At 72.8% G+C, this 49,754-nt stretch carries 56 protein-coding genes and 1 pseudogene; 32 read left to right on the top strand and 25 right to left on the bottom strand.

All coding sequences use genetic code 11. The annotated features are described in order from the left end of the window. The coding region (locus tag ETD85_RS21070; RefSeq protein ID WP_138691464.1) for an acylphosphatase at nucleotides 1-729 on the bottom strand (729 nt) is incomplete at its 3' end. A 69-nt stretch (nucleotides 730-798) separates the two neighbouring features. Then, on the bottom strand, nucleotides 799-1,506 hold the full coding sequence (locus ETD85_RS21065) for an SDR family NAD(P)-dependent oxidoreductase (protein WP_138691463.1): 708 nt from the start codon (nucleotides 1,504-1,506) through the stop codon (nucleotides 799-801). 101 nt (nucleotides 1,507-1,607) lie between these two features. Here ETD85_RS21065 and ETD85_RS21060 point away from each other — a divergent pair, with 101 nt between their 5' ends. The 3 genes from ETD85_RS21060 (at nucleotide 1,608) to ETD85_RS21050 (ending at nucleotide 3,933) form a co-directional block, all read left to right on the top strand. Then, nucleotides 1,608-2,471, top strand: coding sequence for a helix-turn-helix transcriptional regulator (locus ETD85_RS21060; RefSeq protein ID WP_138691462.1), 864 nt, complete (start codon nucleotides 1,608-1,610; stop codon nucleotides 2,469-2,471). 171 nt (nucleotides 2,472-2,642) lie between these two features. Continuing rightward, on the top strand, nucleotides 2,643-3,020 hold the full coding sequence (locus tag ETD85_RS21055) for a hypothetical protein (protein ID WP_138691461.1): 378 nt from the start codon (nucleotides 2,643-2,645) through the stop codon (nucleotides 3,018-3,020). A gap of 571 nt (nucleotides 3,021-3,591) precedes the next feature. Next, nucleotides 3,592-3,933, top strand: coding sequence for a TraR/DksA family transcriptional regulator (locus ETD85_RS21050; RefSeq protein WP_138691460.1), 342 nt, complete (start codon nucleotides 3,592-3,594; stop codon nucleotides 3,931-3,933). Nucleotides 3,934-4,068: 135 nt separating this feature from the next. On the opposite strand, the gene ETD85_RS21045 is transcribed toward ETD85_RS21050, so the two are convergent. Next, the gene (locus tag ETD85_RS21045) at nucleotides 4,069-5,193 is read right to left on the bottom strand and encodes a DUF418 domain-containing protein (protein WP_138691459.1); all 1,125 of its coding nucleotides are present in this window, start codon (nucleotides 5,191-5,193) and stop codon (nucleotides 4,069-4,071) included. A gap of 252 nt (nucleotides 5,194-5,445) precedes the next feature. Here ETD85_RS21045 and ETD85_RS21040 point away from each other — a divergent pair, with 252 nt between their 5' ends. From ETD85_RS21040 to ETD85_RS21025, 4 genes are all read left to right on the top strand, one after another. Next, nucleotides 5,446-6,159: a GbsR/MarR family transcriptional regulator gene (locus ETD85_RS21040; protein WP_138691458.1), complete on the top strand. Its 714-nt coding sequence runs from the start codon at nucleotides 5,446-5,448 to the stop codon at nucleotides 6,157-6,159. A 198-nt stretch (nucleotides 6,160-6,357) separates the two neighbouring features. Further along, nucleotides 6,358-7,524, top strand: a complete 1,167-nt coding sequence (locus ETD85_RS21035; RefSeq protein WP_138691457.1) for an acyl-CoA dehydrogenase family protein — start codon at nucleotides 6,358-6,360, stop codon at nucleotides 7,522-7,524. A 163-nt stretch (nucleotides 7,525-7,687) separates the two neighbouring features. Beyond that, nucleotides 7,688-8,104: a nuclear transport factor 2 family protein gene (locus ETD85_RS21030; RefSeq protein WP_138691456.1), complete on the top strand. Its 417-nt coding sequence runs from the start codon at nucleotides 7,688-7,690 to the stop codon at nucleotides 8,102-8,104. Between the two features lie 12 nt (nucleotides 8,105-8,116). After that, nucleotides 8,117-8,521: a hypothetical protein gene (locus tag ETD85_RS21025; protein WP_138691455.1), complete on the top strand. Its 405-nt coding sequence runs from the start codon at nucleotides 8,117-8,119 to the stop codon at nucleotides 8,519-8,521. Nucleotides 8,522-8,539: 18 nt separating this feature from the next. Here the strand turns inward: ETD85_RS21025 and ETD85_RS21020 are convergent, their stop codons facing one another. Then, nucleotides 8,540-9,790, bottom strand: coding sequence for an FAD-dependent oxidoreductase (locus ETD85_RS21020; protein WP_138691454.1), 1,251 nt, complete (start codon nucleotides 9,788-9,790; stop codon nucleotides 8,540-8,542). Between the two features lie 96 nt (nucleotides 9,791-9,886). Between ETD85_RS21020 and ETD85_RS21015 the strand changes: the two genes are divergently transcribed. Further along, complete coding sequence (locus tag ETD85_RS21015) at nucleotides 9,887-10,528, top strand: TetR/AcrR family transcriptional regulator (RefSeq protein ID WP_138691453.1); 642 nt, start codon at nucleotides 9,887-9,889, stop codon at nucleotides 10,526-10,528. A gap of 38 nt (nucleotides 10,529-10,566) precedes the next feature. Here the strand turns inward: ETD85_RS21015 and ETD85_RS21010 are convergent, their stop codons facing one another. The 4 genes from ETD85_RS21010 to ETD85_RS64715 all read right to left on the bottom strand — a co-directional run bounded on the left by ETD85_RS21010 (nucleotide 10,567) and on the right by ETD85_RS64715 (nucleotide 13,709). Beyond that, nucleotides 10,567-11,172, bottom strand: a complete 606-nt coding sequence (locus ETD85_RS21010; protein ID WP_138691452.1) for a response regulator transcription factor — start codon at nucleotides 11,170-11,172, stop codon at nucleotides 10,567-10,569. Next, the gene (locus tag ETD85_RS21005; protein ID WP_138691451.1) at nucleotides 11,169-12,341 is read right to left on the bottom strand and encodes a sensor histidine kinase; all 1,173 of its coding nucleotides are present in this window, start codon (nucleotides 12,339-12,341) and stop codon (nucleotides 11,169-11,171) included. The genes ETD85_RS21010 and ETD85_RS21005 overlap by 4 nt, the downstream gene beginning before the upstream one ends. Further along, nucleotides 12,338-13,351: a sensor histidine kinase gene (locus ETD85_RS21000; protein WP_138691450.1), complete on the bottom strand. Its 1,014-nt coding sequence runs from the start codon at nucleotides 13,349-13,351 to the stop codon at nucleotides 12,338-12,340. The genes ETD85_RS21005 and ETD85_RS21000 overlap by 4 nt, the downstream gene beginning before the upstream one ends. A gap of 139 nt (nucleotides 13,352-13,490) precedes the next feature. Then, the gene (locus ETD85_RS64715; RefSeq protein WP_206058430.1) at nucleotides 13,491-13,709 is read right to left on the bottom strand and encodes a hypothetical protein; all 219 of its coding nucleotides are present in this window, start codon (nucleotides 13,707-13,709) and stop codon (nucleotides 13,491-13,493) included. Between the two features lie 163 nt (nucleotides 13,710-13,872). Between ETD85_RS64715 and ETD85_RS20990 the strand changes: the two genes are divergently transcribed. Beyond that, nucleotides 13,873-14,316, top strand: a complete 444-nt coding sequence (locus tag ETD85_RS20990; RefSeq protein ID WP_138691449.1) for a DNA-binding protein — start codon at nucleotides 13,873-13,875, stop codon at nucleotides 14,314-14,316. On the opposite strand, the gene ETD85_RS20985 is transcribed toward ETD85_RS20990, so the two are convergent. Next, nucleotides 14,313-14,855, bottom strand: coding sequence for a MarR family winged helix-turn-helix transcriptional regulator (locus tag ETD85_RS20985; RefSeq protein WP_240779272.1), 543 nt, complete (start codon nucleotides 14,853-14,855; stop codon nucleotides 14,313-14,315). The genes ETD85_RS20990 and ETD85_RS20985 overlap by 4 nt on opposite strands. A 77-nt stretch (nucleotides 14,856-14,932) precedes the next feature. On the opposite strand from ETD85_RS20985, the gene ETD85_RS20980 reads away from it, so the two are divergent. The 4 genes from ETD85_RS20980 to ETD85_RS20965 all read left to right on the top strand — a co-directional run bounded on the left by ETD85_RS20980 (nucleotide 14,933) and on the right by ETD85_RS20965 (nucleotide 18,638). Beyond that, a complete protein-coding gene (locus tag ETD85_RS20980; protein ID WP_138691448.1) occupies nucleotides 14,933-16,102 on the top strand; it encodes a flavin-dependent oxidoreductase in 1,170 nt (389 codons plus the stop codon). Next, nucleotides 16,099-16,548: a DUF3237 domain-containing protein gene (locus tag ETD85_RS20975; RefSeq protein WP_206058429.1), complete on the top strand. Its 450-nt coding sequence runs from the start codon at nucleotides 16,099-16,101 to the stop codon at nucleotides 16,546-16,548. The genes ETD85_RS20980 and ETD85_RS20975 overlap by 4 nt, the downstream gene beginning before the upstream one ends. Before the next feature lie 20 nt (nucleotides 16,549-16,568). Continuing rightward, nucleotides 16,569-18,167 (top strand): CocE/NonD family hydrolase, encoded by a 1,599-nt coding sequence (locus tag ETD85_RS20970; RefSeq protein ID WP_138691446.1) that lies wholly within the window; start codon nucleotides 16,569-16,571, stop codon nucleotides 18,165-18,167. A gap of 180 nt (nucleotides 18,168-18,347) precedes the next feature. Continuing rightward, on the top strand, nucleotides 18,348-18,638 hold the full coding sequence (locus ETD85_RS20965) for a hypothetical protein (RefSeq protein ID WP_138691445.1): 291 nt from the start codon (nucleotides 18,348-18,350) through the stop codon (nucleotides 18,636-18,638). Between the two features lie 51 nt (nucleotides 18,639-18,689). Here ETD85_RS20965 and ETD85_RS20960 read toward each other — a convergent pair whose 3' ends face one another. Together ETD85_RS20960 and ETD85_RS20955 are read right to left on the bottom strand one after the other, a co-directional pair. Beyond that, the gene (locus ETD85_RS20960; protein ID WP_240779271.1) at nucleotides 18,690-19,373 is read right to left on the bottom strand and encodes a FadR/GntR family transcriptional regulator; all 684 of its coding nucleotides are present in this window, start codon (nucleotides 19,371-19,373) and stop codon (nucleotides 18,690-18,692) included. 26 nt (nucleotides 19,374-19,399) lie between these two features. After that, complete coding sequence (locus ETD85_RS20955; protein WP_138691444.1) at nucleotides 19,400-19,840, bottom strand: ATP-binding protein; 441 nt, start codon at nucleotides 19,838-19,840, stop codon at nucleotides 19,400-19,402. A 245-nt stretch (nucleotides 19,841-20,085) separates the two neighbouring features. Here ETD85_RS20955 and ETD85_RS20950 point away from each other — a divergent pair, with 245 nt between their 5' ends. Beyond that, on the top strand, nucleotides 20,086-20,628 hold the full coding sequence (locus ETD85_RS20950; protein WP_138691443.1) for a quercetin 2,3-dioxygenase: 543 nt from the start codon (nucleotides 20,086-20,088) through the stop codon (nucleotides 20,626-20,628). Between the two features lie 22 nt (nucleotides 20,629-20,650). On the opposite strand, the gene ETD85_RS20945 is transcribed toward ETD85_RS20950, so the two are convergent. Both ETD85_RS20945 and ETD85_RS20940 read right to left on the bottom strand, forming a co-directional pair. Further along, complete coding sequence (locus ETD85_RS20945; RefSeq protein WP_138691442.1) at nucleotides 20,651-21,133, bottom strand: hypothetical protein; 483 nt, start codon at nucleotides 21,131-21,133, stop codon at nucleotides 20,651-20,653. After that, nucleotides 21,130-21,654, bottom strand: a complete 525-nt coding sequence (locus ETD85_RS20940) for an RNA polymerase sigma factor (RefSeq protein WP_138691441.1) — start codon at nucleotides 21,652-21,654, stop codon at nucleotides 21,130-21,132. Before ETD85_RS20940 ends, ETD85_RS20945 begins: the two co-directional genes overlap by 4 nt. Nucleotides 21,655-21,832: 178 nt before the next feature. Here ETD85_RS20940 and ETD85_RS20935 point away from each other — a divergent pair, with 178 nt between their 5' ends. The 4 genes from ETD85_RS20935 to ETD85_RS20920 are packed head-to-tail and all read left to right on the top strand — an operon-like array spanning nucleotide 21,833 to nucleotide 25,834. Beyond that, a complete protein-coding gene (locus tag ETD85_RS20935; protein WP_138691440.1) occupies nucleotides 21,833-22,903 on the top strand; it encodes an iron-siderophore ABC transporter substrate-binding protein in 1,071 nt (356 codons plus the stop codon). Between the two features lie 17 nt (nucleotides 22,904-22,920). Then, nucleotides 22,921-23,961: a FecCD family ABC transporter permease gene (locus ETD85_RS20930; protein WP_138691439.1), complete on the top strand. Its 1,041-nt coding sequence runs from the start codon at nucleotides 22,921-22,923 to the stop codon at nucleotides 23,959-23,961. Further along, on the top strand, nucleotides 23,958-25,010 hold the full coding sequence (locus tag ETD85_RS20925; RefSeq protein WP_138691438.1) for a FecCD family ABC transporter permease: 1,053 nt from the start codon (nucleotides 23,958-23,960) through the stop codon (nucleotides 25,008-25,010). The genes ETD85_RS20930 and ETD85_RS20925 overlap by 4 nt, the downstream gene beginning before the upstream one ends. Then, nucleotides 24,989-25,834, top strand: coding sequence for an ABC transporter ATP-binding protein (locus tag ETD85_RS20920; RefSeq protein WP_138691437.1), 846 nt, complete (start codon nucleotides 24,989-24,991; stop codon nucleotides 25,832-25,834). Before ETD85_RS20925 ends, ETD85_RS20920 begins: the two co-directional genes overlap by 22 nt. A gap of 6 nt (nucleotides 25,835-25,840) precedes the next feature. On the opposite strand, the gene ETD85_RS20915 is transcribed toward ETD85_RS20920, so the two are convergent. Continuing rightward, entirely contained in the window at nucleotides 25,841-26,674 is an 834-nt protein-coding gene (locus tag ETD85_RS20915) for an alpha/beta fold hydrolase (protein WP_138691436.1), read from the bottom strand. 249 nt (nucleotides 26,675-26,923) lie between these two features. Between ETD85_RS20915 and ETD85_RS20910 the strand changes: the two genes are divergently transcribed. Genes ETD85_RS20910 through ETD85_RS20900 form a run of 3 tightly spaced genes read left to right on the top strand, consistent with a single transcriptional unit; the run spans nucleotide 26,924 to nucleotide 28,571 of the window. Further along, the gene (locus ETD85_RS20910) at nucleotides 26,924-27,235 is read left to right on the top strand and encodes a hypothetical protein (RefSeq protein WP_138691435.1); all 312 of its coding nucleotides are present in this window, start codon (nucleotides 26,924-26,926) and stop codon (nucleotides 27,233-27,235) included. Further along, a complete protein-coding gene (locus ETD85_RS20905) occupies nucleotides 27,226-28,128 on the top strand; it encodes a hypothetical protein (RefSeq protein WP_138691434.1) in 903 nt (300 codons plus the stop codon). Before ETD85_RS20910 ends, ETD85_RS20905 begins: the two co-directional genes overlap by 10 nt. 2 nt (nucleotides 28,129-28,130) lie before the next feature. After that, a complete protein-coding gene (locus tag ETD85_RS20900) occupies nucleotides 28,131-28,571 on the top strand; it encodes a YbaB/EbfC family nucleoid-associated protein (protein ID WP_138691433.1) in 441 nt (146 codons plus the stop codon). Nucleotides 28,572-28,620: 49 nt separating this feature from the next. On the opposite strand, the gene ETD85_RS20895 is transcribed toward ETD85_RS20900, so the two are convergent. Beyond that, nucleotides 28,621-29,583: a slipin family protein gene (locus tag ETD85_RS20895; RefSeq protein ID WP_138691432.1), complete on the bottom strand. Its 963-nt coding sequence runs from the start codon at nucleotides 29,581-29,583 to the stop codon at nucleotides 28,621-28,623. 280 nt (nucleotides 29,584-29,863) lie between these two features. Between ETD85_RS20895 and ETD85_RS20890 the strand changes: the two genes are divergently transcribed. Continuing rightward, nucleotides 29,864-30,691, top strand: coding sequence for an endo alpha-1,4 polygalactosaminidase (locus ETD85_RS20890; protein WP_206058428.1), 828 nt, complete (start codon nucleotides 29,864-29,866; stop codon nucleotides 30,689-30,691). 53 nt (nucleotides 30,692-30,744) lie between these two features. On the opposite strand, the gene aztA is transcribed toward ETD85_RS20890, so the two are convergent. Further along, entirely contained in the window at nucleotides 30,745-31,464 is a 720-nt protein-coding gene (aztA, locus tag ETD85_RS20885; RefSeq protein WP_138691430.1) for a zinc ABC transporter ATP-binding protein AztA, read from the bottom strand. 49 nt (nucleotides 31,465-31,513) lie between these two features. Between aztA and aztB the strand changes: the two genes are divergently transcribed. Genes aztB through aztD form a run of 4 tightly spaced genes read left to right on the top strand, consistent with a single transcriptional unit; the run spans nucleotide 31,514 to nucleotide 35,814 of the window. Further along, complete coding sequence (gene aztB, locus ETD85_RS20880; RefSeq protein WP_138691429.1) at nucleotides 31,514-32,362, top strand: zinc ABC transporter permease AztB; 849 nt, start codon at nucleotides 31,514-31,516, stop codon at nucleotides 32,360-32,362. Beyond that, the gene (locus ETD85_RS20875; protein WP_138691428.1) at nucleotides 32,359-33,603 is read left to right on the top strand and encodes a hypothetical protein; all 1,245 of its coding nucleotides are present in this window, start codon (nucleotides 32,359-32,361) and stop codon (nucleotides 33,601-33,603) included. Before aztB ends, ETD85_RS20875 begins: the two co-directional genes overlap by 4 nt. After that, a complete protein-coding gene (aztC, locus tag ETD85_RS20870) occupies nucleotides 33,600-34,616 on the top strand; it encodes a zinc ABC transporter substrate-binding protein AztC (protein ID WP_138691427.1) in 1,017 nt (338 codons plus the stop codon). Before ETD85_RS20875 ends, aztC begins: the two co-directional genes overlap by 4 nt. A gap of 25 nt (nucleotides 34,617-34,641) precedes the next feature. Then, nucleotides 34,642-35,814 carry a zinc metallochaperone AztD gene (gene aztD, locus ETD85_RS20865; RefSeq protein WP_138691426.1) on the top strand — a complete coding sequence of 391 codons (1,173 nt, stop codon included), beginning with the start codon at nucleotides 34,642-34,644 and terminating at the stop codon, nucleotides 35,812-35,814. 59 nt (nucleotides 35,815-35,873) lie between these two features. Here the strand turns inward: aztD and ETD85_RS20860 are convergent, their stop codons facing one another. Both ETD85_RS20860 and ETD85_RS20855 read right to left on the bottom strand, forming a co-directional pair. Continuing rightward, entirely contained in the window at nucleotides 35,874-36,446 is a 573-nt protein-coding gene (locus tag ETD85_RS20860; protein WP_138691425.1) for a dienelactone hydrolase family protein, read from the bottom strand. A gap of 89 nt (nucleotides 36,447-36,535) precedes the next feature. Next, nucleotides 36,536-37,381: a helix-turn-helix transcriptional regulator gene (locus ETD85_RS20855; protein WP_138691424.1), complete on the bottom strand. Its 846-nt coding sequence runs from the start codon at nucleotides 37,379-37,381 to the stop codon at nucleotides 36,536-36,538. A gap of 188 nt (nucleotides 37,382-37,569) precedes the next feature. Here ETD85_RS20855 and ETD85_RS20850 point away from each other — a divergent pair, with 188 nt between their 5' ends. Further along, on the top strand, nucleotides 37,570-38,343 hold the full coding sequence (locus ETD85_RS20850) for an SDR family oxidoreductase (protein ID WP_138691423.1): 774 nt from the start codon (nucleotides 37,570-37,572) through the stop codon (nucleotides 38,341-38,343). A gap of 225 nt (nucleotides 38,344-38,568) precedes the next feature. Here ETD85_RS20850 and ETD85_RS67515 read toward each other — a convergent pair. The 3 genes and pseudogenes from ETD85_RS67515 to ETD85_RS20830 all read right to left on the bottom strand — a co-directional run. Then, nucleotides 38,569-39,183: pseudogene (locus ETD85_RS67515) on the bottom strand (alpha/beta fold hydrolase); the annotation flags it as partial. A 171-nt stretch (nucleotides 39,184-39,354) separates the two neighbouring features. Beyond that, nucleotides 39,355-40,752 carry a hypothetical protein gene (locus ETD85_RS64705; protein ID WP_206058427.1) on the bottom strand — a complete coding sequence of 466 codons (1,398 nt, stop codon included), beginning with the start codon at nucleotides 40,750-40,752 and terminating at the stop codon, nucleotides 39,355-39,357. Then, nucleotides 40,745-41,335 carry an RNA polymerase sigma factor gene (locus ETD85_RS20830; RefSeq protein ID WP_138691421.1) on the bottom strand — a complete coding sequence of 197 codons (591 nt, stop codon included), beginning with the start codon at nucleotides 41,333-41,335 and terminating at the stop codon, nucleotides 40,745-40,747. Before ETD85_RS20830 ends, ETD85_RS64705 begins: the two co-directional genes overlap by 8 nt. A 235-nt stretch (nucleotides 41,336-41,570) precedes the next feature. Here ETD85_RS20830 and ETD85_RS20825 point away from each other — a divergent pair, with 235 nt between their 5' ends. The 3 genes from ETD85_RS20825 to ETD85_RS20815 are packed head-to-tail and all read left to right on the top strand — an operon-like array spanning nucleotide 41,571 to nucleotide 43,660. Further along, on the top strand, nucleotides 41,571-41,969 hold the full coding sequence (locus ETD85_RS20825; RefSeq protein ID WP_138691420.1) for a VOC family protein: 399 nt from the start codon (nucleotides 41,571-41,573) through the stop codon (nucleotides 41,967-41,969). A gap of 39 nt (nucleotides 41,970-42,008) precedes the next feature. Next, a complete protein-coding gene (locus tag ETD85_RS20820) occupies nucleotides 42,009-42,338 on the top strand; it encodes a YciI family protein (RefSeq protein WP_240779273.1) in 330 nt (109 codons plus the stop codon). Further along, nucleotides 42,335-43,660: an RNA polymerase sigma factor gene (locus ETD85_RS20815; protein WP_138691419.1), complete on the top strand. Its 1,326-nt coding sequence runs from the start codon at nucleotides 42,335-42,337 to the stop codon at nucleotides 43,658-43,660. Before ETD85_RS20820 ends, ETD85_RS20815 begins: the two co-directional genes overlap by 4 nt. Before the next feature lie 85 nt (nucleotides 43,661-43,745). Here the strand turns inward: ETD85_RS20815 and ETD85_RS20810 are convergent, their stop codons facing one another. From ETD85_RS20810 to ETD85_RS20795, 4 genes are read right to left on the bottom strand one after another with little or no spacing between them, the layout of a single operon-like run. Then, nucleotides 43,746-45,971 (bottom strand): heavy metal translocating P-type ATPase, encoded by a 2,226-nt coding sequence (locus ETD85_RS20810; RefSeq protein WP_138691418.1) that lies wholly within the window; start codon nucleotides 45,969-45,971, stop codon nucleotides 43,746-43,748. A gap of 21 nt (nucleotides 45,972-45,992) precedes the next feature. Beyond that, nucleotides 45,993-46,943, bottom strand: coding sequence for a hypothetical protein (locus ETD85_RS20805; RefSeq protein WP_138691417.1), 951 nt, complete (start codon nucleotides 46,941-46,943; stop codon nucleotides 45,993-45,995). Beyond that, nucleotides 46,940-47,152, bottom strand: a complete 213-nt coding sequence (locus tag ETD85_RS20800) for a heavy-metal-associated domain-containing protein (protein WP_138691416.1) — start codon at nucleotides 47,150-47,152, stop codon at nucleotides 46,940-46,942. Before ETD85_RS20800 ends, ETD85_RS20805 begins: the two co-directional genes overlap by 4 nt. A gap of 22 nt (nucleotides 47,153-47,174) precedes the next feature. Then, nucleotides 47,175-47,456 carry a metal-sensitive transcriptional regulator gene (locus tag ETD85_RS20795; RefSeq protein WP_138691465.1) on the bottom strand — a complete coding sequence of 94 codons (282 nt, stop codon included), beginning with the start codon at nucleotides 47,454-47,456 and terminating at the stop codon, nucleotides 47,175-47,177. A gap of 209 nt (nucleotides 47,457-47,665) precedes the next feature. On the opposite strand from ETD85_RS20795, the gene ETD85_RS20790 reads away from it, so the two are divergent. Together ETD85_RS20790 and ETD85_RS20785 are read left to right on the top strand one after the other, a co-directional pair. Continuing rightward, complete coding sequence (locus ETD85_RS20790) at nucleotides 47,666-48,574, top strand: glycoside hydrolase family 16 protein (RefSeq protein ID WP_138691415.1); 909 nt, start codon at nucleotides 47,666-47,668, stop codon at nucleotides 48,572-48,574. 191 nt (nucleotides 48,575-48,765) lie between these two features. Continuing rightward, complete coding sequence (locus tag ETD85_RS20785; protein WP_138691414.1) at nucleotides 48,766-49,620, top strand: calcium-binding protein; 855 nt, start codon at nucleotides 48,766-48,768, stop codon at nucleotides 49,618-49,620. The last annotated feature ends 134 nt before the right edge of the window (nucleotides 49,621-49,754 follow it).

Here is a 49,754-nt window from a genome sequence, read left to right as displayed (position 1 = left end):
AGATGGGTATAAGAGACAGGCCCCGGCCGCCCCGGCCACCGGGTCATCACCCGCAGCCGTCCCGACCTCCGCCCCGGCCACCGGATCAGCACCCGCCGCAAGCCTGAGCTGCACCCCAGCCAGTGGATCAGCACCCGCCGTCGGCCCGGCGTTCGGGACGACCAGCCGGAGCCGGGGGCCGCATGCGGGGCAGCAAATGGGCTGGGCGTGGAAGCGCCGATCGGCCGGATCGTCGTATTCGGCGCGGCAGCCGGCGCACATCGCGAACCCCGCCATCGTGGTCAGCGGCCGGTCGTACGGCATCGCGCGCACGATCGTGAGCCTCGGACCGCAGTTGACGCAGTTGACGAAGGGGTAGCGGTACCGCCGGTCAGCCGGGTCGGCCAGCTCGGCCAGGCAGTCGGCGCAGGTCGCGACGTCGGGCGACACCATCGTGCGGGACACGCCCGACGGGTCGCTCGGCACGATCGCGAACCCCGTACCGGCCTGGGCCGTGCGGGTGCCGGAGGTGACGGTCACCCGTTCGATGGCGGCCAGCGGGGGCGCGTCGCGTTCCAGCCGCGACAGGAACTCCGCGATCTGGCCCCGGCCGCCCTCCAGCTCGATGAAGACGCCGTGCGCGTCGTTGCCGACCCGCCCCGCCAGCCCCAGCCTCGTGGCCAGCCCGTGCACGAACGGCCGGAACCCCACGCCCTGAACGACGCCCTCGACCCGGGCACGTACCCCCATCGGGCCAGTCTGCAACGAATTACGGCCGGACTGAATCACCCGGGCCGACGCGCCGCCACCGGCGCGCCGTTACCAGGGAAGGGTGCCCGCCGCGTCGAAGTAGCCGCCGGTCGGCCCGTCCGGGCTCACCCTCGCCATCCGGACGATGATCTCCGCCCCCTCCTCGACCGTCTGCGTGCCCGTGTTCCCGTTCAGGTCCGTCGCGGTGTAGCCGGGCTCCACGGCGTTGATCCGCATGCCGGGGAACGCCTTGGCGTACTGCACGGTGAGCATGTTGACCGCGACCTTCGACGCCGGATAGGCGACCCCCGGATAGGCGTACGTCGGCGTGCCCTCCGCGGTGACCCGCGCCATCGAGCCCAGGCCGCTGCTCAAGTTCACTATGACCGGGGCGGCCGAGCGCCGCAGCAGCGGCAGGAACGCATGGGTGACGCGGACGATGCCGAAGACGTTCGTCTCGAAGATCGTCCGCATCATGCCGGCGGTCAGGTCGGCGGCACCGATCACCGCTCCTTCCTGCGTCCTTCCTTCGATGCCGGCATTGTTGACCAGCACGTCCAGCCCCCCGTCGGCCTCGATGGTCTTCGCCGCCGCCGCGACGGAGGCGTCGTCGGTAACGTCGATGAGGACCATCCGGGCGCCCAGCTTCTCGGCGGCGCGGCGCCCGCGTCCGGCGTCCCGGCTGCCGACGTAGACGGTGTGGCCCGCTGCGACGAGCCGGCGGGCGGTCTCGAAGCCGAGACCCTTGTTCGCTCCGGTGATCAGTGTTGTCGTCATGTCTCCAGGATTCGCCGGGGCGGTGCGGCCAGCCAGTCGTACGAGCTTCCTGGGACTGCCCGTACCAGGCAGAATGCCGGCCGCCAGGGCAGACTGGGAGCATGGCGACGACGGAGTTCGGGCAGGCGTTGCGCCGCTGGCGTGACCGGGTCCCGCCGGAGGCCGCGGGCCTGCCGTCCGGCGGCCAGCGGCGTGCCGCGGGGCTGCGCCGCGAGGAGCTGGGCCTGCTGGCCGGGATCTCCGTCGACTACGTCACCCGCCTGGAGCAGGGCCGTGCGGCCAACCCCTCGGCCCAGGTCGTTGAAGCTCTGGCCAGGGCGCTGCGGTTGTCGGGGGCCGAGCGCGCGCACCTGTTCAGGCTGGCCGGGCTGGCGCCGCCGGGGCCGGAGACGGTGCCCGCCTACCTCACGTCCAGCGTCCAGCGGCTCCTGGACCGGCTATCGGGCACGCCCGTCGCGGTCTACGACGCTTCCTGGACGCTGCTCGTGGCCAATCGGCCGTACGCGGCGCTGATGGGCGATCCGTCCGGGTGGCGCGGCAACCAGCGCAACGGTGTGTGGCGGCATTTTCTCGGCTCGGGGGGCCGGGTCAGGCACACGACGCAGTCCCAGCCGGTTTTCGAGGCCGCGCTGGTCGCCGACCTGCGCACGGCCTCCGGGCGGTATCCGGCCGACCAGGGGCTCCGGCGCCTGATCGCGGAGCTGCGCGCGGGCAGCGACCGGTTCGCCGAGCTTTGGGACTCCGGCGCGGTCGGGCGTCACGAGGCGGCTCGCAAGACCATCGACCATCCGCAGGCCGGGGCTCTGACGCTGGACTGCGACGTGCTCACCGTGGCGGGCAGCGACCTGCGGATCATGATCTACACGGCCGAGCCCGGCACCGAGGACGCCGAGCGCCTCTCCCTGATCACCGTGCTCGGCACCCAGACGCTCGTCGAGCAGCCCCGGGGTAACCGGTCCGCATGAGGGCCCAGCGAGCATGCGGGCCTGGCCGGCGCGCTTCGACCCAGCCCCAGTACGAGGCGCAGCCGGTCAGGGGGCCCAGCCGGTCGGCGGAGGCAGCCTGTCAGGGGGCCCAGCCGGTCGGCGGGCGCAGCCGATCTGCCTTTTCGCGCGGTCTGGGCTATGGTCGGCCGTATGACGGGACCGTGGGGCACACCACGCGGGTCCATCGCGCGTACCGGCGTGATGGGCCTGGTCCTGCTGTCCTTGTTGCTGGCCGCCTGCAGCTACGCCCGCTACGGCGGCTCCGCCGCCGCCCACCCGTCCGCGTTCGGTTCCGGCCAGGCGTGGAGTCTGGGCGCGTGGGACGCGCAGCTGTCGGGCCTGCCGCCGCAGACCGGCGGCGCACGCGAGCATCACGTCCTGTCGCTCTGGCCGCCGCTGCGTGGTGAGCGGCAGGACGAGGCCCGGCTCGCGCTGCTGCCGGCGCCGGGCCTGGGCGCGGAGCAGGTCCGCGATCCCCAGCAGTTCGCGCACCACGCCTCGGGGTCGCGCAGCCCGCCGCTGAGCTGACCGACTCCTTTCGCCGATCCGCCGTCCCCGTACGCTCCCGCGCCACGGGGATCCGGCCATGCGCGCCCGAACCGGACCGCCCGGCCTGACGCCGCATCGGACCGCCCGGCCTGACGCCGAATCGGACCGCCCGGCTTGCCGGCCCACCGGCACCGCCCACGCAGGGCTGCCGCACGACCGGCCACGGCACCGCCGTATCGCGGCCATGGCCGACGGCAGGTGGCGGCATGCGCGCCACCTGGACCGCCTTGACGGCTCAAGCCGCCCTGACGGTACAAGCCGCCCTGGTGATCAAGCCGCTCTGACGGCCGGGACTCTCCTGACGGGTTCAGGCCACCAGGCGGGTTCAGGCCGCCTGCCGGTTCAGGCTGCCAGCCGACCCGGGGTGCTCTCGCGGATCAGGCTGCCCCTGACGCGCGGGCAGCCCGCACCGTCCAGGGCAACCCACACCGCTCGGGGCCGGGCACACCGCCTGGGCTGCCAGTACGACTTCGGCCGCCCGCTTGACCGCGTACGGCCGCTGCGCCGTACCCGTACCCCACTTCTCTCACTTGCGAAAAGGACCTTCCCGATGACCGACACCCGCGGAACCCCGCACCTCAGCACCGTCCAGTTGCAGACGCTGCGCCAGGACCTCCAGGAGCAGCTCGAACGGCGCAGCCGCCAGCTGCTCAACCTCCAGGCCGCGGCGCAGGACGGCAGCGGCGCCGACGGCACCTGGCAGGAGCTGCTCGCCTCCCTCACCACCGCCGACCGCGCCATCGCCGACCTCGCCGGGGCGCTGGACCGGCTGGCGACCGGCGAGTACGGCCGCTGCGCCCACTGCCTGGCAGGCATCCCGTTCGACCGGCTCAAGATCCGGCCGCTCGCCCGCTACTGCATCAACTGCCAGCGCCGCAACGAAGCCGCCTGACGTAGCGCAACGGGGAGCGGCCGGGGATCGGATCCGGCCGCCCCCCAGCCCGCACCTCCCGCACCGGAGGCGGGACAAGCGCGGTGGCCCCGCCGAACCCGGCACCCCGGAGCCGCGGCTCCTCGGTGCCGGAGCTCAGCGGCGTCCGTACGACAGCCTGCGCAGCAGCACCTCGGCCGGTCCGCGGTAGCCCGCCACCCGCATCCAGTCAGCCAGCAGGAGCGACAGCAGCCACACCCCCACGGCGATCCCCGAGGTGGCGGCGAAACCCACGTCCCCGCTCAGATCCAGCGTGAACGGGTAGAACAGCACCATCCACAGCACCGCCTGGAACAGGTAGAACGTCAAGGACCGCTGCCCCAGCGCGGCGAGCGCCGTGGTGAGGCGCCCGCTGCGCGCCCTGATCGCGACCAGCCCGACGGCCGCCGCCAGGGCGATGCCGCCCACATACCCGGTCAGGTCGTGTGCGACGGCGACCGCCCAGCCCGCAGAGGTAGAAGGGATCGTCCAGGCGCCGGCCGCCAGCAGCGCCGCGGGGAGCCTGCCGGCGACGGCGACGGCGAGCCCGATCACGGTGACGCGCCGCAGCAGTGACACGTGCCGCTCCGGCTCGTCGAGGATCCTGCGCCTGGCGGCCCAGATGCCAAGCAGCATGCCCGGTACGACCATGATGGTGGACAGGACGGTCTCGACCGGCCAGGACGGGATGCTCGCGACAAGGTGGGCGCCGAAGGTCGGCTCCATGAACTCAGCCATGGTGACGGGGTTCGCCTGGGCGGCCACGCTCTGCCAGGCCAGCAGCAGGGTCGCGGGCACGAGTGTCAGCACGCTCGTCCACAGCAGCACCGAGTCACGCGCCCGTACGAGCGGGGCCAGCACCAGCAGCGTCAGCCCGTAGACGGCGATGACGTCGATTGGCACGAGCAGCACGGTGTTGGCGAAGCCGATCGCGATCAGCCACCATGCCCTGCGCCGCAGCAGCTTCCTGGTCGAGGGCCAGTCGCCGCCCCTGGCCTCCTGCCGGTGGGCGAGCTGGCCGAGGCCGTAGCCGAACAGGAACACGAACATGTCGCGGGCCTGGTTGTCGGCGAGCAGGGACTTGACGAACTTCGCGGCGGTGTCGAGCGCGGCGGGCCCCGCGCTCCAGTCGCCGGCGAACGCGGGCGCGTGCGCCAGGGCGATCAGCAGCAGCATGAGGCCGCGCGCCAGGTCCGGCGCGAGCGATCGCGCCGTCACGCTGGTGGGCGCTGTGAGGGTCATGTCGGTTCCTTCCGAACGTCGGGACATGCATGCGCCCGAACGAGATAGTACGCGTTCAACACTCAGTAAAAGCTACTTTGCCTTCATCAATTCGTCAACGCGTGGACCAGACGAAAATCCAGCCAAAAGCGCAGGTCACTTGCAATAGGCTTGACATCAAATGCAATAACGATCAATGGGACTTGCAATGGAATGGCGGCGAACGCAATACTGTTCATCGACACGGCAGGAATCAGCAGGAGGCGGGGCCCGATGCCGGGAGGCAGGCTCACATACCAGGACCGATGCGACATCGCCGACGGCCTGGCCGAAGGGCTGACGTACACCGAGATCGCCCAGCGCCTGCACCGGCCGATCTCGACCGTCAGCCGGGAGATCACCCGCAACGGCGGCACGGAGGGTTACCAGGCCGAGCGAGCCCATCGGGCGACCGAAGGCCGCGCCCGGCGCCGCCGCAAACCGGCCTCGGCCCCGGCGCAGCAGCGGGCCGACGCGCACGGGCGCGACCCCGAGGCGGTGCACGACCTGGAAGAGCAGTTCACCGCCGCGATGGTCACGACCGGGCTGTCGCGCATGACCGCCCGGGTGCTGACCTCCCTCTACACCACCGACAGCGGCAGCTTCACCGCGGCCGAGCTCACCGAACGCCTCCAGGTCAGCCCGGCGTCCATCTCCAAGGCCATCGGCGAGCTGGAGCAGCAGGAGCTGATCCGGCGCGAGCGCGACCCCCGCAGCCGGCGCGACCGGTACGCGATCGACGCGGACGTCTGGTTCCGGGCCTGGCTGACCAGCGCCCGGCAGAACGTCATGCTGGCCGAGACCGCCCGCAGCGGAGCCGCGACCCTCGGCGCCACCACCCCCGCCGGCGCCCGGCTGGCGGAGGTGAGCGAGTTCTTCGAGCACGTCGGTAACCTCATGATCGAGGCCGCCGAGAACTGGCGTTCCACCCGCCCCGGCCCAAGCTGACGACACGGCCCGGTCCGGCTGACGCCAGGCTCGGGCCCCGGCTGACGCCAGGCCCGGAGCGACGGCGGCGGCGCCTTACGACCTTGGTGCCGGGCAGCGGGCGGCGGCCCGGACGGCGATGGCGTGCCCTGGACAAAGCAGCACATCCGTGATCTGACGGAGTAAAGCGCCGTCGATCGTGAACAGGAGCACCGGGAAATGAGCGACACGCCGCGACTGCACACCGCCGGCACCACCCTGCTGGAGCGAGCCCGCGAGCTGCGCCCGCTGGTCGAGCGCGAGGCGGAGGCGGCCGAGGCGCAGGGCAAGCTCACCGACCCCGTCGTGGACGCCCTGCACGAGTCCGGACTTTTCGGCGTATGGGTACCTGTCCAGCTCGGCGGCGCCGAGCTGTCCCCCAAGGAGCTGATCGCCGTCTTCGAGGAGCTCTCGTACGCCGACGCCTCCACCGGCTGGGTGCTCATGGCCACCACGCTGGAGAACGGCACGGCCGGCGCCTACCTGGGCGACGACGCCGTCGAGCGGATCTTCAAGGGCCCGCGGATGCCGGTCTTCGCGGGCCAGGGCACCCGGCCGGGCAGCGCCGTACGCGAGGACGGCGGTTTCCGGCTCAGCGGGCAGTGGAGCTTCGCCTCGGGCATGCCGCACGCCCAGTACGCCCACAGCCTGGGCGCCGTCGAGGGCACCGACGAGGTCCGGATCTGCATCACCCCGATCGAGGACGTCACCATGCTCGGCAATTGGGACGTCCTGGGCCTGCGCGCGACCGGCAGCATCGACTACGCCATCGACGGCGCGTTCGTACCGGAGTCGCAGTCGCACGTCTTCACCCAGGACGAGCCGCTGCGCGGCGGCGCGATCTACCGGCTCGGCCTGGTCGACCAGGCGCTGATCTGCCACTCCGGCTGGGCGCTCGGCGTCGGCCGGCGGCTGCTGGACGAGCTGCGCCGCTACGCCGGCGCGCGGGCCGGGCGGCCGGGCCAGATCGCCGGCAGCGACGCCTTCCACGCCGACTTCGCCCGGGCCGAGGCGAAGTTCCGGTCGGCGGGGGCGCTGGTGCACGAGACCTGGAACGACGCGGAGCGCACCCTGGACGCGGGCGGGCGGCTCGACGTGCGGCAGGAGACCATGGTGCGGCTCGCGCTCAACCACATCACCTCGACCCTCGCCGAGGTGGCCAGGTTCGTCTACGCCTCGGGCGGCACCTCGGCGCTGCGTGACGGGCTGATCCAGCGGCTGTTCAGGGACGTGCACGCGGGTACGGCGCACATCACCTCGGGCCCGCAGGTGCTCCAGGAGTGCGGCCGCGAGCTGGCCGGCCTGGCGCCGGGTGAATCCTGGCTGGTGTTCGCCCTGGAGTCATGAGCGGCCCCGGCGGGTGACCTGACCCGGATACGGCCGCCGCCCGCACCGGGCCCGAAGTCCGGCCACGTGCCGGCGGCCAGTGGTCCTGAGCTGGGCGAAGACCCTCAGGTAAGATCGGCCGTGCGAGCCGGCGACATTCCTTCTGGTCATGAGGGGCTAACGGGTGAACAGCTCAAACGATCCTGCGGCCGAGATCCGGTCCCGGATCCAGCGGCACTGGGAGGCCTCCGAGCGCGGGGACGTCGACGCCGAGCACGCGATCTACGCCCCGAACGCGATCCTGGACTACCCGCAGTCCGGCGAGCGCTTCAGCGGCCGGTCGAAGATCCAGGCGCAGCGCGGCGGGCACCCGGCCGAGCGTCACTTCACCATCCGCCGGATCCAGGGCGCCGGCGACCTGTGGGTGAGCGAGTGCGTCATCACCTATGACGGCGCGCCCACGTACTCGGTCAGCATCATGGAGATCACCGACGGTCTGGTGACGCACGAGACCCAGTATTTCGCCGACCCCTTCCCCGCGGCTCCCGGGCGTGCCGCGCTGGCCGAGCCGATTCCGGCGGGCGACCGGCAGGCCGACTGAGCTTTCAGGCCGATGGCCGGCAGGTCAAAGCCTGCGGCCCGCGTTCGTGGTGCGGAATCTGGCCCGGTAGGCGGCGCCGCGCTCGGTGGCGACGACGGGCACGTGGTCACCGGCCCCTGGGCGGACTGGTCTCCGGGCTATCGTCCGTCACCCGAGGAGATCGACCCGGTCAAGGACGTCTTCGCCGATCCGGCCGTGGTCACGGCGGCGCTCGCCTACTACCGGCACCCGCTCAACCCGGCGTTGCGGGCACCGGACCTGGCCGACGCCCAGCAGGCGGTCATGGGCGGCAGGATCACGTTCTGCGACGTGGCGCCGCGCATCGACGTCGTGGACGCCTGCGGGCACTTCGCCCACAGGGAGCGGCCGGACGAGGTCGACGCCAGGATGCTGGACTTCCTCGGCGACCCCGCGTGAACGGCCGCGTGTCCACGCTCACCCGTGGCTCAGCGGCTCCAGCGAGCCGGTCAGGCGCTCGGGCCGGATCCCCAGCCCCACGACCCTGCCGAGCAGGTACGGGAACCCCCGCCAGTGCCGCAGGACCCGCAACGGCTGCGGCAGGCGGAGCGGGGCGGGCGCGGCGCCGTCATCGGCGATGGAGGCGGCCACGAACCGCTCCTGGGCCTTGCGCTGCGCCGCCTGGGTGATCACGGTCGGCCACTGCCGGCGGCGCTGCACCCGGGCCAGCTCCTTCTCGCTCACCCGGCCGCGCCGCAGGGCGGGCACCAGGATCCGGGCCGCGGCGACGGCGTCCTGGATGGCCAGGTTGACGCCCACGCCGGCGATCGGGGACATGGCGTGCGCGGCGTCGCCGATGAGCAGCGCGCCCGGCACCCACCAGCGGGCGAGCCGGTCGATGCGGATCTGCAGGACGGCGATGTCGCGCGCGCCGATGGCGGCCATCCGCTCGCTGGTGTACGGGGCCAGCCGGGCGATCGTCCGGCGGGTCCACGCCCCGTCGTCAGCCCGCGCGGCCTGCGCCATGTTCTTGGCGATGAGCAGGGCCGCCTGCCAGTAGTCACCTCGGTTGATCATGATGAGGCCGCCCGTGGCGGAGAAGCGCAGGAACGTGCCGTCGGGGTCGCCGGGCAGGCGCGGGATTCGTACGTACAGGCAGTCGTGCGGCGCGGCGGAGGAGCGGGGCCGCAGATCGAGCAGGTCCCGCACGGTGGAGTGCCGCCCGTCGGCCGCCACGACCAGCGGCGCCCGCACCTCGCCGACCCGCCCGGTGTCCTTGTCGGTGTAGCGCACCCCGCACACCCGCCCGCCCTGCCGGAGCAGGCCGTCGACCTCGGCGTTCTGGGCGAGGTGGAAGTGCGGCGACTCGGCGGCGGCCTCGGCCAGCAGGTTGAGGAAGTCCCACTGCGGGACGAGCGCGATGTGCTGGTGGCGGCCCGGCAGGCGGCTGAAGTCCTCGCCGATGACGCCGTCGTCGAACTCCATGGTGAGCCGCCGCTCGCGCTGCTGGGGCAGCGCCGCGAACCGGTCGCCGAGGCCAAGCTCGTCCAGCAGGTTGAGGGTGGAGGCGTGCACCGTGTCGCCGCGGAAGTCGCGCAGGAAGTCGGGGTACTTCTCCAGAACCGCCACGTCCACGCCCGACCTGGCCAGCAGCAGGCCGAGCACCATCCCCGCCGGGCCACCTCCGGCGACGACGCACGCCACCGAGGTCTCAGCGATCGATCCCATCTGATCCTCCAACGAGAAAGTGGGGAGAAACTCCCCGTTTGCCTGGCACAGTAACATAACCGGGGAACATGTCCACGCTTGGATCTGGAGTGGCCGATGAAAGAGCTGCGCGCCGACGCCCGCCGCAACCGCGGGCAGATCCTGCACGCGGCGCACCTGGCCTTTCTCGATCAGGGGCCGGACGTGCCACTCGACCAGATCGCCACGCGCGCGGGCGTCGGCAACGCCACCCTGTACCGCCACTTCCCGGCCCGTGCCGACCTGATCGCCGCCGTCGTCGTGGACAACATGGCGCAGGTGGCCGCGCTCGCCACCGAGGTCCTGGCCACCGGGCCGTCGGCCGGTCAGGCGCTGGCCGCGTTCGCCCGGGGGGTCGTCGAGCGGCGGATCGTCGCGATGCTCCCGATCCTGGGCGCCCACGTGCGGCCCGGCCCCGAGTTCCTGGAGACCAGGGCCCGCGTGCTGGAGGCGCTGGACGCCCTGGTCGGCGCCGCCCGCGCCGAGGGAGCGCTGCGGGCCGACGTGAGCGCCGCCGACCTCGTCATGTTCCTCACCGTGCTGACCCGGCCCCTGCCGTCGGTGTCAGGCGACCTCGACGACGCGGTACGCGCCCGCCTGCTGGCCACGCTCCTGGACGGCCTGCGCCCCGGCGGCGCCACCCCGCTGCCGGGCGTCGCCCTCGACGCCGATCTCATCACCGCCGACCTGGCCACGCCGGGCGGAGGAGCGGGCACGTAGCCGGCGGCGGACTCGCCAGGGCCCGCGGCGAGCGGGGGTCAGAGCCAGCCGGCGTCGCGGGAGATGCGGATGGCGTCGATGCGGTTGCGTCCACCGACCTTGCTGATCGCGTTCGACAGGTAGTTGCGCACGGTGGCCTGCGACAGCGAGAGCTGGGTGGCGATCTGGGCGATCCGCACGCCGGTCGCGGCGGCGCGCAGCACCTCGGTCTCCCTGGCGGTGAGCGGGCTGCTGCCGGTCTCCAGCGCCGCGGCGACGAGCTCCGGGTCGATCACGCGCTCGCCGCGGGCGATGCGGCGGATCCCGTCGGTGAGGGTCTGGGCGGGGGCGTCCTTGACGATGAACCCCTTCGCGTGCACCTTCAGCGCGCGCAGCAGGTTGCCCGGCTGGCTGAGCCCGGTGAGCACGAGGGTCCGGCAGGAGGGCAGGCGCGCGGACAGCTGCTCGGCGGCGGACAGGCCGTCCAGCCCCGGCATGTCGATGTCGAGCACCGCGACGTCGGGCCGGACGCGCAGCGCCGTGGCCAGCACCTCGTCGCCGCGCTCGATCTCGGCGACGACCTCCATGTCGTCCTCCAGCGACAGCAGGGCCACGAGGGCGGAGCGGATCATGTGCATGTCCTCGGCGATCAGTACGCGGATCACGCGGCCTCCTCGGGGATCTCGACCGACAGCAGGAACCGGCCGCCGAGCACGGTGGCCGCCGACGTGCCGCCGGCGGCGCGGGCCCGCTCGGCCACCCCGGACAACCCCGAGCCGCCGGCCCGCTCGGCCACCCGGGACGGCTCCGAGCCGCGGGCGGCGGCGCGCACGCCGTCGTTGACGATCTCCAAGCGTACTGTGCCGTCGCGTCGTGAAAGCGTGATGGCGCAGGTCTGAGCGTCGCTGTGGCGCAGCAGGTTGGTGGTGCCCTCGCGGATCGCCCACGCCAGGGCGCTCTGGGCGGGGCCGGGCAGCGGCGGCAGGTCGGCCACGTCGAGCCGGGTGTACACCCCGGCCGCGCCGAGCAGGGCGGCGGCCCCGTCGATCTCGGTACGCAGCGACACGGCGTGCTCGTCACGGGTGATCGCGCGCACGTCCCGCAGCGCGTCGCGGGCCACCCCGGTCAGGCTCTCGATCTCGGCGCGGGCGGCGCAGGCGTCCTTGGCCAGCAGCCGCAGCGCCAGGTCGCCCTTGAGCGAGATCGCCGACAGGCTCTGGCCCAGCAGGTCGTGCAGGTCGCGCGAGACCCGGATCCGCTCCTCGCCGACGGCTGCGGCGGCCAGCTCGGTACGGGTGGCGGCCAGCTCGTTCACCAGCCGGACCAGCCGCGCCCCGCCGACCAGCGACGCGGCGAACAGGAGGCTGACGACCAGGGCGTACGCGCACAGGATGAGCGTGCGCGACGTCACGGTGCCGTCGTCCCGCAGGGTCGCCAGCAACTCCTGCGTCGGCAGGATCAGGATCTGCGCGGCGATCACGATCAGCCGCGTCCGCCCGTGCAGCAGCATCACGATCGACGCGACGGCGAAGATCATGAAGCCTTCCCAGTCCGCGCCGATCCACCAGATCGGCAGGTCGGCCAGCAGCAGCAACGCGACCAGGCTCCAGAGCCATCCCGGCGGCCGTTCGCCCCTGGTCGCGGCGAGGCTGTGCCGCAGCTGGAGCCCGCCGGCCAGGACCGCGGCCGAAATCGCGGTGACCGGATCGCCCGGCGAGCCCTCCATGCCGAGGATCGTGTAGACGGGCACCTGCAGAGCCAGCGGCACGTGCAGCGCGATCAGCGGCCAGTGCGGGTGCCGCAGCACCCATGGCGGCGGGATCGACCCGGTCATGCCGGCACCTCGATCGTCTCGGCGGCGTCGTCGGCCCGCAGCTCCAGGCGTATCCGGCCCTCTCGCGAGGTCACCGTGATCGTGCAGGCGCGCACTCTGCCGTCGCGCAGCAGCCGCGTCACCGTCGAGCGCAGGGCGGCCCGCGGCTGCTGGGCGATCGTGTCGGGGATGCCGTCTCTGGGCAGTTCGAGCCGGGTCTCGATGCCGGCCGCGGCCAGCAGCGTGGTGGCGGTCTCGAGCTCGGTGCGCAGCGACGATCGCTGGTAGCCGCGCACGCGCTGCCTGGCCTCGGCGAGCGTGCGCCTGGAGTCGTCGGAGAGCCCGGTCAGCTCGGCCACGAGACCCGCCGACTCGCCCCGCGCGAGCTGCCCGGCGGCCCGCTCGCCGCGCGCGGCCAGCGACTCCAGCGCGGTGCCGAGCGAATGGTGCAGGTCCTCGTCGATCCGGCGCCGCTCCTGCGTGACGGCCTGCTGGGCCAGCTGCTCCCTCGCCGCCTGCAACCGGGTCAGCGCGGCGGACAGCCAGATCAGCAGCAGCAACGTCCCGCTGCCGGCCAGCACCGAGAACATCAGCCACGGCGCGGTCGTCCACGGCAGGCCGAGCTCATGGGCGATGGGCGCCGCCGCGGCCACCACCGCCACGTAGATCGCCAGGGACCACGGGGCGGGCAGCACGAGCAGGGCCGACACGACCAGGGCGGTGTACGACCGCGGCCACATGTTCCCGGCCAGCGGCGTGGCGGCCAGGATGACGACGGCCAGCGCCGCCATGGTCCAGGACGCGGCCGGCGGGCGGACCGCGCGCGCGGCGTACCAGACGTGGCGCAGGTGCAGCGGCAGGTAGACCGTGGTCGCGGCGATGCTCCACAGCCCCGGCCCGTTGTCGTCGCCCCCGTAGGCGAAGGCCAGCGCCACCTGCACCAGCGGCAGCATCGCACTGCAGGCGACCGCGCCGGCCGGCGCCAGCCGCACGACGCGGTCCGACCGCCAGAGGTTCGTCAATCCGCCCACCGCCCGTCCACGCGTACGAGCTGCCCAGGGTAGAGGTGCCGGCCGGGTGGCGGCACCGGCGAGCGGGCGCCGGACCGGTGCCAGGGGGAGCGTCATACGCGGGTCTCGTTTCGCGGGGTCGTCGGGGGCGGGCCTGCGATCACACGCCGGCCACCCTGCCGAGGTTGTCCAGCTCGTTGGCCCGGCCCGTCAGCAGGCGCCGGGTCCACTCCTCGTCGTGCATCGCGTCCATGGTCATCGTGACGCGGGTGCCCTTGTCCGCCTGCCGGGCGTCCACCGGCGGCAGGCCGGCGCCCTCCATGAACGCGATCCGCTCGGGCGCGGTGGCGTACGTCCGCTCGATCCTGGAGGTGGCCATCCGGTGCTCCTTCTGGGGGCGCTCACGAGGTCCTACCTTGTCCCGGCGGACCGGCGGGGCACAGATGCAAATGTCATCGTCCGCGCGCTGAGTTTCCACCGCTTAAACAGTCCGTTCAACACAATAAGTTGACAACTATTCGTGAGCCGTCCACTCTGGTCGCATGCAATCGAACCCCGGACAGCACCCGTTCACCCCCGAGGACCCCGCCCGGGCGCGGGCGCAGCGCGTGCACGCCTCGCTCTTCCGCATCGCCGAGCGGCACGCGGCCACCGACCGGCAACGCGGCCGGCAGGCGCACGCCTCCATGATCGGGCCGCAGGAGGCGGTCAGGCTCGTGACGTTCCTGCTCAGCGGGGCCGCGCTGCGCGAGGACGGCGAGCCCGAGGTGGACCACGACGACATCACCGCGGCGCTCAGCCTCATCCCCCTGGCCCGCGCCGAGATGGACGAGCTGGAGGCCGGGCTGCTCCAGATGGCCAGAGGGCGCGGCATGACCTGGCAGAGCATCGCCTTCGGCCTCGGGCTCGGCACCCCGCAGGCCGCCAAGCAGCGCTACGAGCGCCTGATCGACCGGACCGCGGCCGAGAGCGGCGACCGGGCTTAGGGGACCCCGGCCGGGCGTTCCCTGAGTATGCGGGTGACCAGGCCGGTCAGGTGCCGGCGCTCGGCGGCGTCGAGCGCCGAGAACCAATCCTGCTCCCTGCGGGTCTGCTCCGCGAACGCCTCGCGCACGGCCGCCTCGCCCTCCCCGGTCAGCGCGACCACCACCGCGCGGGCGTCCTCCGGCACCGGCCGGCGCTCCACCAGGCCGGAGCGCTCCAGGGTGTTGACCGCGTTGGTGACCGCCGAGCGGGACATGGCGGAAAGCTCGGCGAGCCGGACCGGCTGCGTGGGCCCCAGCAGCCAGAGCTTGAACATCAGCCGGAACCCCGGCAGCGTCCAGCCGCGCGGGCGGTGGATGTGCGTCTCCAGGTCGGTGACGAGCAGGTAGGCGAGCTGCAGCAGGTGATAGGCCAGGGCGAACGCCTCCGGGTCGGCCGGGGGCGGCATCGCGGCCAGGCGCTCGCGCGCGAAGGCGGCATACCGCAGGTCCTCGGGGACGGGCGGGGATCCTCCCGCGAGGTCCGCATCGGCGCTGTTCACCGGTCAAGTCTTGCGTATTACGGCGCCGCTCGTGGATATTGTTACGGCCATAACAATCTGCCAGGAGAAGAGGTGCCGTGCGCATCGTCATCGCCGGAGCCGGCATCGGCGGGCTGACCGCCGCGCTCAGCCTGCACGCGGCCGGGTTCGAGGACGTGACGGTGCACGAGGCCGCCCGCGAGATCCTGCCGCTGGGCGTCGGCATCAACCTCCTCCCCCACGCCGTGCGGGAGCTGACCGAGCTGGGGCTGGCCGACCGGCTCGCGGAGATCGGCGTCGCCACCGCCGAGCTGGCCTACTTCAACCGGTACGGCACGCCGATCTGGTCGGAGCCCAGAGGGCTCGGCGCCGGGTACGCCTGGCCGCAGTACTCCGTGCACCGCGGCCGCCTGCAACTGCTCCTGCTGGAGGCGGTGCTGGACCGGCTGGGCCCGGACGCCGTACGGACCGGCAGCCGCATCACCGGCCCCGGCCAGGAGGACCTGCTCATCGGCGCGGACGGGATCCACTCGGCCGTCCGCGCCCACCTGTATCCCGGCGAGGGACCGCCGCCGTGCAACGGCCTGGTCCTGTGGCGGGGCACCACGTACGGGGAGCCGTTCCTGACCGGCCGATCCATGATCATGGCCGGGGACGGGATCCAGAAGTTCGTCGCGTACCCGATCGAGACGGGCGGGCGCACCCTGATCAACTGGATCGCCGAGCGGCCGCTGGACGGCGAGGCCCCGGACCGGGGGAACTGGAACCGCCCCGCCGACCTGGGCGAGATCGGCCGGCACTTCGCGGACTGGAGCTTCGACTGGCTGGACGTCCCCGGCATCATCGCCGGGGCGCAGGCGGCCTACGAGTACCCGATGGTGGACCGCGATCCGCTCCCCCGCTGGACGTCCGGCGGGGTCACGCTGCTCGGTGACGCGGCCCACGCCATGTACCCGATCGGCTCCAACGGCGCCTCCCAGGCGATCATCGACGCCCGGGTGCTGGCACACTCGCTCGCCCACGGCGACCTGGCCGCGTACGAGAGCCTGCGGCGGCCCGCCACGACGGCGCTGCTGCTGTCGAACAGGAAGATGGGACCCGAGGTCGTCATGAAGCTCGCCCACGAGCGCGCGCCCGGCGGCTTCGACGACGTCGAGCAGGTCATCCCGCACACGGAGCTGGCCGAGATCGCCGACTCCTACAAGCGCACGGCCGGGTTCGACCCGGCCTCGCTCACCGAACGCCCTTCGTGGAGTGTCACCCCGTGAACCTCGAACCGCTCGCCACCTTCCAGGTGGACCTCGACCCGATCCTCGATCTGGGCGACTCGCACTGGGGCCGCCGCCGCGTGATCAACATCATCGGCGGCGCGTTCGACGGCCCGCGCCTCTCCGGCTCCGTCCTTCCCGGCGGCGCGGACTGGCAGATCGTGCACGCGGACGGCACCATCAGTGTCGACACGCGCTACACCCTGCGCACCCACGACGACGCGCTCCTGTACATCTCCACCAGCGGGGTGCGGCACGGCACGCCCGGCGTGCTCGCGCGCCTCGCGCGAGGTGAGGAGGTGGACCCGTCGGAATACTACTTCCGGCTGTTCTGCCGCTTCGAGACGGGCGACGAGCGGTATCTCTGGCTCAACCGCACCCTGGCCGTGGCCTCGGCGGCCCGCACGGCCGCCGCCGTCCGGTACGACGCCTACACCCTGACCTGACCTTCCCCGAGGAGCCGCACATGCCGAAGCTCAACCGCCCTTCGCTCCCGGTCGCCGTCGAGCACGACGCGCCCATGCCCATGCGCGACGGGACCGTGCTGCGCGGCTCCGTGCACCGGCCGGCGACCGGCGGGCCGTTCCCCACGCTGCTCATGCGCACGCCGTACGGGGAGGGGACGTTCCGGATGGCGCCGGTGATACCCGCGCTGCAGGCCGGGTACGCGGTGGTGCTGCAGCACTGCAGGGGGCGCGGGAGCAGCGACGGCGAGTACCGGCCGTGGCTGGACGAGGGCGTGGACGGCCACGACACGATCGCCTGGATCACCTCGCAGCCCTGGTCGAATGGCGAGGTGGTGATGAGCGGCATGTCCTACCTGGCCGGCTGCGCCCTGCAGGCGGCGGCGACCCGCCCGCCGGGGCTGAAGGCCGTGGTCGCCCAGATGACGCCGCACGACTTCCACGAGGGGCTGAAGTACCACGGCGGGGCGCTGGCCCTGGGCTCGGCGCTCAACTGGGGCGCGATGCAGTCGATGCTCGGGCTCATGCACGCCATGGAGGCGGGCGAGGACGTGGGCGCGAAGTTCGGCGCGCTCCTGCCGGTGATGGGCGACCAGCCCACCGCCGTGCGCACGCTGCCGGTGCGCGACATTCCCGGCATCCCGTGGTGGCAGGAGTGGACCGGGCACCCGGAACGCGACGACTACTGGCAGGGCCTCGCCGAGACGCTGCGGCACGACCGCATCGAGGTGCCCGTCATGCACGTCGCGGGCTGGTTCGACCTGTTCCTGGGCGGGACGCTGGAGAACCACCGGCGGCTGGGCGGCCCGCTCGTCATCGGCCCGTGGTCGCACCTCGGGCCCGGCGCCTCGGGGACCGGGCGGCTGGACTTCGGCTTCGGCGCCTCGGCCCAGGCGATCCAGCTCGAACAGCGGCAGCTCGCCTTCCTCAGGGGCCAGGACACCGGCCCCGCCGTGAAGATCTTCGTGATGGGCGACGACGTGTGGCGGGACGAGGAGTCCTGGCCGCTCGCCCGCGCCGTCGAGACCCGCTACCACCTGCACGGCGACGGCCTGCTCTCGCCCGAGCCGCCCGCGTCGGCCGAGCCCGCCGCCTTCACCTTCGACCCGCGCGACCCGGTGCCCACGGTCGGAGGCCCGCTCCTGCTCCCCGACCCCACCAACGTCGGCCCGCAGGACCAGCGGGAGGTGGAGCTCCGGCCCGACGTGCTCTGCTACACCTCCGACGTGCTGGCCGCCGACGTCGAGGTGACCGGCCCGATCTCGGTGACCCTGCACGCCGAAACCTCCGCGGCCGCCACGGACTGGACGGCAAAGCTGGTGAACGTCCATCCCGGCGGCCGGGCGCTGAGCGTGATCGACGGCATCGTCCGCACGTCGGATTCGTCCGGGACGTACACCATCGACCTGGTGGCCACCAGCCAGGTCTTCAAGGCCGGGCACCGCATCAGGGTGGAGGTGTCGAGCTCCAACTTCCCCCGCTTCGACCGCAACCCCGGCACCGGCCGGCCCGCCGCCGAGGCCGCCGAGACCGACCTGGTCGTCCAGCACCAGAAGGTCTACCCCGACTCCTACATCACGCTGCCGATCGTCCCGCGCTGACCTGGCACGCCCGCCGTCAAGCCTCCCCACGGCGGCAGTAGCCGCACGCCGCGAACACATGGAGTTAACTTTCAGTTACGCATTGTGACTTCCGGTGCCGGGCAGACCCCAGGTGACCGTCACCGCCGGACAGGCTGCCGGCGGGGACGGGGTACCGCACCTGCCACGAAAGGGTCACCCATGCCGCGGATCTCCGCGAAGCTCGGCGCCGTCGCAGCCGCCGCGCTGCTCGCCCTGTCCGTCCCTTCCCCCGCCCAGGCCGCCAACGGCGTGCTGATCGTCAACGGCCAGGTCCACGTCGATCCCAGCGGCTGCTACTCCAGCTTCAGATGGCCGCTCGTGGTCGAGAACCACACCGACGAGATCGCCCTGATCTTCGATTCGGCCGACTGCACGGGGGTCAGCCCTGAGCTCGTCTACCCGGGGCAGCGCACGATCTCCGAGTACGGCGACAGCGTCTACATCCACTGATCCCGCCGGGCCGGGTGCGGCGGGGCCCCGCCGCACCCGGCCCGGCGCCGTTCACGAGGGAGCGTGGTGACGCTCGACGGCCGCCGCGGTCCGCGCGAGGTCGCCGGAGACGATGGCCTCCACCAGCTCGGTGTGCACGTCCAGGCGGAGACGCAGATGATCTTCCGTACGGCCGGCGTCGTCGGAGTCGGCGTGCGCGGACAGATCGCTGATGCACTGGGTCATGCCCAGATAGACGGCCTTGGCCAGGTGGTTGGGAGTGATCTCCGCGATGCGCTCGTGCAACGCCCAGTTGGCGCGCATGAACCGGTCGGTGCTGCTCGTCGCGCGCTTGAGCTGCGTCAGCAGCTTGCGCAGGTCGGAGATGTCCTGCTTGGTACGGTGCCGAGCCGCGTCGGCGGCGATCAGCGGCTCCAGCGCTTCGCGCACGGCGATCGCGTCGGCCACCGTGGCCGGCATCTTGCGCACGGTCAGCAGGGTGTGGCGCAGCCGCACGATGGGGCTGGACCGAGCCACGAACAGGCCGCCGCCACGGCCGGGACGGATCTCGACGGTGCCGCGATCGTTGAGCAGGCGCGCGGCCTCGCTGATCGTCGCGCGGCCGTAACCCGAGCGGTCGCGGAAGTCGTCCATCGTGCCGATCAGGTCGCCGGGGCCGAGCCGCCGGTCGGCGATCATCGACTCGATGTCCGCGGCGAGCGCCTCCGCGCGCGTCAGAGGCTCAGCGTTAACCACCCGAACGATTCTAGCAGAATCTGCCTCTATCCCCCTGGCCCCGCGGCACTCTCCCGCTCTGCCCGGGCGGGCCGGCTCGGGACGGGGCCGTGCACGCGCAGGCTGAGCCGGGCGCCGCCGCCGGGGTGATCGAGCTCGACCTCGTCGCACAGACGGCAGGCCAGCCACAGCCCCAGCCCGCGGGCGCCGCTCGGCCCGGCCCGGGCCGCGGCCAGGTGCTCGGGGGACAGCGTTCCCTTCACGTCGCTGATCCGCACGGTCAGGCCGCCGTCCTCGGCGACGGCGACGAGGCGGCCGGCTCCGCCGCCGTGTTCCAGCACGTTGGCCGCCACCTCGTTGACGGCCAGCACCAGGTCGTCCAGGCGCCGGCCGCGCAGCCCGGCGTGCCAGGCATGGATGCGTGCCAGGTCCCGGATCAGCGCGAGATCTTCGTTGATCGCGCAGCGTAGCTCGAACTCGCCGCCCATGATCGTCTACTTCGTCTGAGGGGGTTGCGCCGACGTCGGTTTTCCCTGGTGGGAGCTCGGCCAAACCCTGGCGCCGGCCGCTCGGGCCCGCGCGGGCCGGGGTGGAACAGGGTCCGTACTCCCCTGTTACCTGGCGCACCAGGTTGGGCATCTCGGATAAGTCCGGCGCGATATCCCTATTTCAGGTTTCCGTAGTACGCGGTACGCCTGGGGGCGCGTCCGGCCGACATCCCGAGGAGGATCACATGAGCGCCGAGTTCGCCCGCCACGCCCCAGGACCGAGCGTCCTGCCCGGCAGCCCGTCGCCGTACTTCCTGCAAGCGGGGCAAGGGGAGCACGCCCACCTGTTCGACTCCCTGTTCACCGTCCTGCTCGGCAAGGAGGAGACCGAGGGGCAGTTCGGCGTGTTCACCATGACCGCGCCCAAGGGCCAGGCCATCCCGGTGCACGCGCACCCCGACGTGCACGAGATCTTCTACCTGCTCGACGGCCGCGTCCGGGTGTGGATCCAGAGCGCGGCGGGCGAGCTGCTGGACCGGGTGCTCGGTCCGGGCGACTTCGGCTACGTACCGGCCGGGCTGCTGCACAGCTACCGCTCCGAGTCCGACGGCACCCGGGTGCTGGGCGTGTGCACGGGCGGCTTCGAGGGGTTCTTCGCCGCCGCGGGCACGCGTGCCGGCTCCGCCGATCTGCCCGCGCACCCGTACGTCCCGTCGCCGGAGCAGCTCGGCGCCGCGGCGGCCGCCTTCCGCAACGAGTTCCACCCGGAGGTCCGGTTCGACGCCTGACCCCGGACCAGGAGCCCGGTTTTCAGACCTCCTCTTCGCCGAGCAGCTCCCGCTTGCGGCGCAGCAGAGCGGCCCTGCGGCCGTGGGCGCGTACGGCCAGCACCAGCGCCGCCGCGACGAACAGCCCGCCGATCGCCAGCGCGACCCCCAGCCCGGTGCCGCGCTGGACGGCGACGGCCGCCACGCCCCCGGTGGTGGTGACGGAGGCGACCAGGGCGATCCAGGCCGCGATCACCCGGTCGGTCGCGAACAGCGGCACCCTGCGCGTCAGCAGCCACCCTCCGTAGCAGGCCCAGGCCAGGCAGAACACGGTGAGCAGCCCGAACGCCAGCTGCGTGCGGGCGGGCAGGGCGCCCGGCTCGCTCCACCACAGCGCGGTCACGAACACCGTGCCGGCCAGCCCGGCCAGCAGCGCCACCAGGGCGCGAACGCGCCTTCCGCGTGACAGCGACGGCTCCAGCCGCTCGATCAGCTCATCCGCCGACAGGTTCGGCTCTTCGGTCATGGGCGGTATCCCTTCTCCTGGAGGTGTTCGCGCAACAGGCGACGGGCCCGGTTGAGCCGGGATTTAACCGTTCCGGCCGGGATCTGGCAGATCTGCGCGCATTCCTCCACGGGCAGGTCTTCCAGGTAGTACAGGACGAGGATCTCCCGCTCCATCACCGGCAGCGCCGACAACGCGCTCACCAGGTCGGCGCGATCCACCATGGCCTCGATCGGGTCCTCGGCGGCCGGGTCCCCGGCCGCGAGGTCCTCCCGCCGGTCGGCGTACTCGCTGCGCAGGCGATCGGTCACCGACCGGCGGGCGATCGTGAACAGCCAGGGCGCGAACCGGCCGGGCTCGCGCAGCCGGGGCAGGCCACGCACCACTGCCAGCCAGATCTCCTGGGTCACATCGTCGGCCCGCTCGGCGTCCAGCATGCGCCGTACGTACGTCCACACCGGCACCCGCCAGCGGGCCACCAGGTCGGCCAGTGCCGCGCGCTCGCCCAGCTGGGCCCGCACCACCAGCAGCTCATCGGTCATCTCGTCCTCCCGTCACCCAGCACAGTCGGGCGGGCGGCCGATCAGGTTCACGGCAGGCTGGTGGGCTGACAGGGCAGGGAGGCATGAAGCGGGACATAAGTAGGTTAGGCTTGCCTAAGTGTCCGAAGTGACGTGCGCAGCCGCTCGTCGTGCCAGTCAGTAATCGCAAGGAACATCCATGCCGCAAAGGTTTCCCCGGGTGCGCCGCCGCGCGCTCGCTCTCTCCGCAGCCGCCGCCACGGTCCTGCTCACCCTCGCCGGCTGCGGTGGCGGCAGCGAGCCGAAGGCCGCCGAACAGCCCGCGGCGACGGCGCCGGCGAGCAGCGGCAGCGCGGCCGGCGTGTTCCCGGTGACGATCGACAGCGCGCTCGGCCAGGCCACGATCCCGAAGCAGCCCGAGCGCGTCGTCACCCTCGGCCAGGGCTCGACGGAGACCGCGATCGCCCTCGGTCACACGCCGGTCGGCATCGAGAGCTACGAGTGGGGCAGCGACAAGTCCGGCTACCTGCCGTGGATCCACGAGGCCGTCACCAAGGCGGGCGGCACCCTGCCCAAGCAGTTCGCCGGCGGCGAGAACATCGACTACGACACCATCCTGGAGCTCAAGCCCGACGTGATCCTGGCCCCGTGGTCGGGCATCACGCAGGAGCAGTACGACCTCCTCAAGGACATCGCGCCCACCGTCGCCTACCCGGACCTGCCGTGGAGCACGAACTGGGACCAGCAGATCGAGATCATCGCCAAGGCGCTGGGCAAGCCCGCCGAGGCGGCGACGCTGATCTCGACGATCAAGAAGCAGCTCGCCGACGCGGCCGCCACCCGGCCACAGTACAAGGACGTCACCTTCTCCTACATCTACACCACCGGTCCCGGCACGCTCGGCGTGTTCAAGCCGGAGGAGCAGCGGGTGGAGATGGTCAGCTCGCTCGGCCTCACCGTGGACCCGGTCGTGAACACCTTCGAGGAGACCAAGGGCACCGACTCCGCCCTCATCGGCCTGGAGAACGCCCAGAAGCTCGCCAAGAGCGACCTGATCTTCACCTTCTACACCGACGCCAAGACCCGCAAGGAGATCGAGGCGCAGAAGCTGTACGGGGAGATCCCCGCGGTCAAGCGCGGCGCCGTCGTGGCCAGTGCCGACAACCCCTTCGTCACCGGGTCGTCGATCATCAACCCGCTCACCGTGCCCTGGGTCATCGACCGCTACCTGCCGCTGATCGACGAGGCCGTCGCCAAGATCGAGCGCTGAGGCCGCACGCCACCCCCATGACGACCACCACCGGCCGCACCATGCCGGGCGGTGCGGGCGCCACTCGCGCCCGCCCCGCCCGGCTGCTGTGCTCGCTGCTCATCGGGCTCGCCCTCCTGGCGCTCGCCGTGGTGGCGAGCGTCACGTTCGGCAGCCATCCCACCTCGTTCGCCGACGTCCTCGGCGTGCTGAACGGCACCGCGGACGCCAACACCACCACCGTCGTCGAGAGCCGGTACCCGCGCACCGCGCTGGGCCTGCTCGCCGGCCTGTGCCTCGCCGTGGCCGGCACCCTCATGCAGGGCATCACCCGCAACCCGCTCGCCGACCCCGGGATGCTCGGCATCACCGCGGGCGCCTCCGCCGGCATCGTCACCGCCACCGCCTTCCTCGGGGTGAGCGGCCAGTGGGGCACCGTGTGGTGGGCGCTGCCCGGCGCGCTGCTCGCCGGCGTGCTGGTGCACCTCATCGGCTCGGCCGGATCCGGCGCGGGGCTGGTGCGGCTGGTCCTGGCCGGCGCGGTCGTCACCTCGGTGCTGACGGCGTACGTGCAGGCCGTGACCCTGGGCCTGCCGAAGGTCTTCGACAGCTACCGCTACTGGGTGGTCGGCGCGCTCGGCGGCCGCGACTTCGAGGTGCTCCTGTCGGTGCTCCCGCTCGCCGCCGCCGGCCTGCTGCTCGCCGTGCTGCTGTCCTCCGCGCTGAACGCGCTCGCGCTCGGCGACGAGTCCGCCGCCGCGCTCGGCGCGAACCCGGCCGCCCTGCGCATCGGCGGGCTCGCCGCGGCGACCCTGCTGAGTGCGGCGGCGACCGCGGCGGTCGGCCCGATCGCGTTCGTGGGCCTGGCCGTGCCGCACATCGTCAGGGCGCTCGCGGGCGTCGACTTCCGCGCGCAGATCGCCTTCTCGGCCCTCGTCGGCCCCGCCCTGCTCCTGCTGGCGGACGTGGCGGGCCGGCTCGTGCTGCGCCCGCAGGAGCTGATGGTGGGCGTCGTGACCGCGTTCCTCGGCGCGCCCGCGCTGCTGCTGGCCGTACGCAGGATGAAGGGCGGCACATGACCGGGACCCGCACCGCGTCCTCGCGGGGCCTGCTCAGGATCGGGCGCGTGGTGGCGATCCCCGCCGGGCGCGCCTCCGTCGTCGCGGCGGCCGCCGTGCTGGTGCTCATCGCCGCGGCCGCCGTCGCCACGCTCTCGCTCGGCCGCCTCGGCGTCCCGCTCGCCGACCTCGCGGGCGCCCTCACGCAGGGGGCCGAAGGGAAGACGGCGTTCGTGCTGGAGCGCCTGCGCGGGCCGCGCCTGGTCGTCGGCGCCGGCACCGGCGCGGCGCTCGGGCTGTCGGGCGCGCTGTTCCAGACGGTCACCCGCAACCCGCTCGGCAGCCCCGACGTGATCGGGCTCGCCGCCGGAGCCGGTGCGGGCGCCGCGATGGCCGCGCTGTTCCTGCCCGGCGTGCTGCCGGTGCCGCTCGGCGCGCTCGCGGGCGGCGTGCTCGCCATGGCCCTGGTGTACGTCTCCACCGGGACCGGGTTCCGCAACCCCGGACGCCTCATCGTGGCGGGCATCGGCGTCTCCGCGATCGCGGTGGCCTTCACCCAGTACGTGGTGTACGCGGTCGAGCGGGACAAGGCGACCGTACTGACCGCCTATCTCAACGGCAGCCTGTCGGCCCGCTCCTGGGACCACGCGACCACCATCTGGCTGGTGCTGCTGGTCGTGGCGCCCTTCGTGGCGCTCATCGCCGGGCGGCTGGACGTCTCCGAGATGGGCGACGAGCTGGCCGCCGCGCTCGGGGCCGAGCCGAGGCGCACCAGGACCCTCGCGGTGGTGCTGTCGGTCGTCCTGTCCGCGGGCGCGGTCGCGGTGGCGGGGCCGATCTCGTTCATCGCGCTCACCGCCCCGCAGATCGCCCGGCGGATGACCCGCGGCCCCGGCCCGCACCTGGTGCTGTCCGCGCTCGTCGGGGCGCTGCTGCTGGTGCTGGCCGACCTCGCCGCGCAGCAGCTGCCCGTTCCCGGCAATCTGCCCGTCGGCGTCTACACGATGGCCATCGGCGGCCTCTACCTCGGATATCTGCTGACCCGCGAATGGAGAAAGGGAAGCCTTTGAGCACCGGTACGGTCGCGGAGGAGACAGGGCTGGGCGCCAGGGACCTGACGGTCTCCTACGGTGGCGCGCCCGTCGTACGCGAGGTCAGCCTGGACCTCCCGGTCGGCGGGCTCACCGTGGTCATCGGCCCCAACGGGTGCGGCAAGTCAACGCTGATCAAGGCGCTGGCCCGGGTGCTCAAGCCCGACAGCGGGCGGGTGCTGCTGCACGGCCGCGACATCTGGTCCTACCGCGGCAGGCAGGCCGCCAGGCACGTCGCCCTCCTGCCCCAGAACCCCATCGCGCCCGACGGGATCACCGTCCACGGGCTCGTACGGCGGGGCCGCTACCCGCATCACACGCTGCTGCGCCAGTGGTCGCCGGAGGACGACGACGCGATCAACGCCGCGCTGGAGCGCACCGGCCTGGCGGAGCTCGCGCACGCGCAGGCCGGCGAGCTGTCCGGCGGGCAGCGGCAGCGCGCCTGGATCGCCATGGTGCTCGCCCAGCAGACGGGCCTGCTGCTGCTCGACGAGCCGACCACCTTCCTCGACATCGCCCACCAGTACGACCTGCTGGAGCTCTGCAAGGAGCTGCACCACGAGGGCAGGACGATCGTCGCCGTGCTGCACGACCTCAACCAGGCCGCCCGCTTCGCCTCCCACCTCGTGGTGATGGACCAGGGGCGGGTGGTCAAGGAAGGGGCGCCGTCGGAGGTGCTGACGGCCGAGCTCGTCCACGACGTGTTCGGGCTGCCGTGCGACATCGTGCCCGATCCGCGTACGGCCACCCCGATGGTGGTCCCGCACGCCAGGACCGCGCCCGGTGCCCGGCGGGGCGGGTAGCCGCCGTCAGCCCAGGAACGTCGTGATCGCCGTCACGAGCCGGCCGGGGTCGTCCAGCCACGGGAAGTGGCCCGCGCCCGGCAGGACGGCGAACTCGGCACGGGGAAACAGCCCGGCGAGCTCGGCCACGGCGCTCGGGATCGAGTTCAGATCGACCTCGCCGGCCAGGACCAGCGTCGGCGCGCCGAACGTGGCGAGCGCCGCGCGGGTGGCCTGCGGGTCGTACGCGCCCTCGGCGCCGTAGACGGCCGCGGCCTCCTCGTTCCTGCGGCCGGCCTGGGCCGCCACGTGGGCGCGTGCCGTCGCGTCCCACCGGCCGTAGAAGAACGGCTGGACGGCGTCCCGGTCGGCCGCTCCACCGGCCACCATGCTCTCCAGCGCGGCGAAGGCCGGCCCGAACCACGGCTCGCCGGCGCGCAGCCGGGCGACCTCCATCCTGGCCTGCCCCGTGGGGAAGATGCCGGCGGCGAAGGTGCTGGGGGTGACCAGCACGAGGTTGCGGATCCGGCCGGGGTGGCGGGCGGCGTACAGGATCGCGAGGTTCGCGCCGGCGCAGTGGGCGAGCAGGTCCATGCGGTCGAGCCCGAGATGGACGCGCAGTGCCTCCAGGTCGCCGACGAGACGGTCACAGCGGTAGGAGGCGGGATCCTGCGGTGTCGCGGAGCCGCCGGTGCCCCGGGGGTCGGCCATGACCAGCCGCCGGTGCGCCGGCAGGCCGCCGAGCTCGCCGAGGTAACCGGAGTCCTGCATCGGGCCGCCGGGCAGGCAGACCAGCGGGGCGCCGCTGCCGGACTCGTGGTAGGCGAGCTCGGTTCCATCGGGCGCGGTGTAGGCGGGCATGGCGACGACCATGTCAGCGGCGTCGCGTCCGGTGCAATCGGGTTTCCCGCCGCCGCGCGTCGCTGGGACGGCGCTGAGGCGTCGCTGGGACGGCGGTGTGCGTCGGTGGGGCGTCGGTGGGGCGTCGTTGGAACGTCAAGATCGCGGGGGTGGGTGTCGGATTCGCGTCAGGGTTGCGTCGGAACGCGGCCACGCGGTGCCGCCGCGCGCGAGGCTGGGGAGACCATCAGCACGGAACGAAGGCGACATATGCCGACATCACCCTGGACCCCTGACGTGGAGATCGAGCGATCCCGGCTCAGGAAGATCAGATCACGCCTGCCCGAGGCCGCCGCGCCGCTCGACCGGGTGCTGCCCAGCCTGGTCGCGCTCACCGTCACGGAGTCGGCCTTCACCTCGTTCACCTACTCGCTGGCGCTGGCGTACAGCGAGGTCGAGGCGCTCACCATGGCCGAGATGCGCCGCCACGCGGACGACACCGTGCGGATCCAGGACGGCATGACGACCTCCATCGCCGCCTGGCAGGACGCCGAACGCGCGAGCTCCCCCACATGGCGATGACCTTCGCGGAGCTGGCCCGGCGCGGCCTGGTCCTGGGCACCGGCGCGGCGGCCACGCTGTCGGCCCTCGGCGTCCCGGCCGGCTGGCCGTTCGTCGCGAAGATGTACATCCACCATTACGACCCCCAGCCCTTCTTCGACGCGGCGAAGACCTGGCTGTCGGTGCACGACGACGTGGCCGCCGCCCGGCTGGACGTCGAGGCCCTCGTCTCCGAGGTGGCCACGGCCAGCTGGCGCAGCGAGGACGGCCGCGCCTTCCAGCGGCGCATGGGCGACTACCTGGCCGGCCTGCGCGGCATCGAGATCCGCGCCGTGGTCACCGCGCTCACCCTGTACACGGCCGGCGCCGCGCTGGCCGCGATGGTGCTGTTCCAGTTCCTGGTCGCGGCGGTGCTGGCGGCGCTCGCGCTGTGGGTGCTGGCCGCCGCCGTCACGCCGCTGAGCCTGGCCGGCGCCCGGATCCTGGCCATGCAGTGCCTGATCAAGCTCTTCGAGGGCTACCGGGCGGTGGAGTCCCTGTTCGACGCGTTGCTGCACGGGTGCGCCGCCGCGCTGAGTGCCGCCGTCGCCGTGGACGTGGGCGCGCGGATGGCCCGGGGCGACCGCAGCGGGCTGAACGACCTCGCCTCGGCCACGCTCGCCCAGGGCCCCATGCTGGTCTGGGGCACCGCGAACCGGATCGAGCGCGACCTGACCGCCCACGGGATCAGCGGCCGGTTCCCGGCCGGCGGGCTCTGGGCGGGCTCGCGGGCGGGCACGCCGCTGCCCGCCGGCCTGCCGCAGCTCGCGGGCGCCAAGGCGGTCGGCGACCTCACGAGCGGCGGCCAGACGGTGACCGGCCGGTACGTGCCGGAGCAGGCCCCCGACGGCTCCTACACCTTCCCCTGGGAGTGATCATGGATTTCACGCAGGCGCTCGGCTTCGACCCCGAACGGCTCGCGGCCGACGCCGACCGCTTCTTCGACCAGCTGGGCCGGCCGCCCGGCGCCCCGGCGACGGCGCGCGCCGAGTCCAAGGACGGCTGGGTGAGCGTCGAGTACGACTGCGCGTCCGGCGTACGGGACCTGCGCCTCGACCCGCGCGCCATGCGCATGGACTCCGCGCGGCTCGCCGAGACCATCCTGGGCCTGATCCACCAGGCCAGGCAGCAGGCCGAGACCGAGGAGCGCGGCCGGGCGGAGTCCCTCCTGGGCGCGGGCAACGCCCTGCTCGACGACCGCCGGCTCGCCGCCGCCCGGCTCCGCGACGCCACCGGCACGCTCCAGGAGAACCTGGAACGCGCGGGTGCGACCATCGACCGGGTACGCGCCCTCCTCCGAGAGCGGACACGCCCGTAGCCCCGCCATGACCTCAACTCCGGACCGGGGTCGCGAGCCGTCCAGGGGGTCAGCGGGCAGGCTTCTCGGCGGCGGCCTTCGGCTCCTCGCCGACGGCCACGGCCTGGTCCTCCGCCGCGACGGCTTCGAGGAGCTCTGGGACGCCGGGGCTCGCGAGCGCGGGCGGCACCGGATCCGGCCGGACCCGCTCGGAATCGACCGCGGCGACCTCGGACGACGCGGCGGCCCGGGACTGCGCGGCGAGCTGGGGGGCGGTGGTCTGCGTGGCGCGGTCGAAGAAGCGCAGCAGCTCGACCGGCAGCGGCATGATCAGCGTCGAGTTCTTCTCCGCGGCCACCTCCACCACGGTCTGCAGCAGCCGCAGCTGCAACGCCGCCGGCGTCTCGGACATGATCCCCGAGGCGTCGGCGAGCTTCTGCGCGGCCTGCAGCTCACCGTCCGCGACGATCACCCGGGCCCGCCGCTCGCGCTCGGCCTCGGCCTGCCGCGACATGGACCGCTTCATGCTCTCGGGCAGCTGCACGTCCTTGATCTCGACCCGGTCGATGTGGACGCCCCAGCCCAGCGCCGGGCTGTCGATCATCAGCGCGAGCCCCTTGTGCAGCTCCTCACGGTTGGTGAGCAGGTCGTCCAGCTCGCTCTTGCCGATGATGGAGCGCAGCGAGGTCTGCGCCACCTGCTCGATCGCGAACAGGTAGTTCTGCACTTCGATGGCGGCCCGCATCGGGTCGGCCACCTTGAAGTAGACGACGGCGTCCACTCGTACGGAGACGTTGTCGCGGGTGATGCCCTCCTGCGTCGGGATGGGCATCGTGACGATCTGCACGTTGACCTTGCGCATGCGGTCTACGCCGGGGATGAGGAAGCGCAGGCCGGGGCCCCGGATCTCCTGCTGCGCCCGGCCGAAGCGGAAGACGATGCCGCGTTCGACCTGATTGACCACTCTCACGCCGGTGATCGCCAGCACGAAGAGGAAGAAGGCGATGACTGCGAGAACGACGTTGATGTCCATGGCCGTGTCCCTTCCATTTCGAGAGTAGACCCCGCATCAAGATCGGTTGGCGGCCTATAATCCGACTAGTCCAGAACACAATGGAATTGCATTCCACATTACGGAATAGAGGATGAGTCACTTGGCCAACCTCCGCCCGCTCCTGACCCGGTTCGCCATGGTCATGGCCGTGTTACCGGTCGCCGTCGCCGGGCTCGCGATCCCGTCCCAGGCATCGGACGCAGCATCGGAATCAGCATCGGAATCAGCATCGAACTCTGCGGCCATCTGGCGCCCGGCGGTGCAGAGCCGCTGGCAGTACCAGCTCCAGGGCCGCAAGTCCTTCGCCGCGACCGGCGGCATCAACGTCGACATCTGCGAGGTCCCGCAGAGCGGCGGCGCCTGCGTGCGGCCGAGCGTCTTCGACATCGACCTGTACGCCGCCGAGGAGGTGTCCGGCGACAACAAGACGCTCAACACGGCGGCCGTCAAGGCCATCCACGCCAGGGGCGCCAAGGCGATCTGCTACGTGGACGCGGGCTCGATCGAGGAGTTCAGGCCCGACTACCAGCAGGCCGTCGCCTGGCACAAGAGCCACGGCAACTCCTTGCTGGGCAAGCCGTTCAGCCCCGAGTTCCCCAACGAGCGCTGGGCGAACATCAACAACGACCAGGGCCAGCGCGACTTCCTGCTGAAGCTCATGGAGGCCCGCGTCGACAAGTGCGTGCAGGCCGGGTTCGACGGGGTCGAGTTCGACGTCGTCAACGCCCACGAGGAGGGCAAGTCGGTCACCGGCTGGAGCGTCGCCCCCGCCACCCAGCTCATCTACAACCGCGCGCTGGCCGCCCTCGCCCACCGCAAGGGCCTGTCGGTGGCGCTGAAGAACGACCTCAGCCAGGTGGACGAGCTGGTCTCGCACTTCGACTACGCGGTCAACGAGGAGTGCTTCCAGTACGACGAGTGCGAGACGCTGTCGGCCTTCGTCAAGGCGGGCAAGCCCGTCTTCCACGTGGAGTACGAGACCGCGCCGTCGAGCTTCTGCCGCAAGTCGGGCACGCTGAAGTTCAGCTCGCTCAAGAAGCCGGCCGACTACTCCCTGTACGACAAGCCGTACAAGCCCTGCGTCTGACCCATCACGGGCGTTCCGCCTCGTCGTAGGCGAGGCGGGCCGCCGCGCCGCGCTCAGGGTCGCGGCACCCGGCCGAGCGGATCATGGAACGCCCGGTTCAGCGTCTCCGGCGTCAGCACGTCGCCGGGCGGGCCTTCCGCGAGCAGCCGCCCCTGGTCGAGCAGGAGGCAGTGCTCGGCGCGCATCGCCATGGCCAGGTCGTGGGTGACATGCACCACGGTGACCCCGCGCGCCTTCTCCCGGTCGAGGGCGGCGGCGATGTGCTGCCGGGCGTCCAGGTCCAGCCCGTTCGCGGGCTCGTCCAGCAGGAGCAGGTCCGGCTCCTGGGCCAAGCCCTGGGCCAGCAGGGCCCGCCGGCGCTGGCCGCCCGACAGCGCGCTCAGCCGGCATCCGGCCAGCTCCGACATGCCGACCGTGGCCAGGCACGCGTCGACGACCGACCAGTCATGCGCCGTCAGCCGCCGCCACGGGCCGCGCAGCGCCCAGCGGCCCATGGCGACGGTGTCCCGCACGGTGATCGGCAGCGCGTCGGGGACGGCGTCGCGCTGGACCACGTACCCCGGACGGGCGCCGCCCGCGCCCTCGATCCCGCCCTGCGTCGGCCGCACGGTCCCGGCCAGCACCCCCAGCAGGGTGGACTTGCCCGAGCCGTTCGGGCCCACGACGGCGGTGACGCCGGCGCGCGGCAGGCTGGCCGCGAGGCAGTGCAGGACCGTCCGACGCCCGTATCCCGCCGTGACGTCGCGGATGACGACTACGCCAGTCCCTCTCATGAGACCTCCCTTGAAAGTGACAACGGTTTTCATTGTAGAGTGCTGCGTCATGGATTGGTTGCTTGATCCCTTTCAGGTGTCCTTCGTCAGGCAGGCTTTGTGGGCGGGAGTCCTGGTGTCCCTGCTCTGCGCGCTCGCCGGGACGTGGGTGGTGCTGCGCGGGATGGCCTTCCTGGGCGACGCGATGTCGCACGGGATGCTGCTCGGAGTGGCGCTCGCCTCCCTCGCCGGAGTGAACGTCCTGATCGGCGGCCTGCTGAGCGCGGGCGGCATGGCGCTGGGCGTGAGCGTGCTGAGCCGGTCGCCCCGGCTGTCACAGGACACCAGCATCGGCCTGCTGTTCGCCGGGATGCTGTCCCTGGGCGTGATCGTCGTCTCGCACTCCCGGTCCTTCGCCGTCGACCTGACCGCGTTCCTCTTCGGAGACGTCCTGGCGGTCCGGCGGCAGGACCTGGCCGGGCTCGCGATCGCGCTCGCGGTCACCGCCGCGACGGCGGCACTCGGTCACCGCGCGTTCGTCGCCCTCGCCTTCGACGCCCGCAAGGCGCACACGCTGGGCCTGCGGCCCCGGCTGGCGCACACCCTGCTGCTCGGCCTGATCACTCTGGCCATCGTCGCCTCGTTCCACATCGTGGGCACGCTGCTGGTGTTCGGCCTGCTGATCGGGCCGCCGGCCGCCGCCGCGCTGTGGGCTCGGCGGATCCCGATGATCATGCTCGGGGCCGCGTTACTGGGGATCGTCTCGACCGTGGCCGGGCTGGTCGTGTCGTGGCACGCGAGCACCGCGGCGGGCGCCACGATCGCGGCCGTCGCCGTGGCCCTGTTCTTCCTGTCCGCCCTGGCCGGCCTGCTCAGGCGACGGCTCCCCACCAGCGCGGGAAAGGACGCGAAGCCGTGAACGCGAGAACGTCCAGGTCACCGGCCGCGGCACTCTGCGCTGCGATCCTGCTCGCCGGGTGCGCCCAGGAGAGCCGGAGCGAGCCCGCGAGCGCGCGGGCGCAGGTCCCGCACGGGTACGTGGAAGGCGCCGAGGAGCTGCCCGAGCCGCAGTCCCGCCTCGTCCTCGCCGGCCGGCAGGCGGGCCAGGCGCAGGTGCTCGACCTGCTCACCGGGAAGGTCTCCGCGCTCCCCGGCGTCGAAGGCGTCCAGGACGTCACCGGCGACGGGCGCTTCGCCTACCTCACCACGAGCTCGGGCGCGCTGCGGGTCGTCGACGGCGGCGGCTGGAGCGTGGATCACGGAGACCACTCCCACTACTACCGGGCGGCGGTGCGCGACCTCGGGACGGTCGCGGGGCGGCCTCCGTACGTCGTCTCCGGCGACGCGGCCGTCACCGCCGTGCGGTCGGGCGACGGCACGGTCAGGCTGCTCGACCGGGCCCGGCTGGAGCAGGGCGAGATCGCCGAGACGGGGGCACTCAAGGCCGCCGCGGTCGTGCCCTACCGCGAGCACCTGCTGGTTGCCGACGCCGGCGTCGTACGAGCCCGCCCGCGGACCGGCGGGCCCGGCACCTCCACCGGGCCGAGCACCGCCGCCGGGCCGAGCACCGCCATCGGGCCGAGTGCCGCCGCCGGGGTGGGCGCCGCCGTAGGGACTTGCGACGACCCGGCCGGAACCGCGGTGACGCGGCGCGGCGTGGTCATCGGCTGCGCCGACGGAGCCCTGCTGGTCTCCGAGGAGGACGGCACGTTCAAGGGGGTGAAGATCCGCTATCCGCGCGGCGCGCCGGAGCGGGCGAAGGAGTTCCGGCACCGCCCGGGCAGCACCACGCTCGCGGCGAAGGCCGGCCGGTCGGGCATCTGGCTGCTCGACGTCACCGCGAGATCGTGGCGGCTGCTGGAGACCGGCCCCGTGGTGGCGGTGAACGCCGCCGGCCCGGAGTCGCCGGTCCTGTCCCTGACCGGGGACGGCGTGCTGCACGCCCACAGCCCCGTGACCGGCGAGGAGAGCGCCCGGACCAAGCTGCTCGCCGTGCCGCTGACCGGCTCGCCGTCCATCGAGGTGGACACCAGGCGCGCGTACGTCAACGATCCGGCGAGCCGGGTCGTCCACGAGATCGACTACGGGGACGGCCTGCGCCGTGCCCGCACGTTCGACGCCGGCCCGGCCGCCGCGCACATGACGGAGACCGGCCGATGACCGCACCGCGCCACACCGCCCGCGCCACCCTCACCCCACGCCGCGCCACCCGCGCCGCCCACGTGATCACCCGCATCCCGCGCCGCGCCACCCGCGCGGCCCGCGCCGCGTGTGCCGCCGTCGCGGTCGTTCTCGTGCTGGCCGGCTGCGCCGAGACCGGCGAGCGCGCCCCCAGGGTGGTGGTCACCACGAACATCCTCGGCGACGTGACCCGGGCCGTCGTCGGCGGCGCGGCCGAGGTGACCGTGCTGATGAGACCGGACTCCGACCCGCATTCCTTCGGCGTCTCCGCGCAGGAGGCCGCCCTGATCGAGGACGCGGACCTGATCGTCTACAACGGCCTCGGCCTGGAGGAGGGCGTGCTGCGCAACGTCGAGGCCGCCGAGGACGCCGGCGTGCCCGCCCTGGCCGTGGGCGAGGGCGTCGATCCGCTCCGCTTCACCGCCGACGAGTCCTCGGGGAAGCCGGATCCGCACTTCTGGACCGACCCGCAGCGGATGGCCAGAGCCGTGGACCTGGTCGCGGCGCAGGTCATCGCCCACGTGGACGGCGTCGACGCGGCCGCCGTCCGGGCCGGCGCCGCCGCCTACCGCGCGCGGGTCGAAGAGCTGGACGGCTGGGTCCGGCGGCAGGTCGCAGCGATTCCGGCGGCCGGCCGGCTGCTGGTCACCAACCACCACGTCTTCGGCTACTTCGCGCAGCGGTACGGCTTCGAGGTCGTCGGCGCCGTCATCCCCAGCGGCACGACCCTGGCCTCGCCGAGCGCGTCGGATCTGAAGTCGCTGCGGGACACGATCCGGCGCACGAAGGTGAAGGCGATCTTCGCGGACTCCTCGCAGCCCGACCGCCTGGCCCGGGTGCTCGCCTCCGAGGCCGGCGTGGACGTCGAGGTGGTCACCCTGTTCTCGGAGTCCCTGAGCCGGCGATCGCCGGGCGCCGCCACGTACCTCGACATGATCCGCACCAACACCACCGCCATCGTGGACGGCCTCAACGGCCGCCCGTCCCCTTAGAAACCCCTCGAAAGGCGTACGAAACATGACAGTCCGGCCACGGACCACCCCGGCGATGCTGCTCGCGGCGAGCCTCCTGCTCGCCGCCTGCGGATCCCAGCAGCCCGCCACCCCGAATCCGGCGGCGGCACCCGCCGCCGCCCGCGAACCGGTGACGGACCCCGTCGTCCTGACCTACGACGGCGGCCTGTACGTCGTCGACGGGCAGAGCCTGGAGCTCGCCGGGGACATCCCCCTCCCCGGGTACAACCGGGTCAACCCCGCCGGCGACGAGCGGCACGTCCTGGTCTCCACCGCCACCGGATTCCGCGTGCTCGACGCCGCCTCCGCGACCCTGAAGAACGACGAGTTCAAGGGCGCCAAGCCCGGTCACGTCGTCAGGCACGCCGGCGCGACCGTCCTGTTCGCGGACGGCACCGGCGAGGTGACGATCTTCAAGCCGCAGGAGCTGGCCGCCGGCCTGCCGAAGGGCGAGGTCTACACCGCCGCCGCGCCGCACCACGGCGTCGCGATCCAGCTGGCGAACGGCGAGCTCGTCGTCACCCTCGGCACCGAGGAGAAACGCACCGGCATCATCGTCCTCGGCCGGGACCGCAAGGAGATCACCCGCAGCGAGGACTGCCCCGGGGTGCACGGCGAGGCCACCGCGCGGGGCGAGGCCGTCGTGATCGGCTGCGAGGACGGCGTCCTGCTCTACAAGGACGGCGAGATCACCAAGATCGCCAGCCCGGACGCGTACGGGCGGATCGGCAACCAGTCCGGCTCCGACGTCTCCCCCGTCGTGCTCGGGGACTACAAGAAGGACCCCGACGCCGAGCTGGAGCGCCCCACCCAGGTCTCGCTCATCGACACGGCGGGCGGGAAGATGCGGCTGGCGGAGCTCGGCACCAGCTACACCTTCCGCTCCCTGGCCCGCGGCCCGCAGGGCGAGGCGCTCGTCCTCGGCACCGACGGCGCCGTACACGTGATCGACCCGGCGACGGCGAAGACCGTCAAAACCGTCAAGGTGCTCGACCAGTGGACCGAGCCGCTGGACTGGCAGCAGCCCCGGCCGAACATCTTCGCCCGCGGTCGGACGGTCTACGTGAGCGACCCGGCCGGGAAGCGGCTGCACGCGATCGACCTCGCCTCCGGGACGGTCCGCAAGACCGCGACGCTGCCGCGCAGCCCGAACGAGCTCACCGGCACCAGCGGGTGAGCCGGCCGATGTGACGCACCCGCTCCCGGCGGCCCGGCCGCCGGACGATCGGCGCCCGCCTACCGCGACCGGAGAAACGCCAGCGTACGCTCCAGCAGCAGCCCGGCGGCCTCGGCGTCGTAGGACGGCAGCGAATTGTCGGCGAAGTTGTGCCGGTCTCCGGGATACAGGTGCAGCTCGGCGTCGGGAGCCTCCTCGACCAGCCCGCGGGCCGCCTCGGCGTCCCCTTCGTCGTTGTAGATGGGGTCGGCGTCCATGGCGTGGATCCGTACCGGAACCTCGGCGGGCCACGCCCCGAAGTAGGAGACGGGGACGCACGAGTCGACGAGCACGGCGCCGCGGGCGCCGGGCCGCGTCTGGGCGAGCCGCTGCGCGTTCAGCACGCCCAGGGAGAGCCCGATGAAGACGACTTCGGCCGGCAGGTCGGCGACCGCGCGGGCACCGCGCGCCAGGAGCTCGTCGACGCCGAGCTTGTCGAAATGCGCCAGGCCCGCCTCCAGCGTGTCGAAGGTCTGGCCGTCGTAGAGATCGGGCGTGTGCACGAGGTGCCCGTCACCGCGAAGCGCCTCGGCGAAGGCGGCGACCCCTGAGGTGAGGCCCTGGGCGTGATGAAAGAGGACGACGTCGGCCACTTTGATCTCCTGCACGTGTCTCGTCCGAACATATGAGCCATAAGTGTAGGCGCCCGGCAGGCCGCCGGTCGCTTCCCGGCATCCGCTGATCACGTGGCCGCGCCGACGTCCCCTGTCCAGCCGGCGAGGAGCTGCAGGGCCCGGGCGGTCGGCGAGCCGGGCTCGACGTTGTAGACGCACAGGGTCTGGTCGGTGTCGCCGGGAGGCTGGAGGGACTCGTAGGAGAAGTGCAGCTCGCCGACGAGGGGGTGGTGGTAGAGCTTGGTGCCGTGCGTGCGGCGCAGCACGCGGTGGTCGTTCCACCACGAGCTGAACTCGGGCGAGCGCAGCGTCAGCTCGCCGACGAGGTCGGCGAGGCGGCGGTCGTGCGGGTAGCGGCCGGCTTCGAGGCGCAGGATGGCGACGGTCTCCGCGGCGATGCGCTCCCAGTCGCCGGTACGGCTGCGCGCCGCCGGGTCCAGCAGGTAGTAGCGGGCGAGGTTGCGGTGCGGCACGGGAAGGGCGTCGAAGTCGGTCAGTACCTCGCGGGCGAGGCGGTTGGCGGCCAGGACGTCCGTACGGCGGCCGAGGATGAAGGCCGGCACGCTGTCGAGTGTCTGCAACATCAGATGGAGCCCCGGCCGGACCCGCTGCGGGCTGATCGGGGCCCGCCGGGCGGGGCGGACCAGCAGGTCGATGAGGTGCTCGCGCTCGGCCGGGTCGAGGTCGAGCGCCCGCGCGAGTGCCTCGGTGACCTCGGATGACGGGTTGCCGGCGCGGCCCTGTTCGAGGCGGGTGTAGTACTCGGTGCTGACGCCGGCCAGCCTGGCGACCTCGTCGCGGCGCAGGCCGGGCACGCGGCGGGCCCGGCCGTCGGCGGGCAGCCCCGTGCGGTCGGGGGTGATCCGGGCACGGCGTGAGCGCAGGAAGTCGGCGAGCTCGCGGCTACGGTCCATCCGCCCAGTGTGCCGACTCCCGGCGGGTCCCTCACACGGCGGGGGTGGCCCTGCCAGTACCTGCCTCGCGCGGACCTGCCTGGTCAGGGCCCGGCCGGGCGGCCCGCGCCGGCCGGCCGGCTGGTGTGCTGGTTACAGGGCACGGCGACCGCCGGTGCTCTCCCACTCACCTCGGAAGGTGTGCACTCATGACCACGCGAACCTCTGCCCTCCCGCTCGCCGGCCGCGTCGCCGTCGTCACCGGCGCCTCCAGCGGAATCGGCGCCGCCTCGGCCGAACATCTGGCCGAGCTGGGCGCACGGGTCGTCGTCCTGGCCCGGCGTGCGGAGCGGCTGGACGATCTGGTCGCCAGGATCGGCAAGAACGGCGGCCAGGCCCTGGCGCTGGCCGCCGACGTGACCGACGTGGCGGCGGTGCGGGCGGCCGCCGATCGGGTGGCTGCCGAGCTGGGCGGTGCCGACCTGCTCTTCAACAACGCGGGCGTGATGCTGCCCGCCCCGATCGAGGAGCTGGCCGCCGGCCAGTGGCAGCACCAGATCGACCTCAACGTCACCGGCCTGATGAACGTCATCGGCGCGTTCGTCCCCCAGCTGATCGAGGCCGGCCGGCGCGGGGTGGCCGACCTGATCAACACCTCGTCGATCGCGGCGCAGAACATCTTCCCGAACTTCGCCGTGTACTCCGCGACCAAGGCGTACGTCACCCACCTGTCCCGGCATCTGCGCGCCGAGCTGGGCCAGCAGAACGTCCGGGTGTCGGCGATCGAGCCGGGCATCGTCGGGACCGAGCTGCAGAGCCACGTCACGGACGAGGGCGCGCTGGCCTGGCTGGAGGGCTCCAAGCAGGAGATGGAGTGGCTCACGCCGGAGGACGTGGCGCGGACCGTCGGGTTCGTCGCGAGCCTGCCGCCGCGGGTGAACCTCCAGCAGGTCACCATCATGCCCACCGGGCAGGCCGCCTGACCGCCGGCGGCGGGCCGATGCGCTCGGGCCGATGCGTTCGGGCCGATGCGTTCGGGCCGATGCGTTCGGGCCGCGGGTGAGCTCACCGCCGGCGGTCTGGGCGCGGCCCGCCGGCCGGATGCTCGGTCTCGCGGATGAACGCGATGATGTGCTCGGCGATCTCGGCGGGGCCGCGTGGTGCAGGCCGTGCCCGACGCCTGCCACCGTGCGGACCTCTCCCCCGTGCGCGCGTACGAGTGACGCGTCGTCGTCGCCGGCCAGCGCCTCGGCGGCGGGATCGCCGCGCAGGAGCAGCACCGGCCCCGGCACCGCGCTGAGCCAGGCACCCGCGTGCCCGAGGTCGCCGTAGACGCTCTCGGGATGATCCAGGAGCGCGTCGAGGAAGCCGGGGTCGTGGCGGTGCAGCGAGTACGCCAGGTTCACCAGGTACGGGTGGGCGGGGCCCAGCAGGTCGGCGAAGGTCCGGCCGCCCGCGTCCTCCCGGCCGAGCAGCTCCAGCAGCTCGGGCTCGGGCCGGCCGCACCACCCCCGCCAGCGCCGCAGCCGCCCGGCCGACTGCTCCAGCAGCCGGTACATGCGCTCCGGTGCCAGCGGGGCGTCGCCGATGATCAGGCCGGCGAACGCCTCGGGCCGTAGCCCGGCGGCGGCCAGCGCGACCTGCCCGCCGTACGAATGCCCGTACCACCACGCGGGACGGTCGAGCCCGGCGGCCCATCCGGCGAGCGCCCGGCCGGCGCCCGCCAGGTCGTAGCGGCCCGGCGGGGAGTCGCCGTGGCCCGGCAGGTCCACGGCCCACCAGCGGACGTGCGGCGACAGGGCGGCCAGCAGCTCGCCGCCCATCCGCCATGATCCGGAGCCGCCGTGCAGGAACACCAGCGGCGTCTCCCCCGTCCCGCCTGTGCGAACTGCCGGCATCCCCGTCCTCCCGACCCTCCAGCCTAAGGTCCTCCCGGCCCTCCGCCGAGCACGTGGCGGCCCGCCAGCCTGAGCGCGTGGCGGCCCGCCGCCCGGTCAATCCCGCCGGGCCGGCAGGTCGGGTCGCTCGTCCGTCCAGCCGACGGCCTGGTAGGCGGTGGAGTAGCTGAGCTCGGCCCGCCGGCCGTCCGCGAGCTCCTCCGAGGTGGTCGTCATCTGCGCGAGGGGAAGCCCGGCATCAGGATCCACCACGAACCGGACGTCGACCACCTCGCCCTGGCCGGAGTCCACCTGGTAGCCGAGCGCCTGCCCGCGACGGCCCAGCGGGTCGGTCACCTCGCCCTCCGCGCGCATGCCGGGCAGCGAGGCGAGGATGCGGAACGCCGAAGCGCGGACCTCGGGCGACACGGCCAGCCCGCCGAGTATCTCCATGCAGGAGGCCCGCAGGCGCGACTCCATCTCCCGGCTCAGATCGACCCTCGGGTACTTCTTCGCCCGATTCGTGATGCGTTCCTCCAGGTAGGCCCGCAGCTCGTCCGGCTCGCCGGGGATCTCGCGCAGCTCCTTCCAGGTCATCAGCTGCTTGGTGAGGCTCCCGCCCGAGCCCTTCCAGCCGCCGCGCAGCCGCCCGGCCCTCGGCTCCTCCGCCGCGGCCTCGACCGTCTCGCTCGTATTGCCCATGGGATAGCTCCAGCTGCCCGGCGCGCCCGCCGCCTGCCAGGCCGCCCGATCCTCGGGGGTCGCCGGCTCGGTGCCGAGGTACCGCGTGATCCGCCAGCTCTGGTAGTCCGGTCGCTGTGCCAGCCACATCTCCTCGGACCTGCTCGTCCGGAGCACGTAGCTGCCGGTGGGGTCGACCCGCATCGACTGGCTGACCGTGGTGGTGCGCCAGTAGTCGCCGCTCGCGCGCGCCCTGGCCATGGCCGTGGCGGCGGCGAGCAGGATCTGGCTGGCGGTCGGTCGGGGCTCCGGGACCTTCGAGGCCGTGGCCGACGGCGGCGGGGTGCCGAGCGGCGTCGCGGTGATCTCGGCGCCCGGCAGCGCCACGGCGGTGCCCACGACGATCGCGGCCACCGCCGCGGCCAGGCCCATCCCGCCCCCGGCCAGCCGCCGCCACCTCTTCCGCGTGCCGCCGCCCGTCCCAGTGGACCTGCCGAGCGCGGCGGGCGCGGTGGATCCGCCGGGCGCGATAATTCCGGCGGGCGCGGTGGATCCGGCGGGCGCGATAATTCCGGCGGGCGCGGTGGATCCGGCGGGCGCGGTCTTTTCGGGTGGGGAGGCAGTCGCCCCAGCCATCTCGGCCAGCAACCGGGCACGTCCGTTGATCACCGTGTCGAGCGACGGCTCCGGCAGGCCGAGCAGGTCGCGCACCGCGCGCAGCTCTCCGTGCTCGGCCAGATGCCCGGCCAGGTGCCCGGTCGGATGCCCGGTCGGATGCCCCGTCGGATGCCCCGTCGGGTGCCCGGCATCCTGGTGATCGTCGTGCTCAGCCATCGGTCCTCCCATCGGTGATGTCGTACAGTGCCGTTCGCAGCTTTCTGCGCACCCGGTTGAGGCGGGAGCCGACCGTGCCATACGGGATGCCGAGGGCCTGCGCGACCTCCTCATAGCTGAGGTTGGCCAGGGCGACCAGGAGCAGCACGTCGCGATCGCCGTCGGGCAGCCTCTCCAGCTCCGCCACGAGCCGCCGCTGGGCGCCGGCCGCGGCCATCCGCTCCGTCACCCGGTCCTCGTGCCCGTCCTCGGTCTGGACCTCGGCCAGCGCCCTGGCCAGGGCTTCGAGCTTGCGCATCTCGCTCCTGCGGTGCTGCGCCACCAGGTTGGTCGCGATCCCGTACAACCACTGGCGTACGGCGCCACGGGCCGGGTCGAACGTCTCCCGCTTGCGAAAGGCCACGAGGAACGTCTCAGCAGCGAGATCGTCAGCCGTCTGCGGCCCGGCACGCCCGGCAACATAGCGGTATATGTCGCCGAAATAGCGGTCGTAAAGCACGGCGAAGGCTTGGGGACGATGCAGCGACTCTTCGATGAACGTCGCATCGTCCAACCTCGCCGGCGTGTCAGGGGGAGCGGTCATCCGCAACGATTCCCTTCTTCCGGTACACCGTTACTCCGCCGCAAACCCCGCAGCCTTCACCGATCGAGGCAGCCAGGATTTCGCTCCCCGCGAACGACCCCTCTCATGACGCGATCGTCGCAGAACGTCCCTCAGGAAGTTGCTCGCCGGTGTCGTATCGGCGTGACCGCCGATCGTCTTGCTGGTGAAGGCCGTCCGCGAATACGGCCCCCAGGACCTCGACCGGGAGCGAGTCATGAATCCGACGCTGAACACCATCGACCTCGTGGTCTCCGACATGGACGCCGCCATCGCCTTCTACGCCCGCCTCGGGCTGGCGTTCAAGCTCGACCCGGGCACGCCCGAGCACGCCGGCTGCGACCTGCCGGGCGGGCTGCACGTGATGCTGGACACGGAGGCGTTCCGCACGCCGTTCCTGCCGGGCTGGAGCGCGCCGGCCGGCGGGCCGCGCACCCTGCTGTGCTTCGAGTTCGAGGGGCCCGCCGACGTCGACGCCAAGTACGCCGAGCTCGTCGAGGCCGGCCATCGCGGGATCGCCGAGCCGTTCGACGCCTTCTGGGGCATGCGGTGCGCGATCGTGGCCGACCCGGACGGCAACGGTGTCGACCTGTACGCAGTGCTCCCGGCAAGCTGACACCACACCACACCGTAAGGAGATCGGGCGTTGAAGTACGTGCTGATGTTCGTCGAGACCGAGGCCTTCGCCAAGAAGCTGGAGGCGATGGACGAGCCCGAGCGGGCGACCGCCTATGAGGCCGTGGGCCGCTGGTTCGCCGAGCACGCCGACAAGATCACCCATCACACGCACCTGCAACCGGTGCACACCGCGACCACGATGCGGCTGGGCGACGGCGAACCGGTCATCACCGACGGGCCGTTCGTGGAGGGCAAGGAGGTGGTCAGCGGGTTCGCCGAGGTCGAGGTGGCCGATCTGGACGAGGCGCTGAAGCTGGCCCGGACGTGGCCGGCGTGCCCGCTCGTGGAGATCCGCCCCGTCGCATGACCGCCCCGCCGACTGAGCCCGCGGGCGAGCGACCGCGCCCGGACACGCCCGAGGACGAGCGACCGCGCCCGGACACGCCCGAGGACGAGCGACCGAGCCCGGAGCCGCCGACCCGTCAGGTGCGCGAGCGGTCGAGCGCCGACGCGCTGGCGCGGGTGGTTCGCGAGCACGCGAGCCGCCTGGCGGCCTCGCTGGTGTCGCTGCTGGGCGACTTCTCCGCCGCCGAGGACCTGGTGCAGGACGCGGTCGAGACGGCGCTGCGCCGCTGGCCGGTCGAGGGCGTGCCGGACCGGCCGGACGCCTGGCTGTTCACCGTGGCCCGGCGGCGCGGCCTGGACGTGCTGCGGCGGGAGTCCAACCATCGCACCAAGCTCGCCCAGCTCACCTGGCCCGCGCCCGCCGAGCGCGACGACCGGCTGCGGCTGGTCTTCACCTGCTGCCACCCGGCGTTGTCGCGTCCGGCCCAGATCGCGCTCACCCTGCGGGTGGTGTGCGGGCTGAGCACGGCGCAGATCGCCGCCGCGTTCGTGGTGCCCGAGGCCACGGTGGCGCAGCGGATCACGCGGGCGAAGCGGAAGATCGGCGAGGCGAGGATCCCGTACCGCGTCCCGGGCGCGGAGGAGCTGCCCGGGCGGCTGGGCGAGGTGCTGGCGGTGATCTATCTGCTCTTCAACGAGGGCTACCTGTCCAGCACGGCCGAACGCGCGCACGCGCGGGACCTGGCCGGCGACGCGGAATGGCTGGCCACGCTGCTGGCCGGCCTGATGCCGAAGGAGCCGGAGGTGGCCGGGCTGCTGGCGTTGATCCGGCTGCACCGGGCCCGCGAGCCGGCCCGTTTCGATGGCGGAGGCCGCCTCGTGCTGCTGGCCGATCAGGATCGGGGTCTGTGGGACCGGCAGGCGATCGAGGAGGCGACCGCGCTACTGGTGCGGGCGGCCAGGACGCATCGCCGGCCGGGGCCGTACCAGTTGCAGGCGGCGATCGTGGCCTGCCACGCCGAGGCCGCCAGTTTCGAGCTGACCGACTGGGCGCAGATCCTGCTCCTGTACGACATGCTGCTGCACCTGGCCCCCTCCCCCATCACCCGGCTGCACCGCGCCATCGCCCTGCGCTACGCCAAGGGGGCCGAGGCGGCGCTGGCGCAGCTGGCCGGCCTGGACCAGGCGCTGGAGCGCTACCCCCTCTTCCACGCCACCCGGGCGGAGCTGCTCCGGGACGCGGGACGCCGCGCGGAGGCCCGGCAGGCCGACGAGCGGGCACTGGAGCTGACCGCCAATCCGGCCCAGCAGGCGCTCCTGCACGAGCGGCTCAGCTGGAGCTGACGACGGCCGAAGCCGCGCGCCCAGCCCGGCCACCTTCATGCGAACGGCTCCGGACCGTGTGGTCCGGAGCCGTTCATGGCATGTCCTACTTGAAGCGGCGCAGCCGCAGGCTGTTGCTCACCACGAACACGCTGGAGAAGGCCATCGCCGCCCCCGCGATCATCGGGTTGAGCAGGCCGAGCGCCGCGAGCGGCAGGGCGGCCACGTTGTAGGCGAACGCCCAGAACAGGTTGCCCTTGATCGTGCCGAGCGTCCGGCGCGACAGCCTGATCGCGTCGGCGGCCACCCGCAGGTCGCCCCTGACCAGGGTCAGGTCACTGGCCTCGATGGCGGCGTCGGTGCCCGTGCCCATGGCCAGCCCGAGGTCGGCCTGGGCCAGGGCGGCCGCGTCGTTGACCCCGTCGCCGACCATGGCCACGATCCGGCCCTCGTCCTGCAGCTCCTTGACCACGTCCACCTTGCCGGCGGGCAGGACCTCGGCGATCACCTCGTCGATGCCCACCTCCGCCGCGACGGTCCTGGCCACGGCCTCGTTGTCGCCGGTCAGCAGCACCGGCGTGAGCCCGAGCGCGCGGAGCCTGGCGATGGCCTCCTTGCTGGTCGGCTTGACCACGTCGGCCACCACGAGCACCGCGCGGGCCTGGCCGTCCCAGCCCACCGCGACGGCGGTCCGGCCGGCGGCCTGAGCGGCCTGCAGCGAAGCCTCCAGGTCCGGGGTGAGGTGCTGCGACCACTCCGCCAGCAGCTTGGGCCGCCCGACCAGCACCGCGTGCCCCTCCACGATGCCCTGCACGCCGAGCCCCTCGACGTTCGCGAAGTCCTCGGCCGCGGGCAGCTCGCCGGCCCGTGCCGCCGCCCCCTTGGCGATGGCCTGGGCGATCGGGTGCTCGGAGGCGTGCTCCAGCGCACCCGCCAGGCGCAGCACCTCGGTCTCGTCCTCGCCGTCGGCGACGTGGACGTCGACGAGGGTCATGCGGCCCTCGGTGACCGTGCCGGTCTTGTCCAGCACCACGGTGTCGATCTTGCGGGTGTTCTCCAGCACCTCCGGCCCCTTGATCAGGATGCCGAGCTGCGCGCCCCGGCCGGTGCCGACCAGCAGGGCCGTCGGCGTGGCCAGGCCGAGCGCGCACGGGCAGGCGATGATCAGGACCGCGACCGCCGCGGTGAACGCCGCCCCCACCCCGTCGCCGGTGCCCAGCCAGAAGCCGAGCGTCCCGATGGCCAGGGCGATCACGACGGGCACGAAGACGCCGGAGATCCGGTCGGCCAGCCGCTGCGCCTGGGCCTTACCGGTCTGGGCCGCCTCCACCAGCTTGGCCATCTGGGCCAGCTGGGTGTCGGCGCCCACCCGGGTCGCCCGGACCACGAGCCTGCCGCCCGCGTTCACGGTGGCGCCGGTGACGGCGTCGCCGGGCCGCACCTCGACGGGAACGGACTCACCGGTCAGCATGGAGGCGTCGACCGCCGACGTCCCCTCTTCGACGACGCCGTCCGTGGCGATCTTCTCGCCCGGCCGGATCACGAACCGGTCTCCGGCCTTGAGCTGCTCGACCGGGACCCGCCGGCCGTCGGCCAGCTCCACGTCCTTGGCGCCCAGCTCCAGGAGTGCCCGCAGCGCGGCGCCGGCCCGGCGCTTGGAGCGGGCCTCGAAGTAGCGCCCGGCCAGGATGAACGCGGTGACTCCCGCCGCGGCCTCAAGGTAGATGTTGCCCGAGCCGTCGGTGCGTTCGATGGTGAACGCGAAGGGGTGGGTCATGCCCGGCGTGCCAGCGGTGCCGAAGAACAGGGCCCACAGCGACCAGCCGAGCGCGGCGAGCGTGCCGATGGAGATCAGCGTGTCCATGGTGGCCGCGCCGTGCCGGAGATTGGTCCAGGCGGCCTTGTGGAAGGGCCAGCCCGCGTACACCACCACCGGAGCGGCCAGCACCAGCGACAGCCACTGCCAGTTCGTGAACTGCAACGGCGGGATCATCGCCATCGCGATCACCGGCACGGCCAGGATCACGGACGTGAGGAGCCGGTCGCGCAGCGGGCGCAGCTCGTCCGCCGGCTCCTGCCCGGCCGCCTCCGCCTCCGGAGGCGCGGGCAGCGCGGCCGTGTAGCCGGCCTTCTCCACCTCGGCGATCAGCTGCTGCGGCTCGACGCCCTCGGCGAAGGTGACCTTCGCCTTCTCGGTGGCGTAGTTGACCGTGGCGGTCACACCGTCCAGCTTGTTGAGCTTGCGCTCGATCCGGTTGGCGCACGAGGCGCAGGTCATGCCGCCGATCGAGAGTTCGACCGCGTTCTGCCGGTCATCGGTGAGCGAGGTCATCACCGTTCTCCTTCCTCTCGTTCAGTGACTGTGGTCGCCGTGCCCGCTGGGCGTGGGCGCGGGGATGTCCGGCTTGGGCCCGGCGCCGAGGGTGAAGCCCGCCGTGCGGACCTTGCCCTCGTGCTGGAAGTCCAGGAACAGACGGTAGTCGCCCCGGCTGGGCACTTCGGCGTAGAAGACGATTTCGGGGCCCGCGGCGGTCTTGCCGTCGCCGGGCGTGCCGTCGGGGTGGACGTGCAGATAGGCCAGGTCGTTGGCGCGCAGGGCCACCAGGTGGCCGTAGGCGCCGAGGTAGGGCTGCAGGTCGGTGACCGGCTTGCCGTCCTTGGCCACCTTGAGGGTGAGCCGGCTCGACTGCCCGGGGGTCAGGTCGCCACCGAGGGTGACGGTGTATCCGTCCACCTTGGCCGTGCGGCCCGTGTCGGGCAGGGCCTTGGGCGCGTAGTCGCCGGCCGCGTACAGGTCGGTGCCCAGCGTCAGGGCCTCGGCGCCGGTCGGCGCGAAGTCGGCGAAGGCGCGGTACGTGCCCGCGGCCGGCAGCGTGAGCCTGACAGACCAGACGCCGCCGCCCGCCTCGGCGGGGTGCAGGTGCTGGAAGCTGCCCAGGTCGCGGGAGACCACGATGAAGTGCAGCTTCTTGTCGTGCTGGACCTGGTAGTCGGTGACCGGCTTGCCGTCGGGGCCCGCCACGGTGAACCGGAAGTCCGTCGGCTCGCCCTTTTCCAGCTTTTCGGTGAGCGGGATGAGGGTGTAGCCGTTCTCGGAAACCTGGAGCCCCCCGGGGGTATCGTCCTGCGCCGGCTCGGCGGCGTGCGCGTCGTGCCCCGCGCTCGCGGCGGGCTCCGCCATGGCGCTGTGGTCCTCGGCCGGGGGCGCCCCGACCGGTCCGGCCACCTTGCCCGCGCCCAGCGCGCCGCCGAAGACGACGACCAGGCCCAGGGCGTACGCGCCGAGTCGCGCTGCGGTGTTCACGGCTGACCTGCCACTTCGTATCCGGCTTCCTCCACGGCGGCCACGATCTTCGCCACGTCGACCGGGCCGTCACTACCCACGGTCAGCAGGCCGGTGGCCAGGTCGACCTCGACGCTGGTCACGCCGGGCACGTCGCCGACCTCCTCTTTGACAGAACTGACGCAGTGGCCGCAGGTCATGCCCTGGACGGTGTAGGTGGCGGTGCTCATATCGATCTCTCCTTCAATCCGGTCAGGAACGTACAAGTCTGGCGATGGCGTCGGAGGCTTCCTTGATCTTCGCGTCCGCCTCGGGGCCGCCCTTCAGCGTGGCCTCGGCGACGCAGTGGGCCAGGTGCTCCTCCAGCATCGAGAGGGCGAACGACTGCAGCGCGCTCGTCGCGGCCGACACCTGGGTCAGGACGTCGATGCAGTATTTGTCGTCCTCGACCATCCGCTGCAGGCCGCGCACCTGCCCTTCGATGCGGCGCAGCCGCATCGCGTGGTCGTGCTTGCTGCCGCTGTAACCGGCCATGTCCTGCCCTCCCGTCGTGTCCGTCATCCCTAAGAACACTATACCCCCCTATGGTATTCCGGACGCAAGCCGTCTCTTCCTGGCCGTACGTTCAGCGCGCCGCCGCCGGTCCGCCCGTCACGGAGTGTGATCGCGCAAACGATGGACATCTCCCGCCGCACTCACCATGATCATTTATGTCAAGGAAGGTGTTCGAAGAAAGGCGAAGAGTGTCCGAGCAAGCGATCAACCGGCGTCAGCTGCTGGCCTCCGCGGCGGCCGTCGGCGGCCTGTCCTTAGGGCTTTCCCTCGTCCCCGGCGAAGCAGGGGCCGCGACCCGCGACCGCCGCGGCGCGGCCTCGTGGGAGAACATCATCGAGAAGTCCTCCTTCAGCAGCTCTTCGGCCTTCGGCAAGGAGTGGAATCACCTCTATCCCTGGGACGGCGACCCCGACACCCACAACGGCGCCGCCAGGATGCACGCCAGCCAGGTCTCCCTCTCCGGGGGCGTGCTGACCCTGACGGCGACCCGGCTGGCCGCGCCCGACGGCCTCAGCCCGCACTCGCCGAACGCGCCGCTGTGGTACCGCTCGGGCGCCATCCACGCCAAGGAGCAGATCCTGGTCAACGACCAGTTTCCCGAGTACGACATCGAGGGCGAGTTCCGCACGCAGACGGGGCAGGGCATCTGGCCGGCCTTCTGGATCACCGGCACCTGGCCGGCCTGGCCGCCGGAGAGCGACATCCTCGAATACGTGGGAGATTCCACCAACCTCTTCAACACCTGGAACCAGACCTCCAGCGGCGACGAGGGCGAGGAGCAGTCCGACGACGTGTTCGTCACCCGCGAGCGGGTCAGCGGCCACAACCCCGACTCCTGGTTCAAGTACCGGGTCTGGATGACCAAGGAGGGCGACGACGTCCTGCTCGACTACTACTTCAACGGCGAATACGTGACGACCCACCGCGGAGTCGGCTGGGCCGGCGTCCCCCAGCGGCTCATCCTCAACCTGCAGATGGGCTCCTGGGCCTCCGGCATCGAGCCCGGCGGGCCCGGCTGGGACGACCAGCCAGGCCCCGCCGGTGACACCTATTTCAAGGCCCGCAACGTCTGGGTCGGTCGCACGCGCGCCTGGTGACGCACCGTCCGGGCTCGCGACGTCCAGGCTCGCGACGTCCGGGCTCGCGACGTCCGCCCGGATCCCGCCACGGATGAGCGCCTGACGGAGCGTGGTGGAACCCGATGGAACGCCTACCGGGTGGGTGCCGATGGAGCACCCACCCGCACGGCGAAAGGGGACACGCATGTCAGTGCCATCAGGAGCGGCACATGTTCAGGGGTGATCGAAGGCGGGGCGCGCTGCGCGTGCTCGGGGGCGCGGCGGTGCTGGCCGCGCTGCCGGCCGTCCTGTCCGTGCAGACCGCGATGGCGGCCCCCTGCTACGGCGACTGCCAGCCCGGTGTGGTGCGTTCGGCGGGGGTGCTCAAGTACGACGCCCCCGTCGGCGTGGCCGACCAGATCACCGTCAGCGCGGGCGGCGGGTTCCTCACGGTCACCGATCCCGCCGCCACGCTCACCGTGGGCGCCGGGTGCACGCTGGTGACCCCGCACGAGGCACGCTGCTCGTCCGCGAACGTCGGGTCCATGGTCATCCGCGGGCTGGACGGCGACGACGTGATCACGAACTCCACCGGCCTGGCCGCCCGCCTGATGGGCGGCAACGGGGCCGACCGGCTGGCCGGCGGCTCCGGCGGCGACACGCTGATCGGCGGGTTCGGCGGCGATCTGCTGCAGGGCGGCGGCGGCCCGGACACCGCCGTCTATTCGGAGGTCTCGAACAGGCTCGGCGTACGGGCCGACCTCGACGGCGTGACCGGCGACGACGGCAGCTCGGAGGACGGGCCCGCGGGAGCCAGGGACACCGTCGCCGCGGACGTGGAGAACCTGGAGGGGACCCGCGCCAACGACGTTCTCATCGGCAACGCGGGGGCGAACGTCATCGACGGTTCCGGCGGCCACGACCAGGTTCAGGGGCTGGGCGGCGACGACCGGCTCACCGGCGAGGGCGGCGGCAGCCTCGACGGCGGCGCCGGCACCGACCACTGCACGTCCGACCTCAGGCTCGTGCCGGGGCAGGCCGACGCCTTCGCGGGCTGCGAGACCACGGCGGTCCTGACCCCCTAGGCGCCCGTCGCGCCATCCGGACGATCGGGCGGCCGGTGGCCCCGCGAGAGCGCGGCCACCGGCCCGTGGCGGCCGCTGGTGAAAGTTTCACGGCCGAGCCGCACGCGGACGACGCCGTACGCCCCGCCCCCCCC

Origin of the sequence: Nonomuraea zeae (assembly GCF_005889725.1) — a bacterium.
In the GTDB taxonomy this organism is placed as follows: Bacteria; Actinomycetota; Actinomycetes; order Streptosporangiales; family Streptosporangiaceae; genus Nonomuraea; species Nonomuraea zeae.
Note: the sequence above shows the minus strand (reverse complement) of the source record. Positions and strands in the feature narration are given on the sequence as shown.

Excerpts from the sequence above, each read along its gene's own strand:
- ETD85_RS21065 (WP_138691463.1), bottom strand. The coding sequence starts at position 1,506 with ATGACGACAACACTGATCACCGGAGCGAACAAGGGTCTCGGCTTCGAG.
- ETD85_RS21060 (WP_138691462.1), top strand. The coding sequence starts at position 1,608 with ATGGCGACGACGGAGTTCGGGCAGGCGTTGCGCCGCTGGCGTGACCGG.
- ETD85_RS21055 (WP_138691461.1), top strand. The coding sequence starts at position 2,643 with ATGACGGGACCGTGGGGCACACCACGCGGGTCCATCGCGCGTACCGGC.
- ETD85_RS21050 (WP_138691460.1), top strand. The coding sequence starts at position 3,592 with ATGACCGACACCCGCGGAACCCCGCACCTCAGCACCGTCCAGTTGCAG.
- ETD85_RS21045 (WP_138691459.1), bottom strand. The coding sequence starts at position 5,193 with ATGACCCTCACAGCGCCCACCAGCGTGACGGCGCGATCGCTCGCGCCG.
- ETD85_RS21040 (WP_138691458.1), top strand. The coding sequence starts at position 5,446 with ATGCCGGGAGGCAGGCTCACATACCAGGACCGATGCGACATCGCCGAC.
- ETD85_RS21035 (WP_138691457.1), top strand. The coding sequence starts at position 6,358 with ATGAGCGACACGCCGCGACTGCACACCGCCGGCACCACCCTGCTGGAG.
- ETD85_RS21025 (WP_138691455.1), top strand. The coding sequence starts at position 8,117 with ATGGCCGGCAGGTCAAAGCCTGCGGCCCGCGTTCGTGGTGCGGAATCT.
- ETD85_RS21020 (WP_138691454.1), bottom strand. The coding sequence starts at position 9,790 with ATGGGATCGATCGCTGAGACCTCGGTGGCGTGCGTCGTCGCCGGAGGT.
- ETD85_RS21015 (WP_138691453.1), top strand. The coding sequence starts at position 9,887 with ATGAAAGAGCTGCGCGCCGACGCCCGCCGCAACCGCGGGCAGATCCTG.
- ETD85_RS21005 (WP_138691451.1), bottom strand. The coding sequence starts at position 12,341 with ATGACCGGGTCGATCCCGCCGCCATGGGTGCTGCGGCACCCGCACTGG.
- ETD85_RS64715 (WP_206058430.1), bottom strand. The coding sequence starts at position 13,709 with ATGGCCACCTCCAGGATCGAGCGGACGTACGCCACCGCGCCCGAGCGG.
- ETD85_RS20990 (WP_138691449.1), top strand. The coding sequence starts at position 13,873 with ATGCAATCGAACCCCGGACAGCACCCGTTCACCCCCGAGGACCCCGCC.
- ETD85_RS20970 (WP_138691446.1), top strand. The coding sequence starts at position 16,569 with ATGCCGAAGCTCAACCGCCCTTCGCTCCCGGTCGCCGTCGAGCACGAC.
- ETD85_RS20965 (WP_138691445.1), top strand. The coding sequence starts at position 18,348 with ATGCCGCGGATCTCCGCGAAGCTCGGCGCCGTCGCAGCCGCCGCGCTG.
- ETD85_RS20955 (WP_138691444.1), bottom strand. The coding sequence starts at position 19,840 with ATGGGCGGCGAGTTCGAGCTACGCTGCGCGATCAACGAAGATCTCGCG.
- ETD85_RS20950 (WP_138691443.1), top strand. The coding sequence starts at position 20,086 with ATGAGCGCCGAGTTCGCCCGCCACGCCCCAGGACCGAGCGTCCTGCCC.
- ETD85_RS20945 (WP_138691442.1), bottom strand. The coding sequence starts at position 21,133 with ATGACCGAAGAGCCGAACCTGTCGGCGGATGAGCTGATCGAGCGGCTG.
- ETD85_RS20940 (WP_138691441.1), bottom strand. The coding sequence starts at position 21,654 with ATGACCGATGAGCTGCTGGTGGTGCGGGCCCAGCTGGGCGAGCGCGCG.
- ETD85_RS20935 (WP_138691440.1), top strand. The coding sequence starts at position 21,833 with ATGCCGCAAAGGTTTCCCCGGGTGCGCCGCCGCGCGCTCGCTCTCTCC.
- ETD85_RS20930 (WP_138691439.1), top strand. The coding sequence starts at position 22,921 with ATGACGACCACCACCGGCCGCACCATGCCGGGCGGTGCGGGCGCCACT.
- ETD85_RS20925 (WP_138691438.1), top strand. The coding sequence starts at position 23,958 with ATGACCGGGACCCGCACCGCGTCCTCGCGGGGCCTGCTCAGGATCGGG.
- ETD85_RS20920 (WP_138691437.1), top strand. The coding sequence starts at position 24,989 with ATGGAGAAAGGGAAGCCTTTGAGCACCGGTACGGTCGCGGAGGAGACA.
- ETD85_RS20915 (WP_138691436.1), bottom strand. The coding sequence starts at position 26,674 with ATGCCCGCCTACACCGCGCCCGATGGAACCGAGCTCGCCTACCACGAG.
- ETD85_RS20910 (WP_138691435.1), top strand. The coding sequence starts at position 26,924 with ATGCCGACATCACCCTGGACCCCTGACGTGGAGATCGAGCGATCCCGG.
- ETD85_RS20905 (WP_138691434.1), top strand. The coding sequence starts at position 27,226 with ATGGCGATGACCTTCGCGGAGCTGGCCCGGCGCGGCCTGGTCCTGGGC.
- ETD85_RS20900 (WP_138691433.1), top strand. The coding sequence starts at position 28,131 with ATGGATTTCACGCAGGCGCTCGGCTTCGACCCCGAACGGCTCGCGGCC.
- ETD85_RS20895 (WP_138691432.1), bottom strand. The coding sequence starts at position 29,583 with ATGGACATCAACGTCGTTCTCGCAGTCATCGCCTTCTTCCTCTTCGTG.
- aztA (WP_138691430.1), bottom strand. The coding sequence starts at position 31,464 with ATGAGAGGGACTGGCGTAGTCGTCATCCGCGACGTCACGGCGGGATAC.
- aztB (WP_138691429.1), top strand. The coding sequence starts at position 31,514 with ATGGATTGGTTGCTTGATCCCTTTCAGGTGTCCTTCGTCAGGCAGGCT.
- aztC (WP_138691427.1), top strand. The coding sequence starts at position 33,600 with ATGACCGCACCGCGCCACACCGCCCGCGCCACCCTCACCCCACGCCGC.
- aztD (WP_138691426.1), top strand. The coding sequence starts at position 34,642 with ATGACAGTCCGGCCACGGACCACCCCGGCGATGCTGCTCGCGGCGAGC.
- ETD85_RS20855 (WP_138691424.1), bottom strand. The coding sequence starts at position 37,381 with ATGGACCGTAGCCGCGAGCTCGCCGACTTCCTGCGCTCACGCCGTGCC.
- ETD85_RS20850 (WP_138691423.1), top strand. The coding sequence starts at position 37,570 with ATGACCACGCGAACCTCTGCCCTCCCGCTCGCCGGCCGCGTCGCCGTC.
- ETD85_RS64705 (WP_206058427.1), bottom strand. The coding sequence starts at position 40,752 with ATGGCTGAGCACGACGATCACCAGGATGCCGGGCACCCGACGGGGCAT.
- ETD85_RS20830 (WP_138691421.1), bottom strand. The coding sequence starts at position 41,335 with ATGACCGCTCCCCCTGACACGCCGGCGAGGTTGGACGATGCGACGTTC.
- ETD85_RS20825 (WP_138691420.1), top strand. The coding sequence starts at position 41,571 with ATGAATCCGACGCTGAACACCATCGACCTCGTGGTCTCCGACATGGAC.
- ETD85_RS20815 (WP_138691419.1), top strand. The coding sequence starts at position 42,335 with ATGACCGCCCCGCCGACTGAGCCCGCGGGCGAGCGACCGCGCCCGGAC.
- ETD85_RS20810 (WP_138691418.1), bottom strand. The coding sequence starts at position 45,971 with ATGACCTCGCTCACCGATGACCGGCAGAACGCGGTCGAACTCTCGATC.
- ETD85_RS20800 (WP_138691416.1), bottom strand. The coding sequence starts at position 47,152 with ATGAGCACCGCCACCTACACCGTCCAGGGCATGACCTGCGGCCACTGC.
- ETD85_RS20795 (WP_138691465.1), bottom strand. The coding sequence starts at position 47,456 with ATGGCCGGTTACAGCGGCAGCAAGCACGACCACGCGATGCGGCTGCGC.
- ETD85_RS20785 (WP_138691414.1), top strand. The coding sequence starts at position 48,766 with ATGTTCAGGGGTGATCGAAGGCGGGGCGCGCTGCGCGTGCTCGGGGGC.